We start from the raw sequence: 57671 nt of genomic DNA on the forward strand, positions 1-57671 counted from the left end.
AATGAACGCGTCATTGAGGTCAACATTGATGACTTATAAGCTGGCATTTAACGAATCTGCACTAAAAGAGTGGAAAAAACTGGGTCATACCATACAGGAACAGTTTAAAAAAAAGCTACGGGAACGACTCGAAAACCCTCGGGTTCCTGCTTCGCAATTACATGGAAGAAAGGATCAGTACAAAATTAAGCTGCGTGGTGCAGGATACAGACTGGTGTACAGCGTCGAAGATGAAATTATCACGGTAACTGTCATTGGTGTTGGAAAGCGTGAAAATGATGCCGTCTACAAAATGACACGGCACAGAAGCTAATCACTCAGGAAATGCTCTCTTTCCCGTCAAGCGATACGACAAACAGGCTCAGTTCTTTTATGTGCACATTCGATGACATAGTGGATGTCACCACATTCTATACCGATCCAGAGCAACAACTTAACGACGTGATGGCGGTGAAACAGGAGATATTTGCCTATCCCCCTTATCCTAACTGGACCGCTGTTGGCGTTACCTGGCTGGCCGGCTTTGATTTCGAAATAAAGGTTATTGCCCGAATCCCCTGATGCTTATTCTCGGTAAAACCGGTAGCATTATATGTACCGGTTTTATTTTATTCATCCCTGCCCTTCACCCTGTATGATTAACATGCAATCACCAAACATATCGAACTGACATGACTGGATATGTTCTGAGGTATAGGCCTTCATGAGTAGATCAACCCCAGCAAATTGACCGGTTAATACCATATGCGTCGTTTTTGGCTGATGTAAGTTCGTTAGCAGGCAGTCAACCACTTTCAGTTGATAGCCTGGATGTATATAAAGCGCAGTCCAGCCAGAACTTGCTTTGAGGCAATTGTGCTCCCTCGAATACGCGGATTCCAGGCATCGTGTAACGGTAGTTCCTACGGCAAAAATGCGTCCGCCATTTTGCTTCGCTGTATTAATGATATCCGCTGTTGCTTGTGGAACCTCGTAGTATTCTTCGTTGATAGTCACATCCTCTACACATTTTGTTTGTATTTTTCTGTTGGACAGCATTTCTGTTGATGCAACATGTAAAGTGATGAAGGCTATTAACCCACCTTTATCTTTGATTCTTTGGATAAGATCCCAGGTAAAATGAATGCCGGCAGAAGGTATTTCCAAAGAACCATACTTTTTAGAAAACACGGAACGGTAAGCATCTGGATATTTATAAAATAAGCTGGAGTCCACATACTCATCAAGACGCTCACCATGACTGGCTAAATAGCAAATTAAGGCCTCATGATTTTCCACGACGGCCCGGTACTGGCTCTCTTCGCTAAACTTTTGCTCTATCTTAATGGAAATTTCAGGGTTATCAACCAAATAGAAAACATCATTCGCGTTAAGCCTTTCTTTTAAAAGTCCGGAAATAATTACTCTATTATTTGGTAAGAACCCCTCTAAAACAATTTTAATTAATCTATTTCGTCTTGTTTTACAGATAAACATATGGTTTATTATAGTACTGTCGTTAAAACAGATTACATCACCTTCTTTGATATAATCTGTTACTTTACTAAAGTCTACCTTATGAATTTCCCCTTTACTTCGGTTGAGGACAAGCATTTTACACTTTTCCCTGTATGAATCATTGGCTATCCAATGAGGTCTGAGTGGGATAGTCATCTGATCGGTAATGCGAAAATCATATTTTTCGGTAAGCATATATTTACCCTTTGAAAAACCATTGATACGGCGATTGTTATATAGCCGTATTCTGCAGTATATGTTGGCCTTTCAAAGGGTGAAAATTAACTCGATAAATGTTGTTGTTATATTTACTTTGCTGGCTATTTAATCAATGTCAGATACCGATATTAAGCTGGACGATCGGATTTGACCGCCCTTTTCTTTTGCTTATTCCGGCATTGAAGCATCGCTATCCATTGCATCGGCAAACTTTTGCATTAACCGAACAAAGATATCAATTTCATCCTGAGGCCAGTCTTTAAAAACAACTTTGCCCATTTGCTCTCGCGCATCGTCTATACGCTCCGTCATCGCCTTTCCTGTACGGGAGATAACGGCCTCGCGTATACGACGATCGATGGCATTATGCTGCCGTATTATCAACCCCAGCTTCTCCAGTTTGGCGACCTGTCGGCTTACCGTCGTATAATCACGACCGGCACGTTCGGCTAACTCAACAACGCCAATCGGCCCTAAACGTTCGATACTAATAAGGATCGAAAATAGCGCACGATCGAGTTGAATCCCCGCCTCTGCAATTAATTTCTCATCATTACGAGGCCGATTAAGCGCGCTCAACACGCGAATCAACGCACCGTGAAGCGCCTTCATTTGCTCGGAAATATGTGTATCTTGCACATTTTTATTTTCTGACATAGCATGTCTCCTCTTATGTGCATAATACACATATCGGAGAGACGATGACAAGATACACCACTACAGATGTACTGATCTGCGGCGCTGGCGCTACCGGGCTTACTTTAGCCATCGAACTAGCGCGTCACGGGGTCTCATTTCGCCTGATTGAGAAAAGAACGACGCCTTTTATCGGCTCCCGCGGTAAAGGTATTCAGCCGCGAACGCAAGAAATCTTCGAGGATCTTGGAATACTCAATAAAGTGGTCGCCGCCGGCGGGCTCTATCCCCGACTACGAACCTACCGTCACGACGGAAGCTATGTAGATTCAGATATTGCGCATCATACAAAACCGACCCACGCCGAACCCTACCATCTGCCATTGATGGTTCCACAGAACGTGACAGAAACGATTATGCGAGAGCAATTAAAAGCATGGGGACATCGGGTGGAGTTCGGCTGCGAGTTACGACATTTTGCGCAAACCCCACGCACAGTCACCGCGTATGTTGCCGGGCCGGCTGGAGAAGAGGTCATCATCGCTCATTATTTGATAGGTGCGGATGGCGGCGGAAGTTTTGTCAGAAAGAAATTAGGCGTTAGCTTCCCCGGTCGTACGTTGGGAATCCATGCGCTTGTGGCTGACGCTTCGCTTTCCGGTCTAAACCGGGATGTATGGCACCATTTTAACGATGGCGATATGACGCGGATGATAACGATTTGCCCTCTCGCCGGCACGCAGCTCTTTCAAATCCAGGCGTTGTTGGCCCCGGACGACTCGCAGAATTTCTCAGCCGACGTGCTCACGGCTTTTCTTACTGAGCGAATCGGGCGGACGGATGTTCGCATCCATTCGATTCCCTGGGTATCGAAGTACCAGATGAATGCGCGCATAGCAGAACATTACCGTGTGGGTAAGGTATTTTTAGCTGGTGATGCCGCTCATGTGCATCCGCCGACGGGTGGGCAAGGGTTAAATACCAGCATCCAGGATGCCTATAACCTGGGATGGAAAATGGCAGCCTCGCTGCGGGGCGCAGGAGAAGAGCTTCTCGATAGCTATGAACAGGAACGCCGCCCGGTAGCCGAATCACTGCTCCACCTTTCTACCCGATTACTTGACTCTCAAAAACAGGGTGGCATCAAACGAGAACGCGACGTTCAACAACTTGACATCCAGTATACCAACTCCCCCTTAGCCCACACGTTGCCCGAACGTCAGCATGGGTTACAAGCGGGAGAAAGAGCTCCGGATGCTCCTCTTTTGGGCGCCGGCGGCCAATCATTACGATTATTTCAGTTACTCCAGGGTCCGGACTGGAATCTGTTGGCCTACGAAACCCACGGTAAGGTCATCGATGCGCGGCGAGGTCTGCGTATTCATCACATTGGCGAGCAGGACGAGCTCATCGATACCCTGGGGCACTTCCGGGAGTCCTATCATCTGGCGCCGGGTCAATGCGTGCTGCTCCGACCCGATGGCTATGTCGGCGCATTCTTTCACGGCAAACAGAGCAACGATATTGAAAATTATCTCTCTCGTTTTGCCATAGGGATTAAAGATGAATACTAATGTCTATGAGAACACCGACAGCGAAACTATCACCCCGCTCAACAAGCGGCGTATTTTGCCTGTTTTCCTGCTTGTCGGCCTTTACGCAGCCAGTACAGCGGCTGTAATGTCGGTACTGCCTTTTTATATCCGCGAGATGGGCGGTTCGCCGCTTATCATTGGAATCATCATCGCCACTGAGGCTTTTAGCCAATTTTGTGCGGCGCCCCTGATTGGCCACCTTTCCGATCGCGTTGGCCGCAAGCGAATACTGATTGTCACTCTGGCTATTGCGGCGATAAGTCTACTATTACTCGCCAACGCGCAATGTATCCTGTTTATCCTGCTCGCCCGCACGCTTTTTGGCATTAGCGCCGGGAATTTGTCAGCCGCCGCAGCCTATATTGCCGATTGTACGCACGTCAGAAATCGGCGTCAGGCAATCGGTATCCTCACAGGCTGCATTGGCTTAGGCGGTATTGTCGGGGCAGGCGTTTCAGGATGGCTATCGCGTATCAGTCTGAGCGCGCCGATCTACGCCGCCTTTATACTTGTCCTTGGGGCTGCCCTGGTCGCGATTTGGGGGTTAAAAGACCCTTCCACAACATCACGTACCACAGATAAAATAGCGTCGTTCTCTGCCCGCGCTATTTTAAAGATGCCAATCCTTCGCGTCTTAATCATCGTAATGCTTTGTCATTTCTTCGCCTATGGCATGTACTCTTCACAATTACCTGTTTTTCTTTCTGACACCTTCATCTGGAATGGGCTTCCCTTTGGGCCAAAAGCGTTAAGCTACCTGTTAATGGCGGACGGGGTTATTAATATTTTCGTTCAGCTATTTCTGTTAGGTTGGGTGAGCCAATATTTTTCGGAGCGAAAGCTAATTATCCTAATCTTCGCCCTTCTTTGTACTGGATTTCTCACTGCGGGTATCGCCACGACCATACCAGTGCTTATTTTTGCTATCGTTTGTATTAGTATCGCTGATGCGCTAGCCAAACCCACTTATCTTGCCGCCTTGTCCGTCCATGTATCGCCTGCCCGACAAGGTATCGTCATCGGAACGGCGCAGGCATTAATCGCAATCGCTGATTTTATATCCCCCGTATTGGGCGGATTTGTCCTGGGTTATGCCCTGTATGGCGTCTGGATCGGTATGGCTATCTCTGTCGCCATTATTGGTCTGGTGACGGCAATGATTTACCTTTCAAAAAGTTCACCGCTAATAGCGAAACCAGAAACAGAATAATGTGACAACGTCACAAATATTATTGTTCCCTTCTTCCGTTATTTATCAAAAGTATTGTACTTATATTGAATGTTTAAGAGGTATTTATGGAAATTATGCTGGCTGGCATTTGCCCTTGTAAAGCGCGGGGAAAGCATGAAAAAAATATATCTCGTTGTTATCGTACTGTTTTTCATTTCTACAAAAGTTTATACACTACTTCATAACAACATCTTCTTTTGTCGAAACAGCCCGGAGTGTGATTTGTCTCATGTTCTCCCCGACTACCGGGAGCAGATTTCAGGCACACCGCTAAAATATACCTTGATTAATACAGCTCCATTAGCACAGGTGGTAGTCAGACACTATGAATTATTATCGCAACACTGGTCGCCAGATGACATGGTAACCCCTGCGCAATGGCGACATAACGTTGATATTTATATCCCTGAAACGACAAAAGAGCACCATGCTTTGGTGGTTGTAAACAACGGAATTAATTATGATAAAGGCGTACAAATCACTGGTAAACCCGGTGATTTCCCCCAGGAAACACTGGCAAGCATCTCCCGTGATACGAATACCATCGTAATATCAGTGAGTGATATACCTAACCAATATTTAACCTTTCAGGATGATAAAAAACCACTGAAAGAGGACGAAAGCGTTTCCCGAAGCTGGGCATTATTTATGGAAGCGCCGGAGCAACGTAAGTTAATGCCTTTAAATATTCCTATGGTCACTGCCATATCGCAAGCGATGAGATTAGCAAAAAAGGAGTTAACGCAATGGAATATAAATTCCTTTATCATTACAGGTATTTCAAAGCGTGGGTGGACCACCTGGTTGTCAGCTATTGCCGATCCTGATGTTGAAGCAATTGTTCCCTTCGCCATTGATCTACTTGATATTGATGCTTCACTTGAGCATATTTATCAATCATACGGTGGAAATTGGCCCATTACATTCTACCCCTACTACCAGCAAGGCATAGATGAGAAAATAAAATCCCCCACATTTACCCAACTAAGGCAAATAATAGATCCGTTAAGATATCTCAACACTATTTATCAACCCCGCCTTGCAATACCGAAATATATTATTAATGCAAGTGGCGATGATTTTTTCGTACCAGACAACACTCGCTTTTATTATAGCAAACTTCCTGGCGTAAAATCATTACGTATAGTGCCTAATATGAACCACTACTCAATTAACCAGTTCGCTGAAGGAAGCCTCGTTCCATTTATTAACCGGTTTCAAAGTAAAAAAACATTACCGCAGTTGATCGGCCTTATTCACCACCATCTTCTTACGGTCTATTTCTCAGAAGCGCCGGTAAAAGTCGTTCGCTGGACAGCCAACAATCCAAATGCGCGTGATTTTCGTTATGCCTGTGGCATCCGCTATCAGCCGCTTACAATAGATATTCCCGCCAACAATAAGATCAGTATTACGTTAAATGAACCGAAGACAGGTTGGGAAGCTACCTATATCGAAGCCACTTTTAATGATGGCTATGTCGCCACGAGTCAGGTTTATATTACGCCCGATGAAAAATACCCACAGACAGCGCCACCTTCTGTTAACGCTGCATGTCAAACGTTACCGGGGCGTGGATTAGGGGAAAACGATAGTCCCGATTGAATTTTCAAGTAATTGCCTGATTTTAAAGAATTTTATCCATCACGCTTGCGATGGATAAAAATCCTCTGCGATAAATTTTTGTTATATTGATCACGTTCTAACCACAAGAGAGGTGATTTGAAAATAACCTTAAAATATTGTGGTCAGGCCGCTAGACCACAATAAGAGGATTAATCATGAAAAGAAAAACAATGGGATGGCTTATCGTTTTTCTTCTATTTATAGTTTACATGCTCAACTATATGGATCGTTCAGCATTGTCGATAACTGCCCCCTTGATCGAAAAGGAGTTAGGATTTAACGCCGCGGAGATGGGAATGATCTTCAGCGCATTTTTTATCGGATACGCCCTGTTTAATTTTATTGGTGGCTGGGCCAGCGATAAAGTTGGGCCAAAAACGGTTTTTCTCATCGCAGCGTTACTATGGTCTGTATTTTGTGGCTTAACTGGTTTAGTCACCGGATTGTGGACAATGCTTATCGTGCGCGTTCTTTTCGGTATGGCTGAAGGACCGGTCAGCGCTGCCGGAAATAAAATCATCAATAACTGGATTTCCCGAAAGGAGTCTGCCACGGCGATCGGAATTTTTAGCGCCGGTTCCCCGCTCGGCGGCGCGGTGTCCGGGCCGATAGTGGGCCTGCTGGCGTTATCCTTAGGCTGGCGCCCCGCATTTGGCATTATTTTCTTATTTGGCCTGGTCTGGGTACTGCTGTGGTACTTTATCGTTAGCGATAAACCAACAATGAGTAAACGCCTGGCGCCGGAAGAACGCATTGATTTTGAAAATCATGAGGACGTTATTTTATCTGATGATGGCCGGGCTACGCCTTCACTCGGCTATTACATGAAACAACCAATGGTATGGGCGACAACTCTGGCTTTTTTCAGCTACAACTATATTCTTTTTTTCTTCCTGACCTGGTTCCCAAGTTACCTGAACCATTCGTTACATCTCGATATTAAAGAAATTAGTATCGCCACGGTAATTCCCTGGGTCATCGGTGCCATTGGTATGGTGCTCGGCGGCGTCTGTTCTGATGTAATTTATCGGATTACCGGTAATGCTCTGCTCTCACGTCGACTTATTCTGGGCGTATGTCTGGCAGGCGCAGCGGTATGTGTTGCCGTTTCCGGTACTGTTAGCACTATTGGTAGCGCAATTACGCTCATGTCAGTTTCACTCTTCCTGCTCTATTTAACGGGCCCAATTTATTGGGCGGTTATTCAGGATGTTGTTCATAAAGATAAGGTAGGGAGCGTCGGCGGAGCCATGCATGGCCTGGCTAATATATCCGGTATTATCGGTCCGCTTGTCACCGGTTTTATCGTTCAATTTAGCGGTAAATATGACTATGCGTTCTATCTGGCTGGTGCTATCGCTATCGTTTCAAGCCTGTTGGTCTTCGTGTTTGTAAAAAGTAAAGGATTCAAAGCCAATGAAAGTCAAAGCTGTGTTCATTAATAAGCCTGGTGAAGTTGAAACCCGCTGGGTGGATTATCCCCATAAGAAAGAAAATGAAGTATTAATTAAGGTGGATGCTGCAGGCATTTGCGGATCGGATATCGGGGCTTTTCGTGGAACGAACCCACTGGTTACTTACCCAAGAATTATTGGGCATGAAGTGACCGGAATTGTTCTTCAGGAAGGCGCCGGAATGCCGGACAATATTAAAAAAGGCGACCGCGTGATTGTTGACCCCTATATTTATTGTGGTCACTGCTACCCTTGCTCTGTCGGCAGAACTAATTGTTGTGAAAATTTAAACGTCATTGGCGTGCATGTCGATGGCGCAATGCAGGAGGTGGTTACTCATCCCGCACATTTAATTCATAAAATACCAGATAATGTGCCTTCTGAAATGGCGCCGCTGGCAGAACCGCTGACCATCGCTCTGCACGCGCTGCACCGGGCAAACGTTAAGGCCGGGGAATATGTTGCCATCATCGGCGCGGGGGCCATTGGTCTTATGGCGGCATTAAGCGCGCGACATTACAAGGCAACGCCTATTCTGATCGATATTGTGGAAGAAAGGTTACTCTATGCGCAAAAGCTTGGCGTTCCTTATGTACTGAACGCCGCTGACGATCAGGTTATCGACGCTATTAAAAATATCACCCACGGCACCATGGCGCAGGTCGTGATAGAAGCCTCCGGCGCAAATAGCGCTATTCGAAATACGCTTGATTTAGCATCGTTTGCTGGTCGTATTTCGTTTACCGGATGGCCAAAACAGGAAACGTCGCTGCCGACGAACCTGATCACCTACAAAGAACTGGATTTACGCGGTTCCCGCACCAGTGCCGGTGAATTTGATGAGGCATTACGCATGCTGTCAACGCTGGAGATTAATCCGCAAGATGTTGTCAGTAAGGTCGTCAATCTTGATGAGATCCCTGATGCAGTTAAAGAACTTGATCGCTATCCGGAGCGCTACTTAAAGATTAATGCTGTTTTCCATTGATTTACGGCAAGCTCCACCGCATGGCATATCCGCCATGCGGTGTTATTTACCGACAAACTTAGCCGCCGACAATCTTTCTCACATAGCGTAAATGTTCCAGAGATCCCTCATAGGCGCTGTCAGCATCAGACTGGCGCATCGCATCCACTATCGCTTTATGTTGTTTGTTGAGATTAAGTAAAACATTTCTGTCTCCAGACTGCTCATCGAGCCCGGCATAAGGGATATTAATCCGTTGTTCCCATAACATACGGGACATATCGAACAACACCCGGTTACGGCTGGCCTCAGAGATCGCAAGGTGAAACTCTTTATCCAGCGAGTAAAAGCCGTGGACGTTATTATCGTTAATGGCTTGATCCATACGATGATAAATCGCCTCTATTTGGTTGATGACGTCAACGTTATCGTTTTGTGCGGCTAAGCGCGCACAATGGCTATCGACCAGCTCGCGAGTAGAGAGAATTTCTTCAATGGTATAGTCGCTGGCAAGGTGTTTTTTATCTGAAACGATAACCCCATTACCGGACTGAATCACGATCCATCCCGAGATCTCCAGTACAATAAGGGCTTCTCGCAAGGAGGCGCGGCTCACGCCAAGCTGTTTTGCCAGTTCGCGTTCTGGCGGTAAAAAAGTTCCCGGTGGAAAAATATTATCATTGATCAGCTTAATGATGAGGTTGGCTATCTTCTGATAGAGCCTCTCCTGCCTGACCTCAGGTATAACCATGCGCCCTCCAATCCATATCCAGGGGATTTTGAATGGATTTAGCATACCATCCTGGCGCTGGTGATCGTGATAATTAATTACCGTGCATGATAAAGAGAAGCAACCGCCGGTAGCCTCCATTACCTTCGCCGAGACTACCGGGGAAACTAAACCGAGATGAGCGGTTTATCCTTTGACGTTGATTTTCTCGAATACGGGCGCAGTCGCGTTCTTAAACTGAGAAAGAGACCAGGTTTTATAGTTGATATCATTGTAGCCGCGCACCATCATCTCACCGTGCGTTAAGTCAGACAGCGTTGTCCAGACCGTATATTCTGAGACCGGTTTGCGGGTGGCGTTGCCTTCCCCTTCACTCCCCATATAATCAACCGTAATATTTTTCGGACGATCGAAACGGCTCATAATATGTGCAAGCGTATTCATTGCGTCGTGGGCGGATGTCGCTTGCGGCGCATATGTGGTGTAATAAACGCCGCGTATAAAACGGGAAACCGACGTATCGGACGATGGCAAGTCTGCAATAGCAATCCCGCTATCAGGCTGCATCACTTTTATCCCGCCCAGTGTGCCTGAAGATCGGTCCACATTGGTTAATTGCGTATAATTATTCAGATTTGTCAGATGCCAGGGGAATGCGGGACCATTTGTCATCACGCGAGTGGGATTGTCATAGACATGGAATTTGCCATTTTCCACTTCAACGACAATGCTTCCTCCTTTCTTGTCGTAAAACGCATAATGAAATGGCGATTTCAGATCGCCAAACCGATGCAGTTCCGGTGACCAGAATTTGCCCTCTTTTATTGCCTGTTTTACCTCGCCGACAGTAGCAAAACGGGCCAGCGCCCATTCTCCCAACGAGGTGACAGGAATTGCCTGTTTATATTCACTCGCAGGCAATGGCGGCAACTGCGCATTCATGATCATGTTTTCACTAAATGACAATCCCGCGCTATTCATGCCTTCAAGTATGTCTCTGCTATCGCCATCAGTGATGGTGGAGGTAATAGCCAGTATCGGATATTTCGCCTGATAGCTTACTCCCTGACGGCCATCCGGCGTTTTTTTATCAAACTGTGTTCCCGCCGGGTAATACGTTAACCATGAGGGTAAATCCTGCATATATTCCAGCGTACGCCCATGAAAAATATCGCCTTGTTTATCCTGAATAGCAAGGGTTGTGCAGGCCTGTGCAGCCAGGGCGTATGAAAACAGCGCCGGAGCGATAAATAACATTGCTTTACTTTTTTTCATCATGCTCTCCTTGTTTGTAAAATGGATTGGACGAATATATTAAATTAAACCTATCAATGGTTATGCAGCACGTAATTAATTGTGATCTTATTTTACAAGCTAATAAATTTAACTGACGGGTTTAAAGGAGAGTTAAACACAGCGAACTAACATGAAAACGCGTTATCCGTGTGACCATTTTAAAAAATCCCATCATGTTATAAATAAATCTTATCAACATTAACAGATACCATCACAACGCTATATTTACTCCACATCACCAATAACATTAAATTAATTTATGTTTTTGAGTAATGTGAGTAGCACACATGTAATCAGTTGTTACGAATTAGAAACATAATTGCTACTAAAACACGTTGAGAAAGACAAGAAATGCAACATATGATGCCCACACTAACTATAATGGTTTGGGATAAACGTTATGCAAACACAAGATACATTTTATCAAGTTATGCGTAGACACGGCGTGACAAGGCGTAGCTTCCTCAAGTTTTGCAGCCTTACCGCAACGTCTTTAGGCCTGAGCAGTTCGATGATTCCTCAAATAGCTTATGCCCTGGAGAATAAACCGCGTACGCCAGTGATATGGCTGCATGGTCTTGAATGTACCTGTTGTACCGAGTCTTTCATTCGCTCTGCGCACCCGTTGGCAAAAGATGCCATTCTGTCACTCATTTCCCTGGATTATGACGACACCATTATGGCCGCCGCAGGGCAACAAGCCGAGCAGGCGTTGGCGGATGTGATGCGCGAGTACAAAGGAAATTATATCGTTGCCGTGGAAGGTAACGCGCCGCTGAATGAAGATGGGATGTTTTGCATACTGGCTGGCGAGCCGTTCCTGGAGAAGTTAAAACGCGTCAGCGCGGATGCTAAAGCGATTATCGCCTGGGGGTCCTGCGCATCATGGGGCTGCGTGCAGGCAGCCCGTCCCAACCCAACTAAAGCCACGCCGGTTCACAAATTAATTACCGATAAACCCATTATTAAAGTGCCAGGCTGCCCGCCTATACCTGAAGTGATGTCCGCCGTTATCACCTATATGCTGGCATTTGATCGCATCCCTCCCCTTGATCGTCTTGGACGACCAAAAATGTTTTATGGCCAGCGAATTCATGACAAATGTTACCGACGCGCGCATTTCGATGCCGGTCAGTTTGTGGAAGCGTGGGATGACGAAGGCGCCAGAAAAGGGTATTGCCTGTACAAGATGGGCTGTAAAGGCCCGACCACCTATAACGCCTGTTCAACCGTTCGCTGGAATGATGGCGTGTCTTTTCCTATCCAGTCGGGTCATGGATGCCTCGGATGTTCGGAAGATGGATTCTGGGATTACGGTTCTTTTTACAGCCGGGCAACGGGCATTCCGCAAACCGGCATTGAGGCTACCGCCGATAAAATCGGACTGGGCGTTGCCGGCGTCGCGGGCGCTGCCGCCATCGCTCACGCCACGGTGAGCGCCATAAAACACGCCCGCAATAAAAACAACACGTCATCAGAAAACGCTCCGGAAGAGAAAAAATAATTATGGCATATCCTTATCAGACTCAGGGTTTTACGCTGGACAATAGCGGACGGCGAATTGTGGTCGATCCGGTTACTCGCATCGAAGGGCATATGCGCTGCGAAGTGAATATTGACAGTAATAATGTCATTACTAACGCCGTGTCGACCGGCACCATGTGGCGCGGCTTGGAGGTTATCCTGAAAGGTCGCGATCCGCGAGACGCCTGGGCATTTGTTGAACGCATTTGCGGCGTCTGCACCGGTACACACGCGCTGACCTCAATCCGTGCCGTAGAAAATGCGCTGGGAATCGCGATTCCGGACAACGCAAACTGTATCCGTAATATGATGCAGGCTACGCTACACGTTCACGATCACCTGGTGCATTTTTATCATCTGCATGCGCTGGACTGGGTCGATGTAGTTGCCGCCCTGAAAGCCGACCCGCATCAGACCTCCGCCATCGCGCAAAGCCTTTCCGCATGGCCGCTATCCTCGCCGGGATATTTCCGCGATTTGCAAAATCGACTGAAGCGGTTTATCGAGTCCGGTCAACTTGGCCCTTTCCGTAACGGCTACTGGGGACATCCGGCGATGAAACTTCCACCGGAAGCCAATTTGCTGGCGGTCGCCCACTATCTTGAAGCGCTCGATTTTCAAAAAGAGATCGTAAAAATTCACACCGTTTTCGGTGGTAAAAACCCGCATCCTAACTGGCTGGTGGGCGGCGTTCCTTGCGCCATCAACCTTGACGAAACGGGCGCGGTCGGCGCAGTGAATATGGAGCGCCTGAACCTTGTCAGTTCCATCATCCAAAAAGCTCGCCAGTTCTGCGAACAAGTTTATCTTCCGGACGTCTTGCTGATTGCCAGTTATTACAAAGACTGGGCAAAAATCGGCGGCGGGTTATCGAGCATGAACCTGCTGGCTTATGGCGAGTTTCCGGATAACCCTAACGATTATTCCGCCAGTAATCTTCTGCTTCCGCGTGGGGCTATCATTAACGGTCGTTTCGACGAAATTCATCCTGTCGATTTAACCGCCCCCGATGAGATTCAGGAGTTTGTCACTCACTCCTGGTATACCTATGGTAACGGCAATAACGATAAGGGCCTGCATCCGTGGGATGGTCTGACCGAACCGCAACTGGTCATGGGCGAACACTATAAAGGCACAAAAACCTTTATCGAACAGGTGGATGAGTCCGCTAAATATTCATGGATTAAATCGCCGCGCTGGAAGGGACATGCGATGGAGGTAGGTCCGCTGGCGCGTTATCTGATTGGATATCATCAAAATAAACCGGAATTTAAAGAACCCGTGGATCAACTGCTTAGTGTATTAAAGCTGCCTAAAGAAGCGCTCTTTTCTACATTAGGACGTACTGCCGCGCGTGCGCTGGAATCCGTATGGGCAGGCAATACGCTGCAATATTTCTTCGATCGTCTGATGCGTAACCTCAAGTCCGGCGATACGGCGACGGCAAACGTCACGCTCTGGGAACCCGATACCTGGCCTACATCGGCAAAAGGCGTTGGTTTCAGCGAGGCGCCGCGCGGCGCGCTGGGGCACTGGATAAAAATTGAAAATCAGAAAATCGACAGCTATCAGTGTGTGGTACCGACAACCTGGAATGCCGGGCCACGTGACGATAAAGGTCAAATTGGCGCGTACGAAGCGGCGTTAATGGGGACTAAACTCGCCGTTCCCGATCAACCATTGGAGATTTTACGTACTCTGCACAGCTTCGATCCCTGCCTGGCCTGCTCCACCCATGTTATTGATAATCATGGAGGGGAGCTGGTCAGGGTTCAGGTACGATGACGACGATTCGGAGGTCTCAATGCATCTCAAAGAAATAACCAGCCAGGGGTACTATATCTATGAAGCGCCGGTCCGTTTATGGCACTGGATCACGGCGTTATCCATTGTCGTCCTGGCTGTTACAGGATATTTCATTGGCCGCCCCCTGCCATCGATTCAAGGTGAAGCGACCTTTATGTTTTGGATGGGCTGGATACGACTGATCCATTTTACCACGGCGTATATTTTTACTGTCGCGCTGCTGTTTCGTATTTACTGGGCATGTGTCGGCAATGAGTACGCCAGGGAGATGTTTCTGGTTCCGTTCTGGCGCCGCGCCTGGCGCAAAGGCGTTATCAGCGAAATCCGTTGGTATTTTTTCCTCGAAAAAGAGGCCCATCGTTACTATGGACATAATCCGGTAGCGGGACTGGCGGTAATGTTCTATTTCTGGATGTCCGTACTGATGGTGTGTAGCGGCTTTGCGCTCTATGGCGAAGGACTTGGAACAGACAGTTGGGCGTATCAATGGTTTGGCTGGATGATTCGCCTGACTGGCAACGATAGCCTCGCGCTGCATTTCTGGCACCGGCTGGGCATGTGGTTCATTATCGCCTTCGTCATTGCGCATGTTTATACCGCTATCCGCGAAGACATTATGAGCCGGCAAAGCGTGATCTCCGTCATGATAAGCGGCTGGCGCTGGTTCAGGTGATAACAATGGCAGAAGTAACAATCTTAGGGCTTGGCAACCTGCTTTGGGCAGATGAAGGGTTCGGCGTCAGAGCGGCGGAAAAGCTGTTTGAACAGTATGCCGATAACGAGAAAGTTGACGTTGTTGATGGCGGTACGCAGGGGCTGGCGCTGCTGCCCTGGCTGCAACAGACCGAAAAACTGTTAATCATGGATGCTATCGATTTTGGTATGGCGCCAGGTTCGCTGGCGATGTTTCGTGATGAACAGGTTCCCGCCTATCTGACGGCGAAAAAACTCAGTTTACATCAGACCAGTTTTTCTGAAGTGCTGGCATTGCTGCAATTAACCGGCGGTCAGTTAGCGGAGATTGTGCTGATTGGCGTGCAGCCGGAATGTCTGGATGACTATGGCGGGAGTCTCACGCCGCAGGTAAAGGCGCAACTGATGCCTGCGGTCTATCTTGCGCAGGAAGTGCTGGCGCAATGGGGTATTACCGCCTCTTCAGCGGACTTGCCCACTGAAAGACTCAATCATTACAGCCTGTGTATGGAACGCTACGAAGATGAACGGCCAGATGCGCAAAGCGCTTGCCGGGTCGGCGATATTCGGGTGCTACAGAGAGAGAAATCATAATGTGTATTGGCGTTCCTGTGCAGGTTATTTCACCCGGTCAGTGGTTCGCCAAATGCCGCGACCGACACGGCGAGCTTATCGACGTTGATATTCGGCTTGTGGCTCCCCCCTTAGCAGGCGCATGGCTGCTGACATTTGGCGGCGCAGCGCGACGAGAAATGGACGAAACGGAAGCCGTTGAGGTACTGGCGGCGCTGGACTCGCTGGAACAGGCCATGCTCACGCAAAGCGATCCGCTGACCGGTTTTGCCGATTTATTATCTCGCACGCCTGAATTACCGGAGCATTTAAAAAAATGACTATCTCACCCCAAAATTCTGTTTGTCCACTGGCGGATAAAGGCTTTCTGGTTACCGATGCGCAAACGCTCCCGTCGTTGATTAATGCGCATCCGACTCTGCTGGTTTTGCTGCAAAGCGACCCCAACAAACATCCGGAAGTCGCCGACAGTTGGGTCATTATCCCGGAGATCCTCAAGCAATTTCCGGCGACGTCTTATACCGCGGCATTTGCGGATAGCGAACAGAGTGAACTGATCGCCCGGGAGTATCGCATTCTGAAATATCCGGCGCTGCTTTTCTTTCGCCAGCACCGTTTTGTCGGCAGTCTGGCGGGATTATATAGCTGGCAAGAATACTCTCAGCGGGTGGCCGCATTGCTGACCACACCGGGCTATCGTCAGGATATTCCCGTTATCACGCAATAGAATGAAAGGTAACACACGTGAATCATTCCAGAACTATTCCAGTCGTTAATATTGCCGGGCCAGGCTCGCAGCCAGAAGAGGAAGACTTTAACTTTCTTCCTATCCCCGCCGGCATTAATCTCCCACTGACGCCGGTTTTACCGGAACAGGCGCTGCCCGCTGAGCTTCGTGTTGCCAGACACATCCTGACTACGCTTATTCGCGATATGGATAACCCGGTGGCAACGCTCCCCTTTCCCCTGAGCTATAAGCTGAATGCCACTGAGCAACAGAATAGCGGTTTGTTGGATCAACTGCTCGGCGAAGGTGAAATATCCGCCCGGGTACTATTACCCGATGGAAAAGAACAGCGTATTCAGGAGACGGTTTTTACGGGCGTCTGGCGTGTACGTGAATATAACGCTGACCAGCAACGGGTTGCCGATGAAATTATCATTGGCCCGATCCCAGAGAGCATCTGGCAGACGCATCCGCAGCCGCCGATTACGCCAGAATTGCCGCCGCAACCGGCGGGATTGATGAATGGCGCCTTTATCGCGCATGAAATAGCCGAGCGCGTAAAACAGCCGGTAAAAGAGCCGCACATCATTAACTTAACGCTGTTGCCAGTAAACGATGCCGATCGCGAGTATCTGGATCATTTTTTAGGCGAAGGTTGTAGCGCTATTTTTTCACGCGGATATGGTAAATGCCGGATTGTAAGCACGCATTTTCCCGGCGTATGGCGGGTCAATTATTTCAATGATATGAACACATTACTGCAAGATATGATTGAGATAGCGGACATTCCTGATATCGCCGTTGCAGGCATCGATGATATCGAAGATGCCTACGCGGGGCTAAAAAATACGTTGGAATGGTTGAAAGAATACCCGGTTACAGAAAATGAGCCAGTGGTGCGCATGGAGTGCAAAGTATGTTGGTGGGTTTACGACCCTGCGCTGGGCGATGATGTATGGCAAATTCCACCCGGCGTGCCCTTCAGCCAGTTACCTGATTACTGGTGCTGTCCGGTTTGCGAAACCAGTAAGTCCGGGTTTATGGTGATCGATGAAGGTAATAATTCGTGCAAAGATTGACCGTCTATTCTCACCCGCTACGGATTATCTGGCAGGAGGCGCCGATCGGTCGTTTGTTACAGGGCGCAACGCCGGTATACGCAAAAACGCTTATTTCACGTTTGTTTACGTTGTGCGCTCAGGCGCACAGCGCGGCGGCGGCTTTACTGTTGTTTCCTGAAGAGAAGCCAGATATGCAGGCCGCACAACAAGAGCTGGCGCGAGAAACGCTCCGTCGTGCGTTGACAGACTGGCTCCCCCTGTTTAGCCACCGACAGGCAACCGCTGAAGAATGGGCGTTGTTACGTCGCGGAGAGTTATCCCCGCTGGCAAGCACAATCTTTTTTGACGATGATCCTCAGACCTGGCTTGCCGCTGGCGTAAAGGGCTGGGAAGCCTGGTTTTTGCAAGAACGTTCTGAAACCGCCCGCTGGCTGGCGGCAGTACAGAATATCATTACCCCTACACTACCGATGGCGTCGTCCCCGGACCATACGTTAATAACCCATGGTCCCCTGGATGTCTCGCCTCTGGCTATCGAATATCCGCTGCTGTCAGCCTGTTGTCTTAGCGGAAAAACGACTGCGCTACGTCTGCTGGCCCGCTGCATTACGCTCGCCCGAAGTTTGAGCGCCCTTCCCACCCTGCGCTGGAATCGTTTTGATGATGGCGAATGGAAAATAGCGGTAGTGGAAACCGCGCGAGGATGGTTAGTTCATCAGGCCAGACTGACGACGTCAGGCAATATTCTTGATTACCGTATTATCTCGCCTACCACACGTCACGCCCAACCTGACGGCGTCATTGCTCGCGAACTGGCCACTATTCCACTCTCATTGTGGTCGCAACAGTTACAGGTAATTGATCCTTGTGTCGCCGTAAATATTGTTGAATGAAGGAGCTGGCCCATGCATGAATTAGCCCTGGCGCAAAATATTATCGAATTGCTGGAGGAACAGGCAGTAAATCACCAGTTCAGCAAGGTAAAGCAAGTCTGGCTGGAGATTGGCGTTATGGCCTGTGTTGAGGTGCCGGCGCTGCATTTTGGCCTGGACGTCGCCGCTCGTCATACCCTTGCTGACAATGCGCGTTTCCACATTACTATCGCACCGGCGCAAGGTTGGTGTCTGTCCTGTAATCAACCCTTCACCTCTCAAACATCCACACTCTGTTGTCCCTTTTGTCATTCAGGCAAAGTGCAGATAGATGACAGTAGCAGAATGCGCATTCGCGAGATCGAAGTCGAATAGTCAATAAAAAAGGACGCCAGAAGCGTCCTGAAATAATAAAAGAATAAATTAACAATAATAAAGGTTAAGCAGTGACACAGTTTTGGGAAAAGGAGGGTATCCCTAAACTGTCTTAATCAGCAAGTTTTATCAAAACTCGTAGACTAAGCCGAGCGCCACGGTGTTGTCTGTATTAGGATTCGATGGGTTGCCATCTTTTAGCAGATTGATTTTGTAGTCAACATACGCGGACATATTTTTATTGAAGTAGTAATAGGAACCCACATCAATATATTTTACAAGGTCGAAAGAACCCAGTCCATTAACATCATTGGCTCTGGATTGCAGGAACGCCAGTGACGGGCGTAAGCCATTATCAAATTGATATTGTCCTACCATTTCCCAGTTATCGGTTTTATGTGCAAAGCCGCCCAATGTATCACCCATATAGGTCATATCATAAGTACGGGTATAGTTTGCCGCCAGGTAAATATTATTGGCATCATACTTCACGCCGCCAGTCCAGGCTTCAGCGCGGTCGCCATTGTCGTATTTATCTTGCGTCATCTGGTCAAGCGTGCGTTTGGAACTGGTATAGGCTGCCCCCAGGCTCACCCCCATGCCCAAATCATATGTCGCTGATGCCCCGAAACCATCGCCATTCTGGTACGCGATACTTTTTCTGGCATTATTACTTAAAGGATCGCCTTCTTTCGACAGACCGTCATTTTTACCCTGATACTGCAACGCAATATTCAGACCATCAACCAGACCAAAGAAATCATTATTGCGATAAGTCAGAACGCCATTCGCACGTCCGGTCATAAAATTATCGGAAGCTTCATACGAATCATTACCAAATTCAGGCAGTACGTCAGTCCATGAACCAATGTCGTATAACACGCCATAGTTACGACCATAATCAACAGACCCCATATCGGCAAATGCCAAACCAGCAAAACCGAGACGCGTCCAGCTTTGCGGGGAACCGCTGGAGTCACCATCTTCCGGACGATTGGCGTTGACCTGATACTCCCACTGTCCAAAACCGGTTAGTTGATCGGTAATTTGAGTCTCGCCTTTAATACCCATACGGATATAAGATTGATCGCCATCCGTACTATGATTACTGGAAAAATAATGCAGGCCGTCGACCTTGCCATACAAATCCAGTTTATTGCCATCCTTGTTATAGATTTCTGCTGCGTTGGCGGCTCCAGCCATCATCACGGCTGCGGCTACCGCAGATAACACCACTACTTTTTTCATTTTATATGCCTTATTTGTCTTATTTTTGGACTTTCCGCAAAACCTGCTCGCGGAACTGTCCGGGACAATATCACTAACAATTACCGTGCGTTAAGTTTCAAAGTGTAATATTAGCTTGCTATGTATTAGTGATGTTAAAATGCAAGTTAAGCATGACTACATCAATGATATGCCCTGTTTTCTGCTGTAATAACAAGGGGGTTACCAGTAGAGAACAGGCTTACGGTCGGGGATGCCAGGGCGAGAATGGCACTGAACACTCGGCTGACATTCGTTAAGACGGAATCATAATCAAGTCAGTTGAGGCCACAGCCCTTCTTATTTCTGTGTATAATTTGTTACGTTTACATTTATTTTTAAATTAGCGTTATGAAAATATCAGTACTACTGAAATAGCACTTCTTCGCTTCGTGTATTTTTACTATGGTTAATTATCACATAGCGCAAACGGTCATTTGTGTATCACTATTCATAAGATTAACTATTTACCAGTGGTAATAAACATAAAAGTAAGTCAATGGACAACAACAATACTGAAACTCTAAATGTTGATATTTTGAGTCATGCCGTTACAAACAAATACGATATTCTTAATTGCACAACTCCCTTTTCGGGGTAATTTTATAGAAGGATGTTTTTTATTGTTCGTGAGTCATGCTCCTTTAGTATAAAGGTGAACGTAACAGGAAAGATAAAGCGTCTCAAAAACAGACCATATGGGTATAACTATTATGCAAAAAACGTCACTATTGTTTTCGGCTGCCGCGATAACGTTAACTCTGATGGCGTCATCGGCATCAGCGGCAACGCCAACCGCCGCACAAAATGAAGCTACGTCGACCGTTAAACATGAAATTACAGAAGGTATTAACCGCTACCTTTATTCAATAGATAAGGCAGACCCAACGTTAGGCAAGCAGCTCTTTTATGTTTCATCGGAAACCAGTTTTATTCATCCACGCGGTCACGAACGCGGATGGTCGCAGATCGCTGAAAATTTTTATGGTGCCACTATGGGTAAAACCTTCAGCAAACGCACATTAAAACTGGACGCTCCCCCTGCTATTCATGTGTATGGCAATGCCGCCGTTGCAGAGTTCGACTGGCATTTTACCGCGGTACGTCGTGATAATGGGCAAACTCAACACACGACAGGCCGCGAAAGCCAGGTGTGGGCAAAGATACCAAACACAGGATGGCGAATCGTTCATGTCCACTACTCCGGTCCAGCCAAAACCGGCGTTGGAGAAGGCTATTAAGCTTTGCTCTTCAGGTTATGGCGCAGATGAACATTCTGCGCCAGTTAAGTCGAGCTCAGGTCAGTTGATAGCGTTTATCCGGTATCCGTTTTGCCGGAATATCCCTTTCATCATTCATTTGCAGTAAATCGATTTCTATCGCATTGCATATCGCATCCAGCGGTAAATCATTATTTTCAGTACCGAACGGATCTTCCAACTCTTCCGCTAACGCATCCAGCGCGATAAACGTATAAGAAATAAGCACCGAAATAAACGGCGTCATATAGTGCAGATCAACCACCAGTGCAAATGGCAACATAATGCAGAAAAGATAAACTGTACGATGCAAAATTAACGTATAGGCAAAAGGCACCGGCGTATTGGCGATGCGCTCACAGCCGGCCAATACTGACGACATATCATTTAAGCGGTTGTTGAGGCTATGAAATAAAATATCGGAAAGCTTTCCGCTGCGGCGGCGAATCGCCAGCCACTCTCCCATCAGCAATAAGATACGGTTAGCGGGGGAATGGGAAGCGACAACTTTCTGTAACGCCTCCTGGTCAAGATAGTTGCCCAAAACTTGCGTCTGAGGCTGTCGACGCAATGTCATACGTAAACAGTGGGCAAAAGCGATTTGTAACCGAACAAAATCCTCGATACCGCGTTCATCAGGTAAGGTTGTTTTCACCTCACGCAGTATTGAGCGTGAAGCGATCATCAACTGCCCCCACAAATGTCGGGCTTCGACGTAACGCGCATAACAGGCATTATTGCGAAACCCCAGAAAAATGGCGATAGCGACGCCCAGTATGCTAAACGGCGCAAGGGTAAACTTAATACCCAGCATTGTGTACCAGGGCAGCATGATAATAACGGCGATAGAAAGAAGAAAGTTAAGGAGCAGTCGTGAAAAGATTTTAGATAACACGGAACCATGCCAGACAAATATCAGGCGAATCCAGTGCTGTTGTGGTCTAACGATCATGATTATCTTCAGCAGGTGAAAAAGCACTGTCATTAAACGTGATCCAGATCAAGGTTGCAAGCTTCTGGCGATACACGGGTTCCCTGCCCTGTAGAACATTTTTTTGCACAGTGCTGACAGGCGTTGAAAAAAAACAACTAACTGTATGTTGTAACTAAATATGCGCTTCAGCGCATGAGATATATGACGGTCAACGGCTGCTATCAGTGGTATGAGGGTAATTTATCAGGGAAAGCGTCAGCAACGACGCGCTGCTCTACCGCTGATTCATTTGTATGACCAGCCAGTAATGGATAACGCTGACAATATACTGTTGCTGCGCTTTACTCAGCGGTTCTCCCTGAGGTATCTGGTGCCACTTCGCCAGGCACCCGCGACAGCAGGTTGCCGTCGCATGTTGCGCGATAAATACCGGATGGCCCCGCATCGGCGTTTGCTTACCATCATTCGCCGGGTGAGCTGGCGCCAGTCGCTGGGCGATAAAATCGGCGGCGTGTTTATCAATCACCTCCGCGCCTTTATCCCAGCAATATTGTCTTTCTTTTATCCCGAGACGAAAACGCGAACGAAATGTCGATCGCGCCAGGCGGGCAAAGATCGGTTCAAGCGCATTCATCAGTATACCGAACGTCCTAACGTTTGTGTTAATTGCTCAAGCGCGGCGATACCTGCCAGAGAGTTTCCCGCAGGATCCAGCTCCGGACTCCAGACGGCAATCGCCATTTCATGCGGCACTATGGCGACAATACCGCCGCCCACGCCGGATTTAGCGGGCAATCCCACCCGCCAGGCAAACTCGCCGGCATTCTGATACATCCCGCTGGTCGCCATTAGCGCATTAATCTGCCGGGCCTGCATGGGGGTAACTACCGGCTCGTCGAGATGAAACGCCTCGCCCTGATTCGCCAGAAAGACAAACGTCCTCGCCAGTTCCATGCAGCTCATTTTCAACGCACAGTAGTGAAAGTAATTTTGCAACACGGTAGGCACATCATGATGAAAATTACCGAATGATTTCATCAGCCAGGCAATAGCGGCGTTACGGGCGGAATGCTCAAATTCAGAGCGCGCGACCGTAGCGTCATACGTAATATCCGATACGCCGCAAAGCGCGCGCACAACTTCCAGCATCCGCTGACGCGGCGCGCTAAGCCGGCCTTGCAACATGTCGCATACCACCAGTGCGCCCGCATTAATAAATGGATTACGCGGGATGCCTTGTTCCATCTCTAACTGAACCAACGAATTGAACGGCGAGCCGGAAGGATCTTTTCCGACGCGCTGCCAGATCTCCTCTTCCGGATAATGACGCATCGCCACCACCAGACTGAGCACTTTCGAAATAGACTGAATAGAGAAGCGTTCGTGCGCATCGCCCGCCTGATAATGCTGCCCGTCCACGGTACAAATCGCTATCCCCAGCTTTGAACCCTCGACGGACGCTAATGCCGGAATATAGTCAGCGACTTTGCCCTGGCCAATGAGGGGGCGAACGCGCTGTAAAATCGTCTCTAAAATTGCATTATCCATGGCCCTGGCCACAACATGCTCCTTGCTCGCAGGTCTGAAAAGGCCTGCGAGTATAGCAGAGGGCGCCACGCGACGTCAGGGCGATTAGACGCGGTTCTTCCAGACGGTCTGCACATTACAAAATTCGTGTAAACCAAAGTGCGAAAGCTCGCGACCGAAGCCGCTTTTCTTCACCCCGCCGAATGCCACACGCGCATCGCTGGCGCTGTAACCATTAATGAATACCCCACCGCACTCAAGACGCGCCGCCATCTCCGCGGCCAGCGTATCGTCGGCGGTAAAGATCGTCGCCGACAGGCCAAACTCACTGTCATTCGCCAGCGCGAGGGCGTGCGCCGCATCTTTTGCAACGGTAATGGCGGCAACAGGCCCAAAAAGCTCTTGACGAAATGCCGTCATGTCAGGTGTGACATCCGCCAGAACGGTCGCGGCATAATAGTTGCCCTCCCCGGCGATTTTCTCGCCGCCCAACAGTAGCCGTGCGCCTTCGGCGACGGAAGCCTGCACCTGTTGATGGAGTTCATCACGCAGATCAAAGCGCGCCATCGGCCCCAGGTCATTCTCTTCAACCAGAGGATCCCCCATCTTTAATGCTGCGGCAGCCGCCACAAAACGATCGGTAAACGCCTGCGCAATGCCCTCTTCGACAATAAAACGTTTGGCGGCGGCGCAGACTTGTCCGGTGTTTTGATAGCGTCCGGCAACCGCGGCTTTTACCGCCAGCTCGAGATCGGCATCATTGAGTACAATAAACGGATCCGAGCCACCCAGTTCCAGTACGCACTTTTTCAGCGCCGCCCCAGCCTGAGCGCCAATCGCCGCGCCGGCGCGCACGCTACCGGTCACCGTCACCGCCGTGATTCGCGGATCGTTAATCATCTGACTCACGCCCTCATTATTGGCGTTCACCCATCCATAGACGCCAGCAGGAGTACCGGCTTCCGTCAAGATTCGGGCTATCATCTGCGCGCAACCCGTGACATTGGGCGCATGTTTTAACAAGTAGCTATTCCCCGCCAACAGTATCGGCACTGCCCCGCGTAACACCTGCCATAAAGGAAAATTCCACGGCATTATCGCCAGGATGACGCCCAGCGGACGGTATTCAATCACCGCCTGCTGATTTTCTACCAGCGTAGGCTCAGGATTCAGCATTGCCGGGCCATGTTCCGCATACCAGTCGCATAACGCGGCGGATTTCGTCACTTCCGCACGCGCCTGCTTTATGGGTTTCCCCATTTCACGCGTAATACATTGCGCCATCTCTTCTGCATGAGCGCGAAGCGCCTGACCAATATCACGTAATGTTTGCGCCCGTTGCGCTACTGATGTCATTTTCCACTTTTTGAAACCGCTCGCCGCCAGACTCAGCGCATGTTCAATCTCTTGCGCGTTAGCCCAGGGCATTGCCGCCAGCGTCTGGCCGGTCGCAGGATTCACGGATAACGCCTGTGTTGCAGTCATCATGGTCATGTTCTTTCTCTCGTTATCAGGGGAGTTGTACCATCATGACGCCCTTTACCCTTTCTGAAAAATGAATAATATTAACCAGACTATTCACGAATTGAGAAAACCATGGACCTGACGCAACTGGAAATGTTTAACGCTGTCGCTCTGACGGGCAGCATCACGCAGGCGGCGGCAAAAGTACACCGCGTTCCGTCCAACCTGACCACGCGTATCCGTCAGCTTGAAGCCGACCTGGGCGTCTCTCTGTTTATTCGCGAAAACCAGCGACTCAGGCTGTCACCAGCCGGGCATAACTTTTTACGTTACAGCCAGCAGATCCTGGCGCTGGTTGATGAAGCCCGTATGGTGGTTGCCGGAGAGGAACCGCAAGGACTGTTTTCACTCGGCGCGTTAGAAAGTACTGCCGCCGTACGTATCCCCGCGCTGCTGGCGGGTTATAACCAGCGTTACCCTAAAATTCAGTTCGCGTTAACGACCGGTCCTTCCGGCGCCATGCTGGATGGCGTGCTCGAGGGAAAGCTGAACGCCGCCTTTATTGATGGCCCGCTAATGCATCCGGGGCTGGAAGGTATACCGGCTTACCAGGAAGAGATGATGATCGTCGCGCCACACGGCCATTCCGTCGTTTCGCGGGCCAGCGAGGTGAATGGTTATAACATCTATGCTTTTCGCGCCAACTGTTCTTACCGACGGCATTTCGAAAGCTGGTTTCATGCCGATGGCGCGACCCCCGGTACGATTCACGAAATGGAGTCATATCATGGAATGTTGGCGTGCGTAATTGCCGGCGCAGGTATTGCGCTGATGCCAGCAAGTATGCTCAACAGTATGCCAGGACATCATCAGGTGGAAGCCTGGCCGTTGGCGGAGAAGTGGCGCTGGCTTAACACATGGCTAATGTGGCGGCGCGGGGCGATGACGCGTCAGCTTGAGGCCTTTATCGAGTTACTTAACGCCCAACTGGCGAGCGTCGACTGAAGACGAAACGGCCTGCGAAGTAAATGAGAAGCAGGTCACAAAATGATTGTCTTTTCGCCAGTAAACGTTTTAAGATCGCGGCCTCACCTTCTCGCAACTAACCCGAAATATTTTTATGACAATCAATCCAGTTTCCCGCAAGGTCGCGTGGCTACGGGTAGTTACGCTTGCTATTGCCGCTTTTATTTTCAATACCACAGAATTTGTGCCGGTTGGTTTGCTATCAGACATTGCTGAAAGCTTTCATATGCAAACCGCGCAGGTCGGCATCATGCTAACCATTTACGCCTGGGTAGTTGCCGTCATGTCGCTGCCTTTTATGCTTCTTACCAGTCAAATGGAGCGCCGTAAGCTACTCATTTGTCTGTTTGTTTTGTTTATTGCCAGCCACGTGCTCTCCTTCCTGGCATGGAACTTTACCGTGCTGGTCATTAGCCGTATTGGCATCGCTTTCGCCCACGCTATTTTCTGGTCGATAACCGCCTCTCTGGCGATCCGCCTGGCCCCTGCCGGGAAACGCGCGCAGGCATTAAGTCTGATAGCGACCGGCACCGCGTTGGCCATGGTGCTTGGGCTGCCGATAGGTCGCGTTGTTGGTCAGTATTTTGGCTGGCGCACCACCTTTTTTGCCATCGGCATGGGCGCATTAATTACGCTGCTATGTCTGATTAAGCTTCTACCGAAATTGCCGAGCGAGCATTCCGGCTCACTAAAAAGTTTACCTTTGCTATTCCGGCGCCCGGCGCTGATGAGCCTCTATGTACTGACCGTCGTTGTGGTGACTGCGCATTACACAGCTTATAGCTATATTGAACCGTTCGTTCAGAATGTCGCCGGGCTCAATGCGAATTTTGCTACCGTCCTGTTACTGATCCTCGGCGGCGCCGGGATCATCGGCAGCCTCGTGTTTGGTAAACTGGGTAATCGCCATGCCTCGTCGCTCGTCAGTATCGCTATTGCCCTGCTGGTTGTCTGTCTGCTTCTGCTGCTGCCCGCGGCGGAGAGCGAAGCGCATCTGGCCATACTGAGCATTTTCTGGGGCATCGCGATTATGGTGATAGGGCTCGGTATGCAGGTGAAAGTACTGGCGCTGGCCCCGGACGCGACCGATGTCGCAATGGCGCTATTTTCAGGCATCTTTAATATTGGTATTGGCGCTGGCGCGCTGGTAGGCAATCAGGTGAGTTTGCACTGGTCAATGTCGGCCATCGGCTATATTGGCGCCATACCCGCCTGTGCCGCGCTGGTATGGGCTGTGCTCATATTCCGCAAATGGCCAGTGACGCTGGAAGAACAACCGCATTAAGACATTCGTCTGCCGGGAACAGGTTTCCGGCAGACGACAATGCGCCTTAGTGGTACGTTTTAATAATTTCCAACACGCCGTTGATAATAAATTGCACGCCCATACACACCAGCAGGAATCCCATTAAGCGGGAGATCGCTTCAATCCCCCCTTTACCCACCAGCCGCATAATAGCGCCAGAACTGCGTAAGCATCCCCACAGGATCACCGCCACGGCAAGAAAAATAATCGGCGGCGCAACCATAATGACCCAGTCGGGAAACTCGCCGCCATGACGCACCGTGGAAGCGGAACTGATGATCATTGCGATGGTCCCCGGTCCTGCGGTGCTTGGCATAGCCAGTGGAACAAATGCAATATTAGCCGTCGGTTCGTCTGCCAGCTCCTCCGATTTGCTTTTCGCTTCCGGCGACTCATGCGCCTTCTGCTGCGGGAAAAGCATTCTGAAGCCGATAAACGCCACGATTAACCCCCCGGCGATCCGTAGCCCTGGAATCGAAATACCGAAGGTGTTCATGACTAACTGCCCGGCATAGTACGCCACCATCATAATAGCGAAGACATAAACCGAAGCCATATAGGACTGCCGGTTGCGTTCCGCACTATTCATATTGCCCGCAAGGCCAAGAAACAGCGCCACGGTGGTTAGCGGATTGGCTAACGGGAGCAGTACGACCAGCCCCAATCCAATCGCTTTAAACAAATCCATCATAATACTATCTCTTACCCATCAGCGTTTCATGAACCGGAAGTATAAAGTGAAGTTACCCAGGCGCGCCATTTCGCCAGTGTGCAAATTAATATCCTCTACAACCTATAACCTGCAATTATCAATTAGTTACAAGTTATCACAGCACAATACCCCGGACGCCTTTTAGCAAATCGTGGCATCGGCCAATTCATTTAGTTGACTTATACTTGCCTGGGCAATAGTATCTGACGAAATTAATTACTTGCCGGGGCAACCATTTTGAAAAGCACCAGTGATCTGTTCAATGAAATCATTCCGCTGGGTCGCTTGATCTACATGGTAAATCAAAAAAAAGATCGCCTGTTAAATAACTATTTATCCCCGCTGGATATCACCGCAACACAGTTTAAAGTGCTTTGCTCGATACGCTGCGCGGGATGTATTACCCCGGTTGAACTTAAAAAAGTGCTGTCTGTCGATCTCGGCGCATTGACGCGGATGCTCGACCGCCTGCTGTGCAAAGGCTGGATCGAAAGACTGCCGAATCCTAATGACAAACGCGGCGTACTGGTGAAGCTAACGCCGGACGGCGCGGCAATTTGTGAGCAATGTCATCAACGACCAGGGCAAGACCTGCATCAGGAATTAACAAAAAACTTAACGGCGGACGAAGTGGCAACGCTTGAGTATTTGCTCAAGAAAATTCTGCCGTAGACAAAAAAGAGGTATGACGATGTCCAGACGCAACACTGACGCTATTACTATTCATAGCATTTTGGACTGGATCGAGGATAACCTGGAGTCGCCGCTCTCACTGGAAAAAGTGTCTGAGCGTTCAGGATATTCCAAATGGCACCTGCAACGGATGTTTAAAAAAGAGACCGGTCATTCATTAGGCCAATACATCCGCAGCCGTAAAATGACGGAAATCGCGCAAAAATTAAAAGAGAGCAACGAGCCCATTCTCTATCTGGCGGAACGCTATGGCTTTGAGTCACAGCAAACATTGACCCGGACGTTCAAAAACTATTTTGATGTGCCGCCACACAAATACCGGATCACCAATATGCATGGCGAATCACGGTATATGCTGCCGCTGAACCATGGCAACTACTAGTTTGTTTATGCGCCACGCGAAGAGCACTATGAAAATGCTGTTTCCCGCCCTGCCGGGTCTGTTACTTATCGCCTCCGGATATGGCATTGCAGAACAAACTTTGTTACCTGTGGCGCAAAATAGCCGCGATGTGATGCTGCTGCCCTGTGTAGGCGATCCGCCAAATGACCTTCACCCCGTGAGCGTGAACAGCGATAAGTCAGATGAATTAGGCGTGCCCTATTATAACGACCAACACCTTTAACCTCTTTGCCCCGTTTTGCGGGGCATTTTTTTAGTACTGTCTGGCGATGACGAGTCCGCCGCTATTACCCCGCGGCATGGTCTGAAATTAGCGTTTGTCTTCTTAGTAACATAATGCCTCATCCCCTGACACGCGCAGTACGGCGCACACGAAATCCAAACACATTGATATAGAGTCCAGCCATAATCAGTACTGCGCCCGCAAGCTGCATCCCGGTCAACGTTTCCCCGAGTAACACCGCGGCGCTCGCCAGCCCGACTACCGGCACCAGCAATGATAACGGCGCCACGCGCCAGGTCTCATAGCGCCCCAGTAACGCGCCCCAGATGCCGTAGCCAAGTATAGTGGCGACAAAAGCCAGATAAAGCAGCGACAATATCGTCGTCATATCAATGGTAATAAGGCTTTGCGTAATGTGATCCGCCCCCTCCAGTAGCAGCGATGACAGCAGGAACGGCAGGATCGGGATCAGCGCGCTCCAGACCACCAGCGACATCACCGCCGGGCGCGGACTATGTTGCATAATTTTTTTATTAAAGATATTGCCGCAGGCCCAGCTAAATGCCGCCGCCAGAGTCAGCATAAATCCCGACATCGCTATATGCTGTCCGTTGAGACTGGCTTCAATCAATACCAGTACACCTATAATCGCCAGGGCGATTCCCGCCAACTGCTTACGTTGTAACCGCTCGCTAAAAACAAACGCCCCCAATGCCATGGTAAAAAAGGCCTGCGCCTGTAATACCAACGACGCCAGTCCTGCGGGCATACCAAACTTTATCGCGCAAAAGAGAAAGGCGAACTGCCCAAAGCTTATCGTCAGGCCATAGCCCAGCAACAGCGTAAGCGGGACTTGAGGCCGGGCGACAAAGAAAATTGCCGGAAACGCCACCAGTAAAAATCGTAATCCTGCCAGCAATAATGGCGGCATATGGTGCAGGCCTACTTTGATGACAACAAAATTGAGCCCCCATACGACAACCACCAGTAACGCCAAAAAACCGTCTTTACGCGACATCATCGGCCCCTGTCATTATTAAAATTTTGTAAAAAGGTAAGTTATCGGAAATCAGTGCGCCATAACAGGACTTTTCTTTTTACCGTGAGCATGGCATTGAACAACACACGATGGGCAAAATCCTGCGTTATGGTATGTTAAGACTACGCTATAGCGTACAGACATCATGCTTTTGCGGGCACGGTAGATTAAAACGTCCCGATACGTAACCTCCATTTCAGGCAGGAAAAATGAATCCAGGATTGAGACGTTCGACGTTGGCTCTACTCGCCTCATCGCTGTTATTGACGATTGGACGCGGCGCCACGCTCCCCTTTATGACCATCTATCTTAACCGTCAGTACGGTTTAGGCGTGGATCTGATTGGCTACGCGCTGACCAGCGCGTTAACGATTGGCGTCGTCTTTAGTCTTGGCTTTGGGATTCTGGCGGACAAGTTTGATAAAAAGCGCTACATGTTACTCGCGATTATCGCCTTCGCCTGCGGATTTATCGCCATCCCAATGGTGCATAATGTCGTACTGGTTGTCCTGCTTTTTGCGCTTATTAACTGTGCCTATTCGGTTTTTTCTACCGTCCTGAAGGCCTGGTTCGCCGATAACCTTACCGCGACAACAAAAACGCGGATTTTTTCGCTCAACTATACCGTACTCAATATCGGCTGGACGGTTGGCCCGCCGCTCGGCACGCTGCTGGTGATGCAAAGCATCAATTTACCCTTCTGGCTTGCCGCTATCTGTTCCGCATTTCCGCTGGTCTTTATTCAGGTATGGGTGACACGTTCGGTTGCCGCCAGCGAGGGGAAAAATGCCGCTATCTGGTCTCCCTCCGTTCTGCTGCGCGACAAAGCATTATTGTGGTTTACGCTTTCGGCATTTCTGGCCTCCTTTGTGGGGGGGGCCTTTGCGTCCTGTATTTCACAGTACGTTATGGTCGTTGCCGATAGCGGCTTCGCGGAAAAAGTGGTAGCCGTCGTCCTGCCGGTTAATGCGGTTATTGTGGTCAGTTTGCAATACGCCGTGGGCCGTCGACTTACCGCCGTCAATATTCGACCAATGATGACGACCGGCACCGTCTTTTTTATCGCCGGGCTCATCGGATTTATTTTTTCAGGCGACAATCTGTTTTTTTGGGGGCTTTCAGCGGCAGTATTCACGATTGGCGAAATTATTTATGCCCCCGGCGAATATATGTTAATTGACAACATTGCGCCTGCCGGGATGAAAGCCAGCTATTTTTCAGCGCAATCGCTGGGCTGGCTGGGTGCGGCGGTAAACCCGCTGGTCAGCGGCGTCATCCTGACGACGCTTCCCGCCTGGTCGCTTTTCGTTGTCCTGATAATCGCCATTGTGTTCGCATGGGCACTGATGTTAAAAGGAATGCGGATTACCCCTACGCAACAGGCTATCACCTGTTAATTATCTGCAGCCAGTCATGTGCGCCGTTTCTGGCGCACCGGGTTAACCCTATATATTACAGGCTAATTATCTGCTGTCACTGCGGTAATTCAGGAATATTCCTGGGCGCTGACGAAAATATTCTAATGCTTTACCCTTCCAGTAAAATAAATACGCAATTCAGACTTTGCTTAAGTATAAATTAGTACTATAGTCTGTACGAGGTTTTTTAAAAAAGAGGATGCACGCTAAAATAAGGAGAAACGAGATGTTAGGCAGTATTAACCTTTTTATCGTTGTATTAGGAATTATTTTATTTTCCGGATTTCTGGCCGCCTGGTTCAGTCACAAATGGGATGATTAATGAACGGAGATAATCCCTCGCAGAGCCGGCCCCTTGCTGCATCGTTGCGCAAGGGGCCGCTTTTGTCTGGATGGCAGGCAAAAAAAAACCGCCGGTTCACCAGCGGTAAATGCTTGCATGGATAGATTTGTGTTTTGCTTATACGCTACCGGGCAAATTCTTGCGAGGATAACGGATCGCTAACGACTGTAGCACCGTCAATATCAATGAAGCTTAAACGATACGCAACCAGACCTGAATAAGACATTATGGGACCTTTTGTCCCCCAGGCGCTTTTACAAGACCCATGGTATCAGGCCAGCCGCGTGCCCCGTATGGCTGACCTGGAGATTGCCGGTTAGCGCGCGTTATTTTTGCAGTCGGTTCACGCGAACAAGCGGTTCCTTCGCTTTCTTGTCCAGACTACCGTTAATGTTGATCATTTGATCCGGCTGAACTTCCCGCCCATCAAATACGGCGGAAGGAATTATCACGTTAATCTCGCCGGATTTATCACGAAATACATAGCGATCGTCGCCTTTATGATCAATAAGGTTGCCGCGCAGCGAAACGGTCGCGCCATCATGCAGGGTTTTTGCCTGTTCGATGGTCATTTTTTCTGCATCATCCGTACCGCGATAACCATCCTCAATAGCATGAGGCGGCGGCGGTGCCACGTCTTTTTTTAATCCCCCCTGATCTTCCGCTAGCGCGTAAGGCATTATCAGAAAACTTAAAAATGCAGCCACCTGTAGTTTCATGCTCTCTCCTTAATAACGTCTATTTGACGTATTAAGTCTGGCCGCTATTTTTAGTTTTTACAAACATGAATTTACCCGCAGAATATTAAGCAATAAAATCAACCCATCCGGATTAATATGCAACCGATATCAGCGCCAGTGAGCGCGAAAGCGTAACGGCGTAATAGTTAACTTGCCACATAGCTGAAGTCATATGCATCAACGTCTGGATAGCAATTCAGAATAATCGGCTTTATTTTTTGAGGATAATGGCCTTACGCATAATCAATGACAGTCATCGCCGTAAGAAAGTAAGCAAGTTATGCAACAGCGGGTTTGTTGGTGACTGGATAAAATAATCATTCACTGACAATGTCATAAAATAAATATGCCATACTTGAGAAGAACGAACAGATTTCATTTGTCTCTGTAACGGAAAAATAAACGATGAGATTAGAACAGCACGATATTGTCACCCTTGATGAAGCCGAATCCGTCGATAGCCTGACAAAAAAACTTGGTGATTTACTGGTTAACCAGAAACTCCGTCTGACCACTGCAGAATCCTGCACTGGCGGGAAACTGGCTTCAGCATTGTGCGCAGCAGAAGATACGCCCTCATTTTACGGTGTGGGGTATGTCACCTTTACTGATGAAGCCAAAGCAAAAATCTTACGCGTACAACGCCACAGTCTTGCCGAACATACCGCCGTCAGCGAAGCGGTTGTTACTGAAATGGCACAGGGCGCTAAGGATCAGGCTGAGGTCAATATCAGCATAGCGATCAGCGGCTATGGCGGGCCGGAAGGCGGCGAAGATGGCACACCTGCGGGCACCGTTTGGTTTGCCTGGAATATTAACAATACGACTTTTACAAGCCGACAACATTTTAACGGAGATTGTCAGGAAGTATTAGAAAAATGCGTACGCTTCGCCCTCGCTGAATTGCTTTTTCTTTTAACAAAGCATAAACAATAATTTCATCTGACCGGTCAGAATAACTCCCGGTCAGAATAAAAAAATGCGAGCCTATGGCCCGCATCGTATGTGCAATATTTCAGAATATATTTATGAAATATCAGGAGTAAAATTAATTGCCGGATTTCCGTCCGCCACTGTGGCTATTCTGGCCACCTTTTTTACCCGCTTCAGATGCACGCTGTGGGTCGTTTTTAAAGTTCCCACCGCTATGCTGGCCGCCTTTACGACCTGCTTCTGAGGCTTTCTCTTTATCTTCTGCAAAATTACCGGAACCGCCGCGATGTTCTGCCATAATATAATCCTCATGATGATGTTGCGTTTTAAATATGATATGTCTTCTCATATCATGTGATACAGTTCTAAATCTAGTCGCCCTGTGCGCAGTGTCAAATTCATTTCTGCATTATTTACATAATACCACCACATAGCGGAAAATATATTTTTCGAAAACATCAACAGCGAAGCGGTAATAAATCTTTGGCAATCAAGCCACCACGGGAAAATAAGTAGAAAAATCCGAATGCACGCCCTTGTTATATTCAGACAACTTAACCCCATAAATTTAACTGGCTGTCATCAGAAGTGCAGGATTCATTTTCAGGCGGTTGTTCGACAGTGCCGAACAACCGTATCAGCTTAGCGATCGAGCCCACGATATTGCAACATGGGGTCAATATGCGGTTCATGTCCACGCCAGGCTGAATAAAGCGTTTCTAAATCAGTACTATTCCCCCGGGAAAGGATAGCATCACGAAAACGCTGCCCGTTTTCACGCGTCAGGCCGCCCTGCTCTACAAACCATTGATAACCGTCATCCGCTAACATTTGCGTCCACAGGTAGGCGTAGTATCCCGCTGCGTAGCCGCCGCCGAAGATATGGGCAAAATAACTACTGCGATAGCGGGGCGGCACTGCCGGTAAATCAAGATGCTCGGCGGCCAGCGCCTGCTGCTCGAACTCAGCGACAGACTGCTCTGCTACGCTCTCCTCCAGCATATGCCAGCGCATATCCAGCAATGCGGCGCCGAGCAATTCAGTCATATCGTAACCTTTATTAAATAAACTCGCCTTGCGCATTTTTTCCTGTAAATCAGCAGGCATTTTTTCACCGCTGTCGACATGACGCGCGTAGCGTTCGAACACACGTGGATGGCTCGCCCAATGCTCATTAATCTGGGAGGGAAACTCGACAAAGTCGCGGGGCGTATTGGTACCTGAAAGCGTGGCATAGCGCTGAACGGCAAACAAACCATGTAACGTATGACCAAACTCATGGAAGAGCGTAATAACGTCGTCCCAAAGCAGTAATGCAGGCTGCCCATCAACCGGTTTCTGATAGTTACATACATTGTATATAACGGGCCGGGTTTCATTGAGTGTGGATTGCTCGACAAAATTCCCCATCCACGCGCCGCCGCTTTTCGAGTCCCGCGCGAAGAAGTCGCCATAAAATAACGCCATGCCGACACCATCGGAGTCGAAAATCTCCCACACCCGAACATCAGGGTGATACACCGGAATGTCAAAACGCTCGACGAAGGTGATGCCGAATAGCTGGTTGGCGGTCCAGAAAACCCCCTCTTGCAACACCGTATTTAAGGCAAAATAGGGCTTCAGTTGCGCTTCATCTAACGCATATTTTTCCCGCCGTACCTGTTCGGCATAGAACATCCAGTCCCAGGCCTGAACGGTGTAGCCGCCCTGCTCACCATCAATGACGTTCTGAATTTCCGCCTGTTCATTGAGTACACGCTGACGCGCTGGCGGCACAATGCCACGCATAAAGCTCAGTGCGGCTTGCGGCGTTTTCGCCATCTGATCGGCCATTTTCCATGCGGCATAATTGGGGAAACCCAGCAGTTTTGCCTGACAGCGACGAATCTCTACCAGACGCTGAACGATAGCGCGGGTATCGTGGGCATCTCCTTTTTCCGCCCGAGTCCATGACGCTGCGAATAAATTTTCGCGGGTCTGGCGATCGCGCAGCGTAGCAAGCGCAGGCTGTTGCGTCGTATTAAGGAGCGGAATGAACCAGCGCTCCTCCAGGCCTTTTTCACGCGCCGCTTCAGCAGCGACGGTCATTTCTTCCGGGCTTAATCCTGCCAGACAATGCGCGTCATCTACCGCCAGCCCGCCCGCTTTACTTGCCGCCAGCAGACGCTGATTAAACTGACTCATTAAGGTCGCTGATTCAGTATTCAATACCTTCAGTCGCGCTTTATCCTCTTCGGCAAGCTGCGCGCCTGCCAACACAAAACGCTGATGGATAACATCGACCAACCGTAGCGACTCATCATCCAGCCCCAGTGAGTGACGCTGTTGCCAGACGGCATCCACGCGAGCGAATAACGCGCTATTCAGATAAATATCGTTGGAGAGCGCCGCCAGCTCGGCAGAAAAGGCCTCATCCAACCGCTGGAGTTCATCGTTAGTGTGCGCGGCCGTCATCGCGAAAAAAATGCTGGTGACGCGTGACAGAAGCGCCCCGCTTTGCTCCAGCGCCAGAAGCGTATTCGTAAAATCAGGGGCCGTCGGATGATTGACGATGGCCTCGATTTCCACGCGTTTTTGCCGCACGCCCTCATCAAAAGCAGGACGATAATGGCAATCTTTGATCCGATCAAAACGCGGTGCCTGATAGGGCAACATACTCTGGTCTAACAAAGGATTCGTCGACATTTTTCACTCCTGAAAATAGGTTGATCATAAGAGTAAGCTTCCCCCTATGCTGACCGCAACCGTGTTAACCAGGATTACCCTTTCATAAACGCCGCGTGCTATGGTAATACAACACAAAAAGCGTTGAGGAACTGTGTGATGATCGTTTTAGTAACTGGAGCAACCGCAGGGTTTGGCGAGTGCATTGCACGCCGTTTTGTTGAGAATGGACATAAAGTCATTGCCACGGGACGTCGTCATGAACGCCTGCAAGCGTTAAAAGATGAGCTTGGCGAGAACGTATTGACCGCCCAACTGGACGTGCGCAACCGCGCGGCCATCGAAGAGATGATGGCCTCTCTGCCTGCGCAGTGGCGCGATATTGATGTGCTGGTCAATAACGCCGGTCTGGCGCTGGGTCTTGAACCGGCGCATAAAGCCAGCGTAGAAGACTGGGAAACTATGATCGATACTAATAATAAAGGCTTAATTTATATGACCCGCGCCGTGCTGCCAGGAATGGTCGAACGTAATCGCGGTCATATCATTAACATCGGTTCAACCGCCGGCAGTTGGCCTTATGCTGGTGGCAACGTCTATGGCGCGACGAAAGCCTTTGTGCGCCAGTTTAGCCTGAATTTGCGCACGGATTTACACGGCACGGCGGTTCGCGTGACCGACATTGAACCGGGTCTGGTTGGCGGTACCGAGTTTTCCAGCGTCCGTTTCAAAGGCGACGATGAGAAAGCGGGTAAAACCTACGAAAATACCACCGCGCTCACGCCAGAAGACATTACCGAAGCGGTATGGTGGGTGGCCACACTCCCCGCGCATGTGAATATTAATACCGTTGAAATGATGCCTGTTACCCAATCCTTCGCAGGGCTCAGCGTCCACCGTAGCTAAGGGGTTATACCCGGTCTGCGGGCCGGGTAATCCCTGGCAAACGTATCTGCAACCAGAAACATGATCGGTATAGACCGCCACGGAAAAGTGGTAGAGTATCCGGGTCAACCGCCTAAAAAGTAAGAATGAATGACCGTCGAAACGCAGCTTAACCCTACACAGCCTGTCAACCAGCAAATTTACCGTATTCTTCGGCGTGATATCGTGCATTGTCTTATCCCGCCTGGCACGCCGCTATCAGAAAAAGAGGTCTCAACCCGTTTTAACGTTTCGCGTCAACCGGTGCGCGAGGCTTTTATAAAGCTGGCGGAAAATGGGTTGATTCAGATCCGCCCTCAGCGCGGTAGTTATGTGAATAAGATTTCGCTTTCTCAGGTACAGAATGGCTGTTTTGTACGGCAGGCGATCGAATGCGCGGTGGTCCGCCGTGCGGCGGCGATGATCACCGACAACCAGTGCTATCAACTGGCGCAAAACCTGCACCTGCAACATATTGCTATCGAGCGCAAACAGATTGATGATTTTTTCCAGCTTGATGACGATTTCCACCAAAAGCTGGCGCAGATCGCCGATTGCCAGTTAGCGTGGGATACCATTGAAAATATCAAAGCGACAATCGACCGGGTTCGCTATATGAGTCTGGATCATGTTTCTCCGCCGGAGATGTTGTTGCGCCAGCACCATGATATTTTCTCCGCGCTGGAAAATCGTGACGGCAATGCGGTTGAGAGCGCAATGACCCAGCATTTGCAGGAAATTAGCGAATCCGTTCAGCTTATCCGTCAGGAAAACAGCGGCTGGTTTAGCGAAGAGTAACCCCCTTTAACGTCGGGGTGAGACGCCTTCTCCGCTTTCTCACCCTGCACATTCCCGCCTAAAAAGCCGTGAGCTTGATCAAAAACAAAAAAAATCCGCAACGATAAGCGTATTTATATGTCGCCCGTCATGCGGGGAAACCTGCGGGCTTTGGCAGTAAGTTTGAAAGGAGAAAACACCATGATGACATACGATCGTAACCGTAACGCAATCACTACCGGTAGTCGGGTCATGATAAGCGGCACGGGTCATACCGGGATTATCAAAGCCATTGAGAGCGAAGGTCTGGATGCAGGTCAAATTCGCCGCGGCAAAACGGTGATTGTCGAAGGTTGTGAAGGTAAATTCGCGCCGGTCGAACTGATTCGTCTTGGCATGAACTGATACCACTGGCCGCTAAGAACCGCTCCGGCCTTCCCGGTAGCATAATGCTACCGGGTCTCTGTTGCGCTACTTCAACCGCTCGGCATATTTCGCCACGCTCGCTTTCGCGCCATATGTCAGTAAACTGTCATAGGCTTCTTGCACTTTTTGCGTAAACCGCGCCGCCTGCGGCAAATCGTTGCCGAAAATTTCTGCCATTCCCAGCAGCGCCTTAACACGACTGGCGCCTTCTTCACTGTTTGGCACGGCGCGCTGAATAACCGGCAATAGCGGATCGCTAATGTCGATGGCCTTGCCCTGCTCATCCACGCCGCCAACATAACGCATCCACCCCGCCACGCCCAGCGCCAGCAAATCAAAATCGCTATGATTAGCAAGATGCCAGCGAACGGAGTCCAGCATACGCTGCGGAAGTTTCTGGCTGCCATCCATCGCAATCTGCCAGGTACGATGACGCAGCGCCGGATTACGGTAACGCGCAATCAACTGATCGGCATAACGCTGTAAATCTACCCCCTGGACTTTCAGCGTTGGCGCCTGCTCGCGTAACATTAACGCCTGCGCGGTCAGACGATAGTTGTCGTCATCCATACAGTCATTAATATGCTGATAGCCGGCAAGATACCCCAGATAAGCCAGGAATGAATGACTGCCGTTAAGCATCCGCAGTTTCATCTCTTCAAACGGAACCACGTCGGCGACCAACGTCGCGCCCGCGTTTTCCCACTGCGGACGACCCGCCACAAACGTATCTTCTATCACCCACTGACGAAACGGTTCGCAGGCGACGCCCGCCGGATCGCGCACGCCGGTCAGTTGTTCGATTTTATCCAGCGTCTCCGGCGTGACCGCAGGGACAATCCGATCAACCATGGTTGACGGAAATGTCACGTTTTGCTCGATCCATATCGCCAGTTCCGCATCCACCTCCCGGGCGTAAGCCGTTACAACCTGACGCGTCACATGCCCATTTTCCGGCATGTTGTCGCAGGACATCACGGTAAATGCCGGTAAGCCTGCGGCTTTACGACGCGCTAACGCTTCGACAATAATACCCGGTGCCGTTAGCGGTTGATGCGGATTTTGCAGGTCGGCGGCAATCATGGGATGTTCCAGCAGAAGTTGGCCCGTGGCTGGCGAATGACAATACCCTTTCTCGGTAATGGTCAGAGACACAATCGCTATTTGCGGTTCGCACATCGCCGCCAGCACACGTTCCAGACCATCAACCTGAACATGCAACGCCGCTTTGACGACGCCCACCACACGCGCCGTCCAGGCATCCGCCGACATCTCCGCCACGGTATAGAGGTTATCCTGCTGCTTTAGATCGGCAATCTGCTGTTCGCCGCCAATAAGATTAACCTCATAATAGCCCCAGTCGCTATGCTGCTCCGCAGCCAGAATATCTGTATAAACCCCCTGATGCGCGCGATGAAACGCGCCAAAACCGAGATGGACCATCCGCGCCGCCAGCGCCGCGCGATCGTAATCAGGAAGCGTCGCCTTTGCCGATAAAAGCCTGTTTTGCATTTTATAACCTCTATATTCTGAAAGCGGAACAGTCGCAGAGTAACGCCTGCCCTGGTGCATTTGGATTTACGCTAATTAAACAAAAGTGACCGGACAGCATGGCCGAAACCGCATTAGCGTTCCGGCCATACCGTCGACACGATTTAACTCGTCTGAGTTGCGGAGTGGCGTAACTTCTCTGCCGCTGTCGCTTCCGCCGCATCCTCAGGCAGACTCAGGTCGCGATCTCTGACCTCCGGCATCAACAGCGCAGAAATCAGACCAATACACGAGTAGAGCACCAGCATAATTAAGATGGGCAGCCAGGAATCGGTCATGTTACAAAAGATCCCTGCGAGGACGGGGCCAAAGCCAACCGCCACCAGGCCTCCTGCCTCTTTTGAAATCGCCATCCGGGTGAAGCGATTACGCGATCCGAAAATTTCCGCCATGGTGATGTTTTCCAGCGCAAATAATCCCAGCACGGCAAAGTTATGAATAACAATGAGCGCCGCCATAATTACGCCAGGGCTATACGTTTTATCTACCACAATAGACAGCATCGGCCAGGCGAGAATAATCGCGGAGATATTCAACATTATATACGGCAGCCGACGGCCGTATTTATCGGACAACCACCCTAATAGTGGAATAGTGATAAAACCGATTACGGAACTTATCATTAACGCATCGGTTGGGATAGATTTGTTAAATAATAACGTCTGAACTAAATATCCGGCAAGGAAGGTTTGAATAAGCCCCGAATTCCCCGCCTGCCCAAAACGTAAACCGGTGGCCAGCCAGAAAGATTTGCTGGTAAACATCGCGCCCAATGTATTTTCTGACGCAGGCGTTAACGCTGGCGATTTTTCGCCTTCGCTTACTTTTTCGAATACCGGACTTTCTTTCAGATTCATTCGCAGCCAGATCGCGAATATCATGACAACGACGCTCGCCAGGAAAGGAATACGCCATCCCCAGGCGATCAGCTGTTCGCGTTCAAGCGCAAAGAACATCACCGCCCAGATCGCCGTCGCGCTCAACGTACCGCAGTTGGTGCCCATCGCGACCAGCGAGGAAATGATGCCACGCTTTCCTTTCGGCGCATACTCGGCCAGCATAGTACCCGCACCGGAAATTTCCGCCCCGGCGCCCAGCCCCTGTATAATTCGCAATGTCACCAGTAATACTGGCGCAAAAATGCCGATTTGCGCATACGTCGGCAGTACGCCAATCAGCGTGGTGCAGATCCCCATCATGGTGATGGTAATAAACAATACTTTTTTTCGTCCGATGCGGTCTCCCATTTTACCAAAAACAAAGGCGCCGATAATTCTGGCTATATAACCTGCACCATAGGTGCCCATTGCCAGAATAAGCGCCATCGCGGCAGACTGTTCCGGAAAAAATATCTCATGGAAGACCAGAGCCGCGCCTAGTGAATATAACTGAAAATCCATAAATTCAAGCGCGGTGCCTAACCAGCCAGATACGGCAGCGCGCACTAAATCCTGAGTCGATCGTTCATGCTTTATTTGTGTCATATAGGCAATCTCTAAGAGGTAAGATGCGTACCACTTACTCGCAATTATTTATATTATTTCGCAAACGTGAGTAAGACTTTGCAGCATTGACGCTGGTCTTTCTCGAAAAGCTCAATCGCGTCGGTGACATGTTGATAATCAAATGTATGCGTTATCAGCTTATCCGGATCAATAAGCCCTTTATTCAGCCAGTCAATCACGACCGGGAATTTATTGGCATTAAGACGCGATGAATAAATAGCCAGCTCTTTTCCGGTAATACCCTGCTGTACAATCTCACACGGGTCGCTGGAAAATCCCATCAGGACAATGCGTGCCGCAGGCGATGCAAGGGTAATCGCCTCTTGCAGGATAGCGGGATGACAGGCGGCATCGACAATCAAGGTCGGTTTTAGCGCCTTCTGCTGTAGAAATTCCGCCAGTGAATGTTGACCATTATTGAGGGTCCAGTCAGCGCCGCTCTGCTTCGCCATTGCTAAACGCTCTTCAATGCGATCAACGACTATGACCGTTTTAACCTGATAAACCCCCTTCAGCGCCTGTACGGTCGTCAGTCCCATCGGGCCTGCGCCATAGATAAGCGCCACGTCCTGCTCGGTCGGATTCACCTGCCCCGTCACATTTGCCGCAATGGTAAACGGCTCAACCATGACGGCATGATGGTCCGCGATGTTGTCCGGTATGCGATGAACATTACGGGCCGGCGCCACCGCATACTCGCTGAAACCGCCGTCACGATGCACGCCCAGCACCACCAGCGAGGTACACACATTGGGTTTACCGACTGAACAAGGGTAACAATGCCCGCAACTGATCACCGGATCGACGGATACCCGTTCTCCTATCCGGTCGCGATTGACGTTGTCGCCTACCGCGTCGATGACACCGAAAAATTCATGGCCTATGACACGGGGATATTTTGCAAAGGGATTATGTCCCCGATAAATATGACTGTCGGAACCGCAGATACCCGCCAGTTTCACTTTAATACGAACTTCACCCGGCGCAGGCTGCGGAAGCGCGCGCGTTTCGATAGTTAATGTATTCGGTTTTTCGATTACGATGCTTTTCATTTTTCGCTCCTTACCAGTTCCACAGTGTGCCGTCTTCCAGGCGGGCCACCGGCAAATAGGCTGGATCGTACGGATATTTCGCCGCCAGTTTTTCATCGAACTCAATGCCCAGTCCTGGCTTGTCGCCCGGATGCATATAGCCGCCCTCGAACGTCCAGTTATGCGGGAAAACCTCCAGCATCTGTTCGGAGTAGCCCATAAACTCCTGCACGCCAAAGTTAGGCACCCACAGGTCAAAATGTAATGCCGCGGCCATACAAACCGGCGACAGATCGGACGGCCCATGCGAACCGGTACGCACCTGGTAGAGCGAGGCAAAATCGGCAATGCGGCGCATCCCGGTAATACCACCGGCATGGGTAATCGTGGTGCGGATGTAGTCAATCAATTGCTCTTCAATGAGCTGTTTGCAATCCCAGATACTGTTAAAGACTTCGCCTACGGCAATCGGCGTAACCGTATGCTGGCGGATCAGGCGGAAGCACTCCTGATTTTCAGCCGGCGTCGGGTCTTCCATCCAGAACAAACGATAGTCTTCAATACTTTTGCCAAAGCGGGCAGCCTCAATAGGCGTCAGTCGGTGATGCATATCGTGCAGAAGATGTTCATTAAACCCGAACGTATTACGCACGGCGTCAAACAGCTTTGGCGTAAAATCGAGATACTTTTCCGTTGACCACAATTGTTCTTCCGGCCACTGGCCTTTTGTCGCAGGCTCATAGGCCAGCCCCTTGCCTTTCGCCATGCCGTAGGTGGTTTTCATCCCCGGAACGCCGCACTGCACGCGGATTGCTTTGAACCCTTGCTCTTTATGACGCGCGTAGTCTTCCAGCACATCGTCGATGGTGTGGCCTGTGGTATGGCAATACACCATGACGCCTTCACGCGAAGCGCCGCCGAGTAACTGATACAACGGCATATTGGCGGCTTTGGCTTTAATATCCCATAGCGCCATATCAACCGCGGAAATGGCGGACATGGTGACAGGGCCACGGCGCCAGTACGCGCCTTTGTAGAAGAACTGCCAAATATCTTCGATGCGGCGAGCATCCCGCCCGATGAGCTGTGGGCACAGGTGATCGGTAAGGTACGAGGCCACCGGGAGCTCGCGTCCGTTCAGGGTGGCATCCCCCAGACCGGTGATCCCGTCTTCCGTGGTTATCTTTAAGGTGACGAAGTTACGCCCTGGACACGTAACAAAAACTTCAGCCCCTACAATCTTCATTTTTATTCCTTACATCGCATTATGGGATGCAGGAAATTTACCCAACTGAGCTACTACCATACAAGTATATTGATGTAAAAAGCGCTGCCAGATCACAAAATGTTCTGGTCGCGCGGCAATGTTACGTACGTCCCCATCCGACGACGATAATCAGCATTCCACACAGCGCGATCAGCGCACCGCACCAGTCATAAACCGTGAGCCGGACGCCATCGACAACACGTAACCACAGGAGCGCAGTACAGACATATACCCCACCGTAAGCCGCATAAACCCGCCCACTCGCCGCCGGATGCAAGGTCAAAAGCCAGACGAATAACGCGAGTGACGCGGCAGCAGGCAGAAGCCACCACACGCTGGCGCCGCGCTTAATCCATAGCCAGGGAAGAAAACATCCAATGATTTCACAGAGGGCGGTGACAAAGAAAAGCAGAGTCGTCTTTAGCATGAGATTCATTTGGTTACGAAATGATAAGTGATAATACAACAGAATATCGTTACGGTTATCCGGCCATTCTTGTGTATATGCCAGGCATAAGGATTGGTGTAGAATTTACAGGTGGTTTACCGCTTTTTCCCCTCTAATGAAAGGATGTTGTGATGAACAATACGCTGAGCAAACGCCTGTGCCTGACGGCAATGCTTACGTTGGCGGCCGTTGTATATACTACTTCCGCATTCGCTGAAACCAGTAAACTGGTGATTGAATCGGGAGATAGCGCACAAAGTCGTCAGGAAGCGGCAATGGAAAAGGAACAATGGAACGACACTCGCAGTCTGCGTCAGAAAGTGAATACCCGCGCAGAAAAAGAGTGGGACAAAGCCGATGCCGCCTTTGATAACCGCGATAAATGCGAGCAAAGCGCCAACATCAACGCCTATTGGGAGCCCAATACGCTGCGGTGTCTGGATCGTCGTACAGGTCGCGTTATTACGCCCTGATGCAGGATAACTAAAAGGAAGTGTAAGGATACAGTATGACAAGTGACTACAAGGTCAGACTGCGCCCGCTTGAGCGTGAAGATTTACGATTTGTCCACCAGCTTGATAATAATGCCAGCGTTATGCGTTACTGGTTTGAAGAGCCGTATGAGGCTTTTGTCGAACTGTCGGATCTCTACGACAAACACATCCACGACCAAAGCGAACGGCGCTTTGTCGTCGAATGCGATGGTGAAAACGCCGGGCTGGTAGAACTGGTGGAAATTAACCATGTGCATCGGCGGGCGGAATTTCAGATTATTATCTCGCCGGAGTACCAGGGAAAAGGCCTGGCGTCACGCGCGGCCAAACTGGCGATGGATTACGGATTTACCGTACTCAATCTCTATAAATTGTATTTGATCGTCGATAAAGAGAATGAAAAAGCGATTCACATCTACCGTAAACTCGGGTTTAGAGTAGAAGGCGAGCTGATTCATGAGTTCTTCATTAACGGCGAATACCGTAACACCATCCGCATGTGTATCTTCCAGCAGCAGTATCTGGATGAACATAAAACGTCCGGTTCTACACTCCTGAAACCCACCGCGCAGTAAGCGCGGCGCGGTAGTCACGGAGAGTCGCACCGCGCCCGGTTTAGTAGTAATCGATACGATTTTTAATGGTGTAATGGTGGGACACTGCCGGCTTAACGCTCTCATCGACGATAACAAGCCGGCAGTCAACAGGGTTCGCGTACGCATCATATTCGCAGCTCTGTGTGACGTTGCCGACCTGTCGATCATCCACCCGGCTGACTGCCGTATAATCCAGCTTTTTACGCGGGTTCGCGGAGGGTTTTGCCGTCACAGAGAGCCTATTCTGCGAGTTTATGGTTGTCTTACCTAACGGATAGCCTTCGCTATCATAGCGGTACTCGACCTTCATCTCTTTGCCCGTCGCCGATACCACAAAACCGTTGTCGTCCGTTTCCCAGGTCACGCCCGCCGAAGGCAACGCCGCCAGCTGGCACTTCCCCTGTAACTGCACCTTTTTTTCCAGCGTCTGAGCATCCCGGTAATAATTGGCATCCAGCACGAGCGCCAGCCCCGTATTATTCTCCAGATCGTGTAACTCAAGCGTATCAAAACAGCCTTCCTGTGAAAGCGTACCGGTGACCTGCTTCGCCACTTCGCCATTCTCACTCATCAATGTCTGGCTGAAATCCTTTACCGGACCACGTAATGGATCAAAATCAAATTCGTTCGAAAAACTGGCCATTTCCGGCGTAAAAGACTCAAGGGATTTCGGGTTATCACAACCTGCCAGTATCATGCACAATAACGTCAGTAAAAGGGGTTTCTTCACACGTATCACCAGGATGAAAAGATATTTATCATCATATTAGCAAATACAGTTATTTACACGAAAAATGCTAAGCTTAGAACATCGTCATTAATCACAGGAGTTCATGATGAAAATCGCAACTGCAATAGCCGCTCTGGCGTTAGTTAGCGCCCCCTCGCTGGTGATGGCGGCACCGGGATCGTGCGAGAGAGTAAAAAGCGATATCGAACAACGTATCATCAATAACGGCGTGCCGGCGGATAATTTTACGCTCACTATCGTTCCTAACGACCAGGCCGATCAGCCGGACTCACAGGTGGTGGGCCATTGCGCGAACGATACGCATAAAATTCTTTATACCCGCACCAGCAGCGGCAATGCGCCAGCCAATACCTCTCCCGCTCAGGACGGTTCATCCGCCGAACCGCAATAACCTCCTCCTGCCCTCCGGGTCCGGAGGGTAACGCTCTTTGACATGGATTAATAATCCTTACTCCCAAAGGGGTAAACTCATTACATCATTAGCATGTTAATAATTTCGTTATAGTTATCAATATATAGCGAAATAATAACGACAATGGAGTGAGTGATGCCCGGAGAAAAGCAACAAACAGGCGTTAGCCGCAGGACGTTAGTGAAATCAGCGGCGCTTGGCTCACTGGCGCTGGCTGCCGGAGGCGTATCTTTACCGTTTGGGATGCGTACCGCGGCCGCAGCGGTGCAGCAGGCTATGCGCAACGAAGAAGATAAAATCGTCTGGGGCGCCTGTTCGGTCAACTGCGGCAGTCGCTGCGCCCTGCGTCTGCATGTAAAAGATAATGAAGTCTGGTGGGTTGAAACTGATAACACTGGCGACGATGTCTACGGCAATCATCAGGTTCGCGCCTGCCTGCGGGGCCGTTCAATCCGTCGGCGTATTAACCATCCGGATCGCCTTAACTATCCCATGAAACGCGTTGGCCGCCGCGGCGAAGGCAAATTTGAACGCATTAGCTGGCAGGAAGCACTGGACACCATTAGCGCCAGCCTGAAAAAGACCGTAGAGACCTACGGCAATGAAGCCGTTTATATCCACTATTCATCCGGCATCGTAGGCGGCAACATAACCCGCTCGTCGCCTGCCGCCTCGCCGGTGAAGCGTTTGATGAACTGCTACGGCGGTTCGTTGAATCAATACGGCTCATACAGTACCGCGCAAATTTCTTGCGCCATGCCCTACACCTATGGTTCCAACGACGGCAACAGCACATCTGATATCGAAAACAGTAAACTGGTGGTCATGTTCGGCAATAATCCGGCTGAAACACGCATGAGCGGCGGCGGCATTACCTGGTTTCTGGAGCAAGCGCGTGAACGCTCAAATGCGCGCATGATCGTAATAGATCCGCGCTATACCGATACCGCTGCCGGACGTGAAGACGAGTGGATACCGATTCGCCCCGGCACCGATGCCGCGCTGGTGGCGGGAATTGCCTGGGTATTGATTAACGAAAATCTCGTTGACCAGCCTTTTCTCGATAACTATTGCATCGGCTACGATGAAAAGACCCTTCCGGCTGACGCGCCCCCCAATGGCCATTATAAGGCTTATATTTTGGGCCAGGGCGAGGACGGTATCGCCAAAACGCCGCAGTGGGCGTCACACATTACCGGCATCCCCGCCGATCGGATTATCAAACTGGCGCGCGAGATAGGTAGCGTCAAGCCGGCCTACATCTGTCAGGGTTGGGGCCCGCAGCGTCAGGCGAACGGCGAACAAACCGCTCGCGCCATCGCCATGTTACCGATTCTGACCGGCAACGTCGGCATTCATGGCGGTAATAGCGGCGCACGCGAATCCACTTACACCATTACCATTGAACGTCTGCCGGTCCTGGAGAATCCCGTTAAAACCGCCATCTCCTGCTTTAGCTGGACGGACGCCATTGCGCGCGGCCCGGAAATGACCGCCCTGCGCGACGGCGTACGCGGCAAAGATAAGCTGGATGTCCCGATCAAATTTCTATGGAACTACGCTGGCAACACCCTGATTAATCAGCATTCGGATATTAATAAAACCCATGAAATTCTTCAGGATGAAGCAAAATGCGAAATGATTGTGGTCATCGACAATTTTATGACCTCTTCCGCGAAGTACGCCGATATTTTACTGCCGGATCTCATGACCGTCGAACAGGAAGATATCATCCCCAATGATTACGCCGGCAATATGGGATATCTGATTTTTATCCAACCGGCGACGACGCCTAAGTTTGAACGCAAGCCCATCTACTGGGTACTCAGCGAAATCGCCAGACGCCTCGGCGACGATGTGTATCAGCGGTTTACCGAAGGCCGTACCCAGGCGCAATGGCTGCAATATCTGTACGCCAAAATGCAGGCAAGAGATCCGGCATTGCCCGCGTATGACGATCTGAAAAAAATGGGCATCTATAAACGTAAAGATCCCAACGGCCATTTTGTCGCCTATAAAAAATTTCGTGAAGATCCGCAGGCCAATCCGTTAAAAACGCCGTCCGGTAAAATCGAAATCTACTCGAGCCAACTCGCTCACATCGCCAGTACCTGGGAGCTGGCGGAAGGCGACGTGATAAGCCCACTGCCGATTTATACCCCTACTTTTGAAGGATGGGACGATCCGAAACGGAGCACCTTCCCGCTACAGCTGTTTGGCTTTCACTATAAATCCCGTACCCATTCAAGCTACGGCAATATTGATGTTCTGCAGGCCGCCTGTCGCCAGGAGGTGTGGATAAATCCGCTTGATGCGCAAAAACGTGGTATCGCGAATGGCGATAAGGTTCGCGTCTTTAACGATCGTGGAGAGGTGCGTCTACCCGCCAAAGTCACGCCGCGTATTCTGCCGGGCGTCAGCGCGATGGGTCAGGGCGCATGGCATAATGCGGATATGGCTGGCGATAAAATTGACCACGGCGCCTGCATCAATACGCTCACGACGCTGCGTCCTTCCCCCCTGGCAAAAGGGAATCCTCAACATACAAATCTGGTGGAAATCGAAAAAATCTAAGCCGCCTGCTCCGGGACGTTTTTACGCGCCCGGAGCTCCCCGTTTTGCGAACACAACGACATTTAAAACTCTTTTTTGGATGAGCATAGTGAGCTGTTATGAAAATCACCAACCCTGAGGCATTAATGGCGGCCAGTATCAGCCGACGAAGCCTGGTGAAAACCTCCGCTATCGGTAGCCTTGCGCTTGCCAGTAGCGCTTTCACCCTTCCGTTCTCCCGCATCGCACACGCCGCAGCAGACCTCGCATCCGGCAATGTGGCAGAAAAAGCGGTCTGGAGTTCATGTACCGTTAACTGCGGCAGCCGCTGCCTGCTGCGCCTGCACGTAAAAGATGACACCGTATATTGGGTTGAATCAGATACCACGGGCAACGATGAATATGGCAACCATCAGGTACGCGCCTGCCTGCGCGGCCGTTCTATTCGTCGCCGGATGAATCATCCCGATCGCCTGAAATATCCGATGAAACGCGTTGGTAAACGAGGAGAAGGCAAATTCGAACGTATCAGTTGGGATGAAGCGTTGGATACCATCGGCGATAACCTGAAACGTATCCTCAAGGACTACGGCAACGAAGCGGTACATGTCCTTTACGGTACCGGCGTGGACGGCGGCAATATTACCAATTCTAACGTACCGTATCGCCTGATGAACGCCTGCGGCGGCTATCTCAGCCGTTACGGTAGCTACAGCACCGCCCAAATCAGCGCGGCCATGAGCTATATGTTCGGCGGCAACGACGGCAACAGTCCGGATGATATCGCCAATACAAAACTGGTGGTGATGTTTGGCAATAACCCCGCGGAAACACGTATGAGCGGCGGCGGCGTGACATACTATGTCGAACAGGCGCGCGAACGCTCCAACGCCCGGATGATCGTGATTGACCCGCGTTATAACGACACTGCTGCCGGCCGCGAAGACGAGTGGCTGCCGATTCGCCCGGGTACCGATGGCGCGCTGGCGGCGGCAATCGCCTGGGTGCTGATTACCGAAGATCTTATTGATAAACCGTTTCTGGATAAATACTGCATCGGCTACGACGAAACCACTCTGCCCGCCTCGGCCCCGCGTAACGCGCACTATAAAGCCTATATTTTGGGTCAGGGCGAAGACGGTATTGCTAAAACGCCGCAATGGGCCGCGCAGATTACCAGTATTCCGGCGGAAAAAATCATTCAACTGGCGCGGGAAATCGGCTCGGCGAAACCGGCTTACATTTGCCAGGGCTGGGGACCGCAACGCCACTCTAACGGGGAGCAGACCGCACGCGCAATCGCCATGCTGTCTGTACTCACCGGTAACGTCGGCATAAATGGCGGTAATTCCGGCGTGCGCGAAGGCACCTGGGATCTGGGCGTCGAATGGTTTTCTATGCTGGAGAACCCGGTAAAAACCCAGATTTCGGTCTTTACCTGGACCGACGCTATCGATCATGGCGCGGAAATGACCGCCACACGCGACGGCGTGCGGGGAAAAGACAAGCTCGACGTGCCGATCAAATTTTTGTGGTGCTACGCCAGTAATACGCTGATCAATCAGCATGGCGACATCGCCCACACCCACGAGGTGCTTCAGGACGACAGTAAATGTGAAATGATCGTCGGCATCGAGCACTTTATGACCGCGTCGGCAAAATATTGCGACATTCTGCTGCCTGATTTAATGCCGACCGAGCAGGAAGATCTGATTTCCCACGAATCCGCAGGCAATATGGGCTATGTCATTCTTGGTCAGCCCGCCACCTCGCCGAAATTTGAAAGAAAGCCCATTTACTGGACGCTCAGTGAAGTGGCTAAACGGCTTGGTCCGGACGTATACCAGACCTTCACAGAAGGCCGCACGCAGCATGAGTGGGTCAAATACCTGCACGCAAAAACCAAAGCGCGTAACCCGGAAATGCCGGATTACGAAGAGATGAAACAAACAGGGATTTTCAAGAAAAAATGCCCGGAGGAGCACTACGTCGCTTTCCGCGCCTTCCGCGAAGACCCTGCCGCCAACCCACTGAAAACGCCGTCCGGTAAAATCGAAATCTATTCCGAGCGTCTGGCAACCCTCGCCGACACATGGGAGCTGAAGAAAGATGAGATTATCCATCCTTTACCCGCCTATACGCCAGGCTTTGACGGTTGGGACGATCCGCTTCGTCAGCGCTACCCGCTACAGCTAACCGGCTTCCACTATAAAGCGCGTACCCACTCCAGCTACGGCAATATCGACGTCCTGCAACAGGCATGTCCGCAGGAGATCTGGATCAACCCGATTGATGCGCAAGCGCGCGGCATTCAGCACGGCGACACCGTGCGGGTCTTTAACCAGAATGGAGAGATGCTCATTCCGGCAAAAGTCACGCCGCGCATATTGCCCGGCGTCACCGCTATCGGCCAGGGCGCCTGGTTAAATGCCGACATGTTTGGCGACAAAGTCGATCGCGGCGGCTCCATTAACATTCTGACGTCGCACCGGCCTTCCCCACTGGCGAAAGGTAATCCGTCACACAGTAATCTTGTTCAGGTTGAAAAGGCGTAAGGAGTAACCGATGACAACCCAGTATGGATTTTTTATTGATTCCAGTCGTTGCACCGGCTGCAAAACCTGCGAACTGGCCTGCAAGGACTACAAAGATCTCACTCCCGACGTCAGTTTCCGGCGGATATATGAATACGCAGGTGGCGACTGGCAGGAAGATAACGGCGTCTGGCACCAGAACGTCTTTGCCTACTATCTCTCCATCTCCTGTAACCACTGCGAAGACCCGGCCTGTACCAAAGTCTGCCCGAGCGGCGCGATGCACAAGCGCGATGACGGTTTTGTGGTGGTGAATGAAGAGGTCTGTATCGGCTGCCGCTACTGCCACATGGCCTGCCCGTACGGCGCGCCGCAGTACAACGCCGCCAAAGGTCATATGACTAAGTGCGACGGCTGTCATGATCGCGTCGCCGACGGCAAAAAGCCGATTTGCGTGGAGTCCTGCCCGCTGCGGGCGCTGGATTTTGGCCCGATAGACGAACTGCGCAAAAAACACGGTGAGCTGGCTGCCGTCGCGCCGCTGCCGCGCGCGCATTTCACGAAGCCGAATATTGTGATTAAACCCAACGCCAACAGCCGCCCGACCGGGGACACTACCGGTTATCTGGCCAATCCGAAGGAGGTATAAGATGGGAAGTGGATGGCATGAATGGCCGTTGATGATCTTCACGGTCTTTGGTCAGTGCGTGGTCGGCGCGTTAATCGTTAGCGGACTGGGCTGGCTGACGGCAAAAGACGATACCATCGCCCGTCAGCGCATCGTGCGCAGCATGTTTTTTCTGTGGCTAGTGATGGGACTGGGATTCCTCGCGTCGATTATGCATCTCGGCTCGCCGATGCGCGCGTTTAACTCGCTTAACCGCGTAGGCGCTTCCGCACTGAGTAATGAAATCGCCGCAGGATCGGTGTTCTTTGCCGTAGGCGGCATCTGGTGGCTGGTGGCGGTACTCGGTAAAATGCCCCCGGCGCTGGGTAAAGTGTGGCTGCTGGTCAGTATGGCGCTCGGCGTTGCATTCATCTGGGCAATGACGCTCGTTTATCAGATAGATACCGTGCCAACCTGGTATAATGGCTACACCACGCTGGCCTTTTTCCTCACGGCATTCCTGTGCGGTCCTGTGTTTGCGGCGCTACTGCTACGCATCGCGCGCGTCCCATTTTGCAGCGTGACGTTTGCCAGTATTAGCGGCCTGGCATTGGTGGTGTGCGTGGCGGTCATCGTACTACAAGGACTGTCTCTCTCAACCATTCACAGTTCCGTGCAACAGGCCAGCCATCTCGTACCGGATTACGGTATGCTACAGGTCTGGCGCATTGTCTTGCTTGCTGCCGGATTAGGCTGCTGGCTATGTCCGCTAATCCGTCGCCGCGAACCGCATACCGTTGGTTTGCTGCTCGGTGTCGTGCTGGTGCTGGCAGGCGAAATTATTGGCCGCGGACTTTTTTATGGCCTGCATATGACCGTAGGTATGGCCGTCGCAGGTTAATTTATGCGTGCGGGGCGACCCGCACCTTTCGGGATTGTTTGAATGACCACTTTTTTACAACGTGATGATTTTTCAGTAACGGCGCGTGTTCTTGGCGCGTTGTTTTATTATTCGCCGGAAAGCCACGAAAACGCTCCTCTGGTTCAGGCGCTATTAACCGACGACTGGCAGGCGCAGTGGCCGCTTGATGCCGAGGCGCTTGCGCCTGTGGCGGCTATGTTTAAGACCCACAGCGAAGAGTCGTTGCCACAGGCCTGGCAGCGTCTGTTTATCGGCCCTTACGCTCTGCCGTCTCCGCCGTGGGGTTCCGTCTGGCTGGATCGTGAGAGCGTATTATTTGGCGATTCTACGCTGGCGCTACGTCAGTGGATGCGCGAAAACGGAATTCAGTTTGAAATGCAGCAAAACGAGCCAGAAGATCATTTTGGGTCGCTGTTGCTGCTGGCGGCCTGGCTTGCCGAGAATGATCGTCATCATGAATGCGAACAACTCCTGGCCTGGCATCTGTTTCCGTGGTCGTCCCGCTTTCTGGACGTATTTATCGATCATGCCGGGCACCCGTTTTATCAGGCGTTGGGGCAACTGGCGCGTCTGACGCTGGCGCAATGGCAAGCTCAACTTATTATTCCCGTCGCTGTAAAACCGTTATTCCGTTAATCCCCACAAAAGGCAGGATTTTACCTGCCTTTTCTCCCATTGCGGCCTATTTTTATCTACAAAAAGTGACAACGTCACACCGCGCTTCTATTTTTAAGATAATTCTTTATCGTGAATGTTCACCCTAAGCCGCATAAGGGCAAAGCATAATTGTTAATAGATGTTTAATAGTGTTAAACATCACGCTTCGCTGGAATCCTTCCCAACCTGTTGCTATAGCTCAAAGTACCCTGCCGGAACATGGCATAACAACACGCGACTCTTAACGTCGCCATAACACATGCAAACAGGGAGACACACCGCAATGCACACCCTCACCCTAAAACGTGTACTTGGGTTCACTATCGTCATTCTGCTGTTACTGGCGCTGTTTATCTGGGGAATCGGTCTGGAGACGCTGAAAGCGCGTCAGGTCGATCTGCTGTATCTCGGACAACGGCATTTGATGCTGGTCTTTACGTCCATGTTTTTTGCTTTACTGGTCGGTATCCCGAGCGGGATTTTACTCAGCCGACCTGCGGCAAAAGGATTTGCTGAATATGTCATGCAAATCTTTAATGTTGGTAATACCTTGCCGCCGCTGGCCGTTCTGGCCTTAGCGATGGTGATTATCGGGATCGGCGATACACCCGCCATTGTCGCGCTATTTCTGGCCTCCCTTCTGCCTATCGTCCGCAATACCTATGCGGGCCTCTGTTCCGTTCCCGCCTCACTGATTGAAGCGGCGAACGGGATTGGGATGACAAAATGGCAGCGGCTTCGCCAGGTAGAGCTACCTAATGCGTGGCCAGTGATGCTGTCCGGTATTCGCATCGCGACCGCCATCAATGTCGGCACCGCGCCGCTGGCCTTTCTGATCGGTGCCAGCAGCTACGGCGAGCTGATTTTTCCGGGGATTTATCTCAACGATTTTCCGACGTTGATTCTCGGCGCAACGGCCACGGCGTTATTCGCGCTGATTCTTGACACTCTGCTTGCCTGGTTTGGGCGACGCCTTAGCCCTCATACCGTCTGAACGCATAAATAACAATAAGGAGCGTTAAATGAGATTCAAAAAACACCTGTTGGGATGGCTTGCCGCAACGCTGTTGTTCAGTAGCCAGACGCAGGCCGCGCCGCTGGTTCTCGCCACCAAAAGCTTTACCGAACAGCATATTCTTTCCGCTATGACCGTTCAGTATTTGCAGAAGAAAGGCTTTCAGGTTCAGCCGCAAACCAATATCGCCGCGGTGATTTCACGTAATGCGATGGTGAATAAACAAATTGATATTACCTGGGAATACACCGGTACATCGCTGATTATTTTCAACCGTATCGATAAGCGCATGAGTCCACAGGAAACCTACGACACGGTAAAACGCCTGGATGCGAAGCTGGGCCTGGTATGGCTCAAACCGGCTGACATGAACAATACTTACGCGTTCGCGATGCAGCGCAAACGCGCCGAGTCGGAAAATATCACCACCATCTCGCAAATGGTGGCAAAAATCGAACAAGTCCGGCAGAACGATCCTGACCACAACTGGATGCTCGGCCTCGATCTGGAATTTGCCGGGCGCAGCGATGGGATGAAGCCCCTTCAGCAAGCCTACCAAATGCAGCTTGATCGCCCGCAAATACGACAGATGGACCCAGGGCTGGTCTATAACGCCGTTCGGGATGGGCTGGTTGACGCCGGGCTGGTCTATACCACCGACGGACGGGTGAAAGGGTTTGATCTGAAAGTGCTGGAAGATGATAAAGGCTTCTTCCCAAGTTACGCTGTCACGCCCGTGGTGCGTAAAGAGGTGCTGGAAGCCAATCCTGGCCTTGATGACGCCTTAAACACCCTTTCCGGCCTGCTCAATAACGATGTGATATCGACCCTAAACGCCCAGGTCGATATCGAGCATCGCACGCCGCAACAGGTAGCCCATCAATTTTTGCAGGACAAAGGTCTGCTGTAAGGAGCGCCTATGGATACGATACATTATATGCTGGATAACGCAGGCTATCTCGCCAGCCTTACCTTTCAGCATCTCTGGCTGGTCGCGCTGGCCGTCGGTCTGGCGATTATCATCGGCGTACCGTTAGGCGTTTTGATTGTACGCCACAAATGGCTGGCAACGCCGGTACTGGGCGCCGCCACGCTACTTCTTACCATTCCGTCTATCGCGCTGTTTGGATTAATGATCCCGCTCTTTTCGCTGATCGGGCATGGTATTGGCGTTCTGCCCGCCGTGACGGCCGTTTTTCTCTACTCTTTACTGCCGATTGTGCGTAATACCCATACTGCGCTTGATAGTTTGCCGCCCGGTCTGCGTGAAGCGGGACGCGGCATCGGTATGACTTTCTGGCAACGGCTGCGCTGGGTCGAAATCCCAATGGCCCTACCGGTTATTTTCGGGGGTATCCGCACCGCGGTAGTGATGAATATCGGCGTAATGGCGATTGCCGCGGTGATCGGCGCCGGCGGTCTGGGACTGCTACTGTTAAACGGCATTAGCGGCAGCGATATTCGCATGTTAATTGCCGGCGCGCTGATGATCTGTCTACTGGCAATTGTACTTGACTGGCTGTTGCATCGTCTGCAAGTCGTACTGACACCTAAGGGGATACGATAATGATAAAACTGGAAAATCTCACCAAACAATTTGTACAGAAAAAGGGTCAGCCGCTAAAAGCCGTCGACAACGTCAACCTGAACGTGCCGGAAGGCGAAATGTGCGTCTTACTCGGTCCCTCCGGCTGCGGCAAAACCACCACGTTAAAGATGATCAACCGGCTGATCGCGCCCAGCAGCGGTAATATTCTTATCAACGGCGAGAATACCAACGATATGGATACGGTAACGCTACGCCGCAATATTGGGTATGTTATCCAGCAGATCGGCCTGTTTCCTAATATGACGATTGAAGAAAATATTACCGTTGTGCCGCGCATGTTGGGTTGGGACAAAGCGCGCTGCAAGCAACGCGCCGAAGAGTTGATGGACATGGTGGCGCTGGATGCCAGAAAATTTCTGCATCGCTATCCAAAGGAGATGTCCGGGGGACAGCAGCAGCGCATTGGCGTGATCCGCGCTCTGGCCGCCGATCCGCCGGTACTGCTGATGGATGAGCCCTTCGGCGCGGTGGACCCCATTAACCGCGAAGTGATCCAGAACCAGTTTCTGGATATGCAGCGTAAGCTAAAAAAGACTGTGATGCTGGTCAGCCATGATATCGACGAAGCGCTAAAACTCGGCGACCGTATCGCCGTGTTCCGTCAGGGGCGAATTGTACAGTGCGCCAGTCCTGATGAACTGCTGGCCAAACCGGCTAACGAGTTTGTCGGGTCGTTTGTCGGTCAGGACAGAACGTTAAAGCGTTTGCTACTGGTCTCCGCGGGCGATGTGACCGACCAACAGCCAACCATTACCGCGCG

60 protein-coding genes and 1 pseudogene (2 of these 61 running past the window's edge) are annotated in these 57671 nt (G+C 50.4%); 41 read left to right on the forward strand and 20 right to left on the reverse strand.

Features of this window, described 5'->3' with window-relative positions; all coding sequences use genetic code 11:
* The 3 genes and pseudogenes from NA197_RS01105 to NA197_RS01115 form a co-directional block, all read left to right on the forward strand.
* Positions 1-39, forward strand: partial view of a type II toxin-antitoxin system Phd/YefM family antitoxin gene (locus NA197_RS01105; RefSeq protein WP_000885424.1) — the final stretch only. The gene continues 210 nt to the left of window position 1, outside the view; 39 of the gene's 249 nt are visible here — the last part of the coding sequence; its start codon lies off the left edge, out of view; its stop codon occupies positions 37-39.
* The gene (locus tag NA197_RS01110) at positions 29-313 is read left to right on the forward strand and encodes a type II toxin-antitoxin system RelE family toxin (RefSeq protein ID WP_000221343.1); all 285 of its coding nucleotides are present in this window, start codon (positions 29-31) and stop codon (positions 311-313) included. The genes NA197_RS01105 and NA197_RS01110 overlap by 11 nt, the downstream gene beginning before the upstream one ends.
* Before the next feature lie 56 nt (positions 314-369).
* Positions 370-561 (forward strand): annotated as a pseudogene (locus tag NA197_RS01115) (Rid family hydrolase); the annotation flags it as partial.
* A 51-nt stretch (positions 562-612) separates the two neighbouring features.
* On the opposite strand, the gene NA197_RS01120 reads toward NA197_RS01115, so the two are convergent.
* Positions 613-1692 carry an S-adenosylmethionine:tRNA ribosyltransferase-isomerase gene (locus NA197_RS01120; RefSeq protein WP_048590672.1) on the reverse strand — a complete coding sequence of 360 codons (1080 nt, stop codon included), beginning with the start codon at positions 1690-1692 and terminating at the stop codon, positions 613-615.
* 192 nt (positions 1693-1884) lie between these two features.
* Positions 1885-2373: a MarR family winged helix-turn-helix transcriptional regulator gene (locus tag NA197_RS01125; RefSeq protein ID WP_064043553.1), complete on the reverse strand. Its 489-nt coding sequence runs from the start codon at positions 2371-2373 to the stop codon at positions 1885-1887.
* Positions 2374-2417: 44 nt separating this feature from the next.
* Between NA197_RS01125 and NA197_RS01130 the strand changes: the two genes are divergently transcribed.
* The 5 genes from NA197_RS01130 to NA197_RS01150 all read left to right on the forward strand — a co-directional run bounded on the left by NA197_RS01130 (position 2418) and on the right by NA197_RS01150 (position 9246).
* A complete protein-coding gene (locus NA197_RS01130) occupies positions 2418-3926 on the forward strand; it encodes an FAD-dependent oxidoreductase (RefSeq protein WP_064043552.1) in 1509 nt (502 codons plus the stop codon).
* Positions 3916-5157 (forward strand): MFS transporter, encoded by a 1242-nt coding sequence (locus NA197_RS01135; RefSeq protein WP_064043551.1) that lies wholly within the window; start codon positions 3916-3918, stop codon positions 5155-5157. The genes NA197_RS01130 and NA197_RS01135 overlap by 11 nt, the downstream gene beginning before the upstream one ends.
* A 69-nt stretch (positions 5158-5226) precedes the next feature.
* Positions 5227-6783, forward strand: coding sequence for a PhoPQ-activated pathogenicity-related family protein (locus tag NA197_RS01140; protein ID WP_074181645.1), 1557 nt, complete (start codon positions 5227-5229; stop codon positions 6781-6783).
* 176 nt (positions 6784-6959) lie between these two features.
* Positions 6960-8246, forward strand: coding sequence for an MFS transporter (locus NA197_RS01145; protein WP_000824240.1), 1287 nt, complete (start codon positions 6960-6962; stop codon positions 8244-8246).
* Positions 8221-9246, forward strand: coding sequence for a zinc-binding alcohol dehydrogenase family protein (locus NA197_RS01150; protein WP_000864926.1), 1026 nt, complete (start codon positions 8221-8223; stop codon positions 9244-9246). The genes NA197_RS01145 and NA197_RS01150 overlap by 26 nt, the downstream gene beginning before the upstream one ends.
* Before the next feature lie 58 nt (positions 9247-9304).
* On the opposite strand, the gene NA197_RS01155 is transcribed toward NA197_RS01150, so the two are convergent.
* A complete protein-coding gene (locus NA197_RS01155; RefSeq protein ID WP_000388417.1) occupies positions 9305-10096 on the reverse strand; it encodes a FadR/GntR family transcriptional regulator in 792 nt (263 codons plus the stop codon).
* 45 nt (positions 10097-10141) lie between these two features.
* On the reverse strand, positions 10142-11233 hold the full coding sequence (locus NA197_RS01160; RefSeq protein ID WP_064043549.1) for a choloylglycine hydrolase family protein: 1092 nt from the start codon (positions 11231-11233) through the stop codon (positions 10142-10144).
* 418 nt (positions 11234-11651) lie between these two features.
* Between NA197_RS01160 and NA197_RS01165 the strand changes: the two genes are divergently transcribed.
* Genes NA197_RS01165 through hypA form a run of 9 tightly spaced genes read left to right on the forward strand, consistent with a single transcriptional unit; the run spans position 11652 to position 18882 of the window.
* Positions 11652-12755, forward strand: a complete 1104-nt coding sequence (locus NA197_RS01165) for a hydrogenase small subunit (RefSeq protein ID WP_001194448.1) — start codon at positions 11652-11654, stop codon at positions 12753-12755.
* 2 nt (positions 12756-12757) lie between these two features.
* The gene (locus tag NA197_RS01170) at positions 12758-14560 is read left to right on the forward strand and encodes a nickel-dependent hydrogenase large subunit (protein WP_000331200.1); all 1803 of its coding nucleotides are present in this window, start codon (positions 12758-12760) and stop codon (positions 14558-14560) included.
* Positions 14511-15254: a Ni/Fe-hydrogenase, b-type cytochrome subunit gene (gene cybH / locus NA197_RS01175; RefSeq protein WP_000924456.1), complete on the forward strand. Its 744-nt coding sequence runs from the start codon at positions 14511-14513 to the stop codon at positions 15252-15254. Before NA197_RS01170 ends, cybH begins: the two co-directional genes overlap by 50 nt.
* A gap of 5 nt (positions 15255-15259) precedes the next feature.
* The gene (hybD, locus tag NA197_RS01180; protein WP_000852661.1) at positions 15260-15868 is read left to right on the forward strand and encodes a HyaD/HybD family hydrogenase maturation endopeptidase; all 609 of its coding nucleotides are present in this window, start codon (positions 15260-15262) and stop codon (positions 15866-15868) included.
* Complete coding sequence (gene hypC / locus NA197_RS01185) at positions 15868-16167, forward strand: HypC/HybG/HupF family hydrogenase formation chaperone (protein WP_000334910.1); 300 nt, start codon at positions 15868-15870, stop codon at positions 16165-16167. The genes hybD and hypC overlap by 1 nt, the downstream gene beginning before the upstream one ends.
* On the forward strand, positions 16164-16574 hold the full coding sequence (locus NA197_RS01190; RefSeq protein ID WP_000155989.1) for a hydrogenase: 411 nt from the start codon (positions 16164-16166) through the stop codon (positions 16572-16574). The genes hypC and NA197_RS01190 overlap by 4 nt, the downstream gene beginning before the upstream one ends.
* Positions 16575-16591: 17 nt before the next feature.
* On the forward strand, positions 16592-17653 hold the full coding sequence (locus tag NA197_RS01195) for a hydrogenase expression/formation C-terminal domain-containing protein (protein WP_001016739.1): 1062 nt from the start codon (positions 16592-16594) through the stop codon (positions 17651-17653).
* Positions 17641-18528, forward strand: a complete 888-nt coding sequence (locus NA197_RS01200; protein ID WP_001189393.1) for an ATP/GTP-binding protein — start codon at positions 17641-17643, stop codon at positions 18526-18528. Before NA197_RS01195 ends, NA197_RS01200 begins: the two co-directional genes overlap by 13 nt.
* A 12-nt stretch (positions 18529-18540) precedes the next feature.
* The gene (hypA, locus tag NA197_RS01205) at positions 18541-18882 is read left to right on the forward strand and encodes a hydrogenase maturation nickel metallochaperone HypA (protein WP_000544772.1); all 342 of its coding nucleotides are present in this window, start codon (positions 18541-18543) and stop codon (positions 18880-18882) included.
* A 129-nt stretch (positions 18883-19011) separates the two neighbouring features.
* Here the strand turns inward: hypA and ompC are convergent, their stop codons facing one another.
* Positions 19012-20130 carry a porin OmpC gene (ompC, locus tag NA197_RS01210; protein WP_000758336.1) on the reverse strand — a complete coding sequence of 373 codons (1119 nt, stop codon included), beginning with the start codon at positions 20128-20130 and terminating at the stop codon, positions 19012-19014.
* Positions 20131-20846: 716 nt separating this feature from the next.
* Here ompC and NA197_RS01215 point away from each other — a divergent pair.
* Positions 20847-21389, forward strand: a complete 543-nt coding sequence (locus NA197_RS01215) for a YybH family protein (protein ID WP_064043548.1) — start codon at positions 20847-20849, stop codon at positions 21387-21389.
* Between the two features lie 55 nt (positions 21390-21444).
* Here NA197_RS01215 and NA197_RS01220 read toward each other — a convergent pair whose 3' ends face one another.
* The 4 genes from NA197_RS01220 to sad form a co-directional block, all read right to left on the reverse strand.
* Complete coding sequence (locus NA197_RS01220) at positions 21445-22359, reverse strand: bestrophin family protein (protein ID WP_001670736.1); 915 nt, start codon at positions 22357-22359, stop codon at positions 21445-21447.
* Between the two features lie 256 nt (positions 22360-22615).
* Positions 22616-22975 carry a DUF4186 domain-containing protein gene (locus tag NA197_RS01225; protein WP_064043547.1) on the reverse strand — a complete coding sequence of 120 codons (360 nt, stop codon included), beginning with the start codon at positions 22973-22975 and terminating at the stop codon, positions 22616-22618.
* A complete protein-coding gene (glsB, locus tag NA197_RS01230; RefSeq protein ID WP_000090081.1) occupies positions 22975-23901 on the reverse strand; it encodes a glutaminase B in 927 nt (308 codons plus the stop codon). The genes NA197_RS01225 and glsB overlap by 1 nt, the downstream gene beginning before the upstream one ends.
* 72 nt (positions 23902-23973) lie before the next feature.
* On the reverse strand, positions 23974-25362 hold the full coding sequence (gene sad, locus NA197_RS01235) for a succinate-semialdehyde dehydrogenase (RefSeq protein WP_064043546.1): 1389 nt from the start codon (positions 25360-25362) through the stop codon (positions 23974-23976).
* A 102-nt stretch (positions 25363-25464) separates the two neighbouring features.
* On the opposite strand from sad, the gene ptrR reads away from it, so the two are divergent.
* Together ptrR and NA197_RS01245 are read left to right on the forward strand one after the other, a co-directional pair.
* Complete coding sequence (ptrR, locus tag NA197_RS01240; RefSeq protein ID WP_000366539.1) at positions 25465-26337, forward strand: putrescine utilization regulator PtrR; 873 nt, start codon at positions 25465-25467, stop codon at positions 26335-26337.
* Positions 26338-26452: 115 nt separating this feature from the next.
* The gene (locus NA197_RS01245; protein WP_064043545.1) at positions 26453-27643 is read left to right on the forward strand and encodes a sugar transporter; all 1191 of its coding nucleotides are present in this window, start codon (positions 26453-26455) and stop codon (positions 27641-27643) included.
* Positions 27644-27689: 46 nt separating this feature from the next.
* Here NA197_RS01245 and NA197_RS01250 read toward each other — a convergent pair whose 3' ends face one another.
* The gene (locus tag NA197_RS01250; RefSeq protein WP_000968968.1) at positions 27690-28355 is read right to left on the reverse strand and encodes a MarC family NAAT transporter; all 666 of its coding nucleotides are present in this window, start codon (positions 28353-28355) and stop codon (positions 27690-27692) included.
* 258 nt (positions 28356-28613) lie between these two features.
* Between NA197_RS01250 and marR the strand changes: the two genes are divergently transcribed.
* Genes marR through marB form a run of 3 tightly spaced genes read left to right on the forward strand, consistent with a single transcriptional unit; the run spans position 28614 to position 29695 of the window.
* Entirely contained in the window at positions 28614-29048 is a 435-nt protein-coding gene (gene marR / locus NA197_RS01255; protein ID WP_000843434.1) for a multiple antibiotic resistance transcriptional regulator MarR, read from the forward strand.
* A 19-nt stretch (positions 29049-29067) separates the two neighbouring features.
* Positions 29068-29451, forward strand: a complete 384-nt coding sequence (marA, locus tag NA197_RS01260) for an MDR efflux pump AcrAB transcriptional activator MarA (protein ID WP_000091194.1) — start codon at positions 29068-29070, stop codon at positions 29449-29451.
* A 28-nt stretch (positions 29452-29479) separates the two neighbouring features.
* Positions 29480-29695: a multiple antibiotic resistance protein MarB gene (gene marB / locus NA197_RS01265; protein WP_000783049.1), complete on the forward strand. Its 216-nt coding sequence runs from the start codon at positions 29480-29482 to the stop codon at positions 29693-29695.
* A 118-nt stretch (positions 29696-29813) separates the two neighbouring features.
* Here marB and eamA read toward each other — a convergent pair whose 3' ends face one another.
* Complete coding sequence (gene eamA / locus NA197_RS01270; RefSeq protein WP_000987757.1) at positions 29814-30716, reverse strand: O-acetylserine/cysteine exporter; 903 nt, start codon at positions 30714-30716, stop codon at positions 29814-29816.
* A gap of 227 nt (positions 30717-30943) precedes the next feature.
* Between eamA and ydeE the strand changes: the two genes are divergently transcribed.
* Positions 30944-32131 (forward strand): efflux MFS transporter YdeE, encoded by a 1188-nt coding sequence (gene ydeE, locus NA197_RS01275; protein ID WP_064043544.1) that lies wholly within the window; start codon positions 30944-30946, stop codon positions 32129-32131.
* Between the two features lie 247 nt (positions 32132-32378).
* A complete protein-coding gene (mgtS, locus tag NA197_RS01280) occupies positions 32379-32474 on the forward strand; it encodes a protein MgtS (RefSeq protein ID WP_000901531.1) in 96 nt (31 codons plus the stop codon).
* A 347-nt stretch (positions 32475-32821) separates the two neighbouring features.
* Here the strand turns inward: mgtS and NA197_RS01285 are convergent, their stop codons facing one another.
* Positions 32822-33214, reverse strand: coding sequence for a YdeI family stress tolerance OB fold protein (locus NA197_RS01285; RefSeq protein WP_000776351.1), 393 nt, complete (start codon positions 33212-33214; stop codon positions 32822-32824).
* Between the two features lie 426 nt (positions 33215-33640).
* On the opposite strand from NA197_RS01285, the gene NA197_RS01290 reads away from it, so the two are divergent.
* Positions 33641-34171 (forward strand): 2-oxo-tetronate isomerase, encoded by a 531-nt coding sequence (locus tag NA197_RS01290; RefSeq protein WP_023217851.1) that lies wholly within the window; start codon positions 33641-33643, stop codon positions 34169-34171.
* Between the two features lie 112 nt (positions 34172-34283).
* On the opposite strand, the gene NA197_RS01295 is transcribed toward NA197_RS01290, so the two are convergent.
* Together NA197_RS01295 and dcp are read right to left on the reverse strand one after the other, a co-directional pair.
* Complete coding sequence (locus NA197_RS01295; RefSeq protein WP_000807642.1) at positions 34284-34466, reverse strand: general stress protein; 183 nt, start codon at positions 34464-34466, stop codon at positions 34284-34286.
* Positions 34467-34810: 344 nt separating this feature from the next.
* Positions 34811-36853: a peptidyl-dipeptidase Dcp gene (gene dcp, locus NA197_RS01300; protein WP_064043543.1), complete on the reverse strand. Its 2043-nt coding sequence runs from the start codon at positions 36851-36853 to the stop codon at positions 34811-34813.
* 138 nt (positions 36854-36991) lie between these two features.
* On the opposite strand from dcp, the gene ydfG reads away from it, so the two are divergent.
* From ydfG to ydfZ, 3 genes are all read left to right on the forward strand, one after another.
* Positions 36992-37738 (forward strand): bifunctional NADP-dependent 3-hydroxy acid dehydrogenase/3-hydroxypropionate dehydrogenase YdfG, encoded by a 747-nt coding sequence (ydfG, locus tag NA197_RS01305; RefSeq protein WP_000636564.1) that lies wholly within the window; start codon positions 36992-36994, stop codon positions 37736-37738.
* Between the two features lie 129 nt (positions 37739-37867).
* Complete coding sequence (locus tag NA197_RS01310) at positions 37868-38554, forward strand: GntR family transcriptional regulator (protein ID WP_000215563.1); 687 nt, start codon at positions 37868-37870, stop codon at positions 38552-38554.
* Between the two features lie 180 nt (positions 38555-38734).
* A complete protein-coding gene (gene ydfZ / locus NA197_RS01315; RefSeq protein ID WP_000989267.1) occupies positions 38735-38938 on the forward strand; it encodes a putative selenium delivery protein YdfZ in 204 nt (67 codons plus the stop codon).
* A gap of 66 nt (positions 38939-39004) precedes the next feature.
* Here the strand turns inward: ydfZ and NA197_RS01320 are convergent, their stop codons facing one another.
* The 5 genes from NA197_RS01320 to NA197_RS01340 form a co-directional block, all read right to left on the reverse strand.
* Complete coding sequence (locus NA197_RS01320; protein ID WP_064043542.1) at positions 39005-40471, reverse strand: mannitol dehydrogenase family protein; 1467 nt, start codon at positions 40469-40471, stop codon at positions 39005-39007.
* A gap of 143 nt (positions 40472-40614) precedes the next feature.
* Positions 40615-41994 carry an MFS transporter gene (locus tag NA197_RS01325; protein ID WP_064043541.1) on the reverse strand — a complete coding sequence of 460 codons (1380 nt, stop codon included), beginning with the start codon at positions 41992-41994 and terminating at the stop codon, positions 40615-40617.
* A 53-nt stretch (positions 41995-42047) separates the two neighbouring features.
* Entirely contained in the window at positions 42048-43067 is a 1020-nt protein-coding gene (locus NA197_RS01330; protein ID WP_064043540.1) for a Zn-dependent oxidoreductase, read from the reverse strand.
* A gap of 10 nt (positions 43068-43077) precedes the next feature.
* Entirely contained in the window at positions 43078-44292 is a 1215-nt protein-coding gene (gene rspA / locus NA197_RS01335) for a starvation-sensing protein RspA (protein ID WP_017465702.1), read from the reverse strand.
* Positions 44293-44413: 121 nt separating this feature from the next.
* A complete protein-coding gene (locus tag NA197_RS01340) occupies positions 44414-44740 on the reverse strand; it encodes a YnfA family protein (RefSeq protein ID WP_000921382.1) in 327 nt (108 codons plus the stop codon).
* 152 nt (positions 44741-44892) lie between these two features.
* Here NA197_RS01340 and NA197_RS01345 point away from each other — a divergent pair, with 152 nt between their 5' ends.
* Positions 44893-45234, forward strand: coding sequence for a DUF1283 family protein (locus NA197_RS01345; RefSeq protein WP_001066440.1), 342 nt, complete (start codon positions 44893-44895; stop codon positions 45232-45234).
* Between the two features lie 35 nt (positions 45235-45269).
* The gene (gene speG / locus NA197_RS01350; RefSeq protein ID WP_000199997.1) at positions 45270-45830 is read left to right on the forward strand and encodes a spermidine N1-acetyltransferase; all 561 of its coding nucleotides are present in this window, start codon (positions 45270-45272) and stop codon (positions 45828-45830) included.
* Between the two features lie 40 nt (positions 45831-45870).
* On the opposite strand, the gene NA197_RS01355 is transcribed toward speG, so the two are convergent.
* The gene (locus NA197_RS01355) at positions 45871-46581 is read right to left on the reverse strand and encodes a YnfC family lipoprotein (protein WP_000743118.1); all 711 of its coding nucleotides are present in this window, start codon (positions 46579-46581) and stop codon (positions 45871-45873) included.
* Positions 46582-46684: 103 nt separating this feature from the next.
* Here NA197_RS01355 and NA197_RS01360 point away from each other — a divergent pair, with 103 nt between their 5' ends.
* From NA197_RS01360 to osmV, 10 genes are all read left to right on the forward strand, one after another.
* A complete protein-coding gene (locus tag NA197_RS01360) occupies positions 46685-46993 on the forward strand; it encodes a DUF1161 domain-containing protein (protein ID WP_000975516.1) in 309 nt (102 codons plus the stop codon).
* Between the two features lie 156 nt (positions 46994-47149).
* Complete coding sequence (gene ynfE, locus NA197_RS01365) at positions 47150-49588, forward strand: selenate/tellurate reductase subunit YnfE (protein ID WP_023227484.1); 2439 nt, start codon at positions 47150-47152, stop codon at positions 49586-49588.
* Between the two features lie 98 nt (positions 49589-49686).
* The gene (gene ynfF, locus NA197_RS01370) at positions 49687-52122 is read left to right on the forward strand and encodes a selenate/tellurate reductase subunit YnfF (protein ID WP_023182116.1); all 2436 of its coding nucleotides are present in this window, start codon (positions 49687-49689) and stop codon (positions 52120-52122) included.
* 10 nt (positions 52123-52132) lie between these two features.
* Positions 52133-52750, forward strand: coding sequence for a dimethylsulfoxide reductase iron-sulfur subunit DmsB (gene dmsB, locus NA197_RS01375; protein WP_000213062.1), 618 nt, complete (start codon positions 52133-52135; stop codon positions 52748-52750).
* A 1-nt stretch (position 52751) separates the two neighbouring features.
* Positions 52752-53609 (forward strand): dimethyl sulfoxide reductase anchor subunit family protein, encoded by an 858-nt coding sequence (locus tag NA197_RS01380; RefSeq protein ID WP_048348847.1) that lies wholly within the window; start codon positions 52752-52754, stop codon positions 53607-53609.
* Positions 53610-53651: 42 nt separating this feature from the next.
* Positions 53652-54266, forward strand: coding sequence for a Tat proofreading chaperone DmsD (gene dmsD, locus NA197_RS01385; protein WP_064043436.1), 615 nt, complete (start codon positions 53652-53654; stop codon positions 54264-54266).
* Between the two features lie 304 nt (positions 54267-54570).
* A complete protein-coding gene (gene osmY, locus NA197_RS01390; RefSeq protein WP_000557304.1) occupies positions 54571-55281 on the forward strand; it encodes an osmoprotectant ABC transporter permease OsmY in 711 nt (236 codons plus the stop codon).
* Between the two features lie 28 nt (positions 55282-55309).
* Positions 55310-56212, forward strand: coding sequence for an osmoprotectant ABC transporter substrate-binding protein OsmX (osmX, locus tag NA197_RS01395; protein WP_001211193.1), 903 nt, complete (start codon positions 55310-55312; stop codon positions 56210-56212).
* Positions 56213-56221: 9 nt separating this feature from the next.
* Entirely contained in the window at positions 56222-56869 is a 648-nt protein-coding gene (gene osmW / locus NA197_RS01400; RefSeq protein WP_000379677.1) for an osmoprotectant ABC transporter permease OsmW, read from the forward strand.
* Positions 56869-57671, forward strand: partial view of an osmoprotectant ABC transporter ATP-binding protein OsmV gene (gene osmV, locus NA197_RS01405; protein WP_000593088.1) — the 5' portion only. 346 nt of this gene lie beyond the right edge of the window; 803 of the gene's 1149 nt are visible here — the first part of the coding sequence; its start codon is at positions 56869-56871; its stop codon lies beyond the right edge, outside the window. Before osmW ends, osmV begins: the two co-directional genes overlap by 1 nt.

Origin of the sequence: Salmonella sp. NW884 (genome assembly GCF_051700745.1) — a bacterium.
GTDB lineage: Bacteria > Pseudomonadota > Gammaproteobacteria > Enterobacterales > Enterobacteriaceae > Salmonella > Salmonella enterica.

Coding starts and splice junctions, on each gene's coding strand:
- NA197_RS01320 (WP_064043542.1), bottom strand. CDS start 40,471: ATGCAAAACAGGCTTTTATCGGCAAAGGCGACGCTTCCTGATTACGAT.
- dmsD (WP_064043436.1), top strand. CDS start 53,652: ATGACCACTTTTTTACAACGTGATGATTTTTCAGTAACGGCGCGTGTT.
- NA197_RS01360 (WP_000975516.1), top strand. CDS start 46,685: ATGATGAAAATCGCAACTGCAATAGCCGCTCTGGCGTTAGTTAGCGCC.
- ydfZ (WP_000989267.1), top strand. CDS start 38,735: ATGATGACATACGATCGTAACCGTAACGCAATCACTACCGGTAGTCGG.
- NA197_RS01295 (WP_000807642.1), bottom strand. CDS start 34,466: ATGGCAGAACATCGCGGCGGTTCCGGTAATTTTGCAGAAGATAAAGAG.
- NA197_RS01135 (WP_064043551.1), top strand. CDS start 3,916: ATGAATACTAATGTCTATGAGAACACCGACAGCGAAACTATCACCCCG.
- NA197_RS01160 (WP_064043549.1), bottom strand. CDS start 11,233: ATGATGAAAAAAAGTAAAGCAATGTTATTTATCGCTCCGGCGCTGTTT.
- NA197_RS01340 (WP_000921382.1), bottom strand. CDS start 44,740: ATGCTAAAGACGACTCTGCTTTTCTTTGTCACCGCCCTCTGTGAAATC.
- osmW (WP_000379677.1), top strand. CDS start 56,222: ATGGATACGATACATTATATGCTGGATAACGCAGGCTATCTCGCCAGC.
- NA197_RS01155 (WP_000388417.1), bottom strand. CDS start 10,096: ATGGAGGCTACCGGCGGTTGCTTCTCTTTATCATGCACGGTAATTAAT.
- NA197_RS01290 (WP_023217851.1), top strand. CDS start 33,641: ATGAGATTAGAACAGCACGATATTGTCACCCTTGATGAAGCCGAATCC.
- osmY (WP_000557304.1), top strand. CDS start 54,571: ATGCACACCCTCACCCTAAAACGTGTACTTGGGTTCACTATCGTCATT.
- osmX (WP_001211193.1), top strand. CDS start 55,310: ATGAGATTCAAAAAACACCTGTTGGGATGGCTTGCCGCAACGCTGTTG.
- sad (WP_064043546.1), bottom strand. CDS start 25,362: ATGACCATGATGACTGCAACACAGGCGTTATCCGTGAATCCTGCGACC.
- NA197_RS01325 (WP_064043541.1), bottom strand. CDS start 41,994: ATGACACAAATAAAGCATGAACGATCGACTCAGGATTTAGTGCGCGCT.
- NA197_RS01110 (WP_000221343.1), top strand. CDS start 29: ATGACTTATAAGCTGGCATTTAACGAATCTGCACTAAAAGAGTGGAAA.
- eamA (WP_000987757.1), bottom strand. CDS start 30,716: ATGATGTCGCGTAAAGACGGTTTTTTGGCGTTACTGGTGGTTGTCGTA.
- speG (WP_000199997.1), top strand. CDS start 45,270: ATGACAAGTGACTACAAGGTCAGACTGCGCCCGCTTGAGCGTGAAGAT.
- hypC (WP_000334910.1), top strand. CDS start 15,868: ATGTGTATTGGCGTTCCTGTGCAGGTTATTTCACCCGGTCAGTGGTTC.
- dmsB (WP_000213062.1), top strand. CDS start 52,133: ATGACAACCCAGTATGGATTTTTTATTGATTCCAGTCGTTGCACCGGC.
- NA197_RS01150 (WP_000864926.1), top strand. CDS start 8,221: ATGAAAGTCAAAGCTGTGTTCATTAATAAGCCTGGTGAAGTTGAAACC.
- hypA (WP_000544772.1), top strand. CDS start 18,541: ATGCATGAATTAGCCCTGGCGCAAAATATTATCGAATTGCTGGAGGAA.
- NA197_RS01125 (WP_064043553.1), bottom strand. CDS start 2,373: ATGTCAGAAAATAAAAATGTGCAAGATACACATATTTCCGAGCAAATG.
- ynfF (WP_023182116.1), top strand. CDS start 49,687: ATGAAAATCACCAACCCTGAGGCATTAATGGCGGCCAGTATCAGCCGA.
- NA197_RS01130 (WP_064043552.1), top strand. CDS start 2,418: ATGACAAGATACACCACTACAGATGTACTGATCTGCGGCGCTGGCGCT.
- ydeE (WP_064043544.1), top strand. CDS start 30,944: ATGAATCCAGGATTGAGACGTTCGACGTTGGCTCTACTCGCCTCATCG.
- ynfE (WP_023227484.1), top strand. CDS start 47,150: ATGCCCGGAGAAAAGCAACAAACAGGCGTTAGCCGCAGGACGTTAGTG.
- mgtS (WP_000901531.1), top strand. CDS start 32,379: ATGTTAGGCAGTATTAACCTTTTTATCGTTGTATTAGGAATTATTTTA.
- NA197_RS01285 (WP_000776351.1), bottom strand. CDS start 33,214: ATGAAACTACAGGTGGCTGCATTTTTAAGTTTTCTGATAATGCCTTAC.
- cybH (WP_000924456.1), top strand. CDS start 14,511: ATGTTATTGATAATCATGGAGGGGAGCTGGTCAGGGTTCAGGTACGAT.
- NA197_RS01220 (WP_001670736.1), bottom strand. CDS start 22,359: ATGATCGTTAGACCACAACAGCACTGGATTCGCCTGATATTTGTCTGG.
- NA197_RS01225 (WP_064043547.1), bottom strand. CDS start 22,975: ATGAATGCGCTTGAACCGATCTTTGCCCGCCTGGCGCGATCGACATTT.
- ompC (WP_000758336.1), bottom strand. CDS start 20,130: ATGAAAAAAGTAGTGGTGTTATCTGCGGTAGCCGCAGCCGTGATGATG.
- NA197_RS01345 (WP_001066440.1), top strand. CDS start 44,893: ATGAACAATACGCTGAGCAAACGCCTGTGCCTGACGGCAATGCTTACG.
- NA197_RS01310 (WP_000215563.1), top strand. CDS start 37,868: ATGACCGTCGAAACGCAGCTTAACCCTACACAGCCTGTCAACCAGCAA.
- NA197_RS01145 (WP_000824240.1), top strand. CDS start 6,960: ATGAAAAGAAAAACAATGGGATGGCTTATCGTTTTTCTTCTATTTATA.
- dcp (WP_064043543.1), bottom strand. CDS start 36,853: ATGTCGACGAATCCTTTGTTAGACCAGAGTATGTTGCCCTATCAGGCA.
- marA (WP_000091194.1), top strand. CDS start 29,068: ATGTCCAGACGCAACACTGACGCTATTACTATTCATAGCATTTTGGAC.
- ydfG (WP_000636564.1), top strand. CDS start 36,992: ATGATCGTTTTAGTAACTGGAGCAACCGCAGGGTTTGGCGAGTGCATT.
- rspA (WP_017465702.1), bottom strand. CDS start 44,292: ATGAAGATTGTAGGGGCTGAAGTTTTTGTTACGTGTCCAGGGCGTAAC.
- hybD (WP_000852661.1), top strand. CDS start 15,260: ATGGCAGAAGTAACAATCTTAGGGCTTGGCAACCTGCTTTGGGCAGAT.
- NA197_RS01190 (WP_000155989.1), top strand. CDS start 16,164: ATGACTATCTCACCCCAAAATTCTGTTTGTCCACTGGCGGATAAAGGC.
- NA197_RS01250 (WP_000968968.1), bottom strand. CDS start 28,355: ATGATGGATTTGTTTAAAGCGATTGGATTGGGGCTGGTCGTACTGCTC.
- NA197_RS01330 (WP_064043540.1), bottom strand. CDS start 43,067: ATGAAAAGCATCGTAATCGAAAAACCGAATACATTAACTATCGAAACG.
- marB (WP_000783049.1), top strand. CDS start 29,480: ATGAAAATGCTGTTTCCCGCCCTGCCGGGTCTGTTACTTATCGCCTCC.
- NA197_RS01140 (WP_074181645.1), top strand. CDS start 5,227: ATGTTTAAGAGGTATTTATGGAAATTATGCTGGCTGGCATTTGCCCTT.
- ptrR (WP_000366539.1), top strand. CDS start 25,465: ATGGACCTGACGCAACTGGAAATGTTTAACGCTGTCGCTCTGACGGGC.
- NA197_RS01120 (WP_048590672.1), bottom strand. CDS start 1,692: ATGCTTACCGAAAAATATGATTTTCGCATTACCGATCAGATGACTATC.
- NA197_RS01165 (WP_001194448.1), top strand. CDS start 11,652: ATGCAAACACAAGATACATTTTATCAAGTTATGCGTAGACACGGCGTG.
- NA197_RS01170 (WP_000331200.1), top strand. CDS start 12,758: ATGGCATATCCTTATCAGACTCAGGGTTTTACGCTGGACAATAGCGGA.
- NA197_RS01380 (WP_048348847.1), top strand. CDS start 52,752: ATGGGAAGTGGATGGCATGAATGGCCGTTGATGATCTTCACGGTCTTT.
- NA197_RS01215 (WP_064043548.1), top strand. CDS start 20,847: ATGGGTATAACTATTATGCAAAAAACGTCACTATTGTTTTCGGCTGCC.
- NA197_RS01245 (WP_064043545.1), top strand. CDS start 26,453: ATGACAATCAATCCAGTTTCCCGCAAGGTCGCGTGGCTACGGGTAGTT.